This is a genomic window from Pseudomonas sp. B15(2017) (assembly GCF_002113215.1).
In the GTDB taxonomy this organism is placed as follows: Bacteria; Pseudomonadota; Gammaproteobacteria; order Pseudomonadales; family Pseudomonadaceae; genus Aquipseudomonas.
The window spans coordinates 515,540-570,889 of sequence record NZ_NEJZ01000001.1 but is presented as its reverse complement, the minus strand read 5'-3'; the positions used below and the strand labels follow the sequence as shown (position 1 = coordinate 570,889).

Annotated in this window: 57 protein-coding genes, 1 tRNA gene, 1 pseudogene and 1 riboswitch (1 of these 60 running past the window's edge); of the genes and pseudogenes, 27 read left to right on the top strand and 32 right to left on the bottom strand. The window is 60.8% G+C overall.

The annotated features are described in order from the left end of the window. Positions 1-24: 24 nt before the first annotated feature. The 8 genes from ychF to CAF73_RS02585 all read right to left on the bottom strand — a co-directional run bounded on the left by ychF (position 25) and on the right by CAF73_RS02585 (position 6,949). Complete coding sequence (ychF, locus tag CAF73_RS02620) at positions 25-1,125, bottom strand: redox-regulated ATPase YchF (protein ID WP_085684819.1); 1,101 nt, start codon at positions 1,123-1,125, stop codon at positions 25-27. Between the two features lie 22 nt (positions 1,126-1,147). Continuing rightward, positions 1,148-1,732 (bottom strand): aminoacyl-tRNA hydrolase, encoded by a 585-nt coding sequence (pth, locus tag CAF73_RS02615; protein ID WP_085701811.1) that lies wholly within the window; start codon positions 1,730-1,732, stop codon positions 1,148-1,150. A 171-nt stretch (positions 1,733-1,903) separates the two neighbouring features. After that, complete coding sequence (locus tag CAF73_RS02610) at positions 1,904-2,506, bottom strand: 50S ribosomal protein L25/general stress protein Ctc (protein WP_085700896.1); 603 nt, start codon at positions 2,504-2,506, stop codon at positions 1,904-1,906. 141 nt (positions 2,507-2,647) lie between these two features. Continuing rightward, entirely contained in the window at positions 2,648-3,589 is a 942-nt protein-coding gene (locus CAF73_RS02605) for a ribose-phosphate pyrophosphokinase (protein ID WP_003171603.1), read from the bottom strand. Between the two features lie 47 nt (positions 3,590-3,636). After that, positions 3,637-3,711 (bottom strand) — tRNA-Gln (locus CAF73_RS02600). Positions 3,712-3,748: 37 nt separating this feature from the next. Beyond that, positions 3,749-4,600 (bottom strand): 4-(cytidine 5'-diphospho)-2-C-methyl-D-erythritol kinase, encoded by an 852-nt coding sequence (gene ispE, locus CAF73_RS02595; protein WP_085700895.1) that lies wholly within the window; start codon positions 4,598-4,600, stop codon positions 3,749-3,751. Positions 4,601-4,603: 3 nt separating this feature from the next. Next, entirely contained in the window at positions 4,604-5,221 is a 618-nt protein-coding gene (gene lolB / locus CAF73_RS02590; protein ID WP_085700894.1) for a lipoprotein insertase outer membrane protein LolB, read from the bottom strand. A gap of 3 nt (positions 5,222-5,224) precedes the next feature. Next, on the bottom strand, positions 5,225-6,949 hold the full coding sequence (locus tag CAF73_RS02585) for a tetratricopeptide repeat protein (RefSeq protein ID WP_085701810.1): 1,725 nt from the start codon (positions 6,947-6,949) through the stop codon (positions 5,225-5,227). A gap of 182 nt (positions 6,950-7,131) precedes the next feature. Between CAF73_RS02585 and hemA the strand changes: the two genes are divergently transcribed. From hemA to CAF73_RS02555, 6 genes are all read left to right on the top strand, one after another. Next, a complete protein-coding gene (gene hemA / locus CAF73_RS02580; protein ID WP_085700892.1) occupies positions 7,132-8,418 on the top strand; it encodes a glutamyl-tRNA reductase in 1,287 nt (428 codons plus the stop codon). Next, positions 8,415-9,497, top strand: a complete 1,083-nt coding sequence (prfA, locus tag CAF73_RS02575) for a peptide chain release factor 1 (RefSeq protein ID WP_085700891.1) — start codon at positions 8,415-8,417, stop codon at positions 9,495-9,497. The genes hemA and prfA overlap by 4 nt, the downstream gene beginning before the upstream one ends. Beyond that, a complete protein-coding gene (gene prmC / locus CAF73_RS02570) occupies positions 9,498-10,328 on the top strand; it encodes a peptide chain release factor N(5)-glutamine methyltransferase (protein ID WP_085700890.1) in 831 nt (276 codons plus the stop codon). It abuts the gene before it with no gap. Beyond that, positions 10,322-11,077, top strand: coding sequence for a molybdopterin-synthase adenylyltransferase MoeB (locus tag CAF73_RS02565; RefSeq protein ID WP_085701809.1), 756 nt, complete (start codon positions 10,322-10,324; stop codon positions 11,075-11,077). The genes prmC and CAF73_RS02565 overlap by 7 nt, the downstream gene beginning before the upstream one ends. Next, positions 11,070-11,861 (top strand): glutamate racemase, encoded by a 792-nt coding sequence (murI, locus tag CAF73_RS02560; RefSeq protein WP_085701808.1) that lies wholly within the window; start codon positions 11,070-11,072, stop codon positions 11,859-11,861. Before CAF73_RS02565 ends, murI begins: the two co-directional genes overlap by 8 nt. A gap of 111 nt (positions 11,862-11,972) precedes the next feature. Next, positions 11,973-12,491 (top strand): acyloxyacyl hydrolase, encoded by a 519-nt coding sequence (locus CAF73_RS02555; protein ID WP_085700887.1) that lies wholly within the window; start codon positions 11,973-11,975, stop codon positions 12,489-12,491. 56 nt (positions 12,492-12,547) lie between these two features. Here the strand turns inward: CAF73_RS02555 and CAF73_RS02550 are convergent, their stop codons facing one another. The 12 genes from CAF73_RS02550 to CAF73_RS02495 form a co-directional block, all read right to left on the bottom strand. After that, positions 12,548-12,853, bottom strand: a complete 306-nt coding sequence (locus CAF73_RS02550) for a YkgJ family cysteine cluster protein (RefSeq protein ID WP_007951707.1) — start codon at positions 12,851-12,853, stop codon at positions 12,548-12,550. A 52-nt stretch (positions 12,854-12,905) separates the two neighbouring features. Beyond that, complete coding sequence (locus CAF73_RS02545; protein WP_085701807.1) at positions 12,906-13,397, bottom strand: DUF2878 domain-containing protein; 492 nt, start codon at positions 13,395-13,397, stop codon at positions 12,906-12,908. Further along, positions 13,390-14,661: a cyclopropane-fatty-acyl-phospholipid synthase family protein gene (locus tag CAF73_RS02540; RefSeq protein ID WP_085701806.1), complete on the bottom strand. Its 1,272-nt coding sequence runs from the start codon at positions 14,659-14,661 to the stop codon at positions 13,390-13,392. Before CAF73_RS02540 ends, CAF73_RS02545 begins: the two co-directional genes overlap by 8 nt. Beyond that, positions 14,648-15,463 carry a DUF1365 domain-containing protein gene (locus tag CAF73_RS02535; protein WP_085700884.1) on the bottom strand — a complete coding sequence of 272 codons (816 nt, stop codon included), beginning with the start codon at positions 15,461-15,463 and terminating at the stop codon, positions 14,648-14,650. The genes CAF73_RS02540 and CAF73_RS02535 overlap by 14 nt, the downstream gene beginning before the upstream one ends. Continuing rightward, positions 15,460-16,707: an NAD(P)/FAD-dependent oxidoreductase gene (locus tag CAF73_RS02530; protein ID WP_085701805.1), complete on the bottom strand. Its 1,248-nt coding sequence runs from the start codon at positions 16,705-16,707 to the stop codon at positions 15,460-15,462. The genes CAF73_RS02535 and CAF73_RS02530 overlap by 4 nt, the downstream gene beginning before the upstream one ends. Next, a complete protein-coding gene (locus CAF73_RS02525) occupies positions 16,704-17,486 on the bottom strand; it encodes an SDR family oxidoreductase (RefSeq protein ID WP_085700882.1) in 783 nt (260 codons plus the stop codon). The genes CAF73_RS02530 and CAF73_RS02525 overlap by 4 nt, the downstream gene beginning before the upstream one ends. Beyond that, the gene (locus CAF73_RS02520) at positions 17,483-17,905 is read right to left on the bottom strand and encodes a nuclear transport factor 2 family protein (protein ID WP_085701804.1); all 423 of its coding nucleotides are present in this window, start codon (positions 17,903-17,905) and stop codon (positions 17,483-17,485) included. The genes CAF73_RS02525 and CAF73_RS02520 overlap by 4 nt, the downstream gene beginning before the upstream one ends. Then, the gene (gene phrB / locus CAF73_RS02515; RefSeq protein ID WP_139834796.1) at positions 17,898-19,343 is read right to left on the bottom strand and encodes a deoxyribodipyrimidine photo-lyase; all 1,446 of its coding nucleotides are present in this window, start codon (positions 19,341-19,343) and stop codon (positions 17,898-17,900) included. Before phrB ends, CAF73_RS02520 begins: the two co-directional genes overlap by 8 nt. Positions 19,344-19,363: 20 nt before the next feature. Beyond that, a complete protein-coding gene (locus CAF73_RS02510; protein ID WP_085701802.1) occupies positions 19,364-20,305 on the bottom strand; it encodes a MerR family transcriptional regulator in 942 nt (313 codons plus the stop codon). Next, complete coding sequence (locus CAF73_RS02505; protein WP_085701801.1) at positions 20,305-21,267, bottom strand: DUF523 and DUF1722 domain-containing protein; 963 nt, start codon at positions 21,265-21,267, stop codon at positions 20,305-20,307. The genes CAF73_RS02510 and CAF73_RS02505 overlap by 1 nt, the downstream gene beginning before the upstream one ends. A 110-nt stretch (positions 21,268-21,377) precedes the next feature. Further along, the gene (locus CAF73_RS02500; RefSeq protein WP_085701800.1) at positions 21,378-21,593 is read right to left on the bottom strand and encodes a TIGR02450 family Trp-rich protein; all 216 of its coding nucleotides are present in this window, start codon (positions 21,591-21,593) and stop codon (positions 21,378-21,380) included. Then, positions 21,590-22,576: an NAD(P)/FAD-dependent oxidoreductase gene (locus CAF73_RS02495; protein WP_007951687.1), complete on the bottom strand. Its 987-nt coding sequence runs from the start codon at positions 22,574-22,576 to the stop codon at positions 21,590-21,592. The genes CAF73_RS02500 and CAF73_RS02495 overlap by 4 nt, the downstream gene beginning before the upstream one ends. A 197-nt stretch (positions 22,577-22,773) precedes the next feature. Here CAF73_RS02495 and CAF73_RS02490 point away from each other — a divergent pair, with 197 nt between their 5' ends. Both CAF73_RS02490 and hemH read left to right on the top strand, forming a co-directional pair. Next, entirely contained in the window at positions 22,774-23,676 is a 903-nt protein-coding gene (locus tag CAF73_RS02490; RefSeq protein WP_085701799.1) for a TIGR01777 family oxidoreductase, read from the top strand. A 13-nt stretch (positions 23,677-23,689) separates the two neighbouring features. Beyond that, positions 23,690-24,715 carry a ferrochelatase gene (gene hemH / locus CAF73_RS02485; RefSeq protein ID WP_085701798.1) on the top strand — a complete coding sequence of 342 codons (1,026 nt, stop codon included), beginning with the start codon at positions 23,690-23,692 and terminating at the stop codon, positions 24,713-24,715. Positions 24,716-24,798: 83 nt separating this feature from the next. On the opposite strand, the gene CAF73_RS02480 is transcribed toward hemH, so the two are convergent. Further along, a complete protein-coding gene (locus tag CAF73_RS02480; RefSeq protein WP_085700874.1) occupies positions 24,799-26,073 on the bottom strand; it encodes a uracil-xanthine permease family protein in 1,275 nt (424 codons plus the stop codon). A 2-nt stretch (positions 26,074-26,075) separates the two neighbouring features. After that, a complete protein-coding gene (upp, locus tag CAF73_RS02475; protein WP_011335903.1) occupies positions 26,076-26,714 on the bottom strand; it encodes a uracil phosphoribosyltransferase in 639 nt (212 codons plus the stop codon). Between the two features lie 165 nt (positions 26,715-26,879). Here upp and CAF73_RS02470 point away from each other — a divergent pair, with 165 nt between their 5' ends. The 3 genes from CAF73_RS02470 to CAF73_RS02460 all read left to right on the top strand — a co-directional run bounded on the left by CAF73_RS02470 (position 26,880) and on the right by CAF73_RS02460 (position 28,450). Then, positions 26,880-27,437 (top strand): hypoxanthine-guanine phosphoribosyltransferase, encoded by a 558-nt coding sequence (locus CAF73_RS02470; RefSeq protein WP_085700873.1) that lies wholly within the window; start codon positions 26,880-26,882, stop codon positions 27,435-27,437. A gap of 182 nt (positions 27,438-27,619) precedes the next feature. Next, complete coding sequence (locus CAF73_RS02465; protein WP_085700872.1) at positions 27,620-28,099, top strand: hypothetical protein; 480 nt, start codon at positions 27,620-27,622, stop codon at positions 28,097-28,099. Positions 28,100-28,162: 63 nt separating this feature from the next. Further along, positions 28,163-28,450 (top strand): PA4642 family protein, encoded by a 288-nt coding sequence (locus tag CAF73_RS02460; RefSeq protein ID WP_085700871.1) that lies wholly within the window; start codon positions 28,163-28,165, stop codon positions 28,448-28,450. Positions 28,451-28,525: 75 nt separating this feature from the next. Here the strand turns inward: CAF73_RS02460 and mqo are convergent, their stop codons facing one another. Then, complete coding sequence (gene mqo / locus CAF73_RS02455; RefSeq protein WP_085700870.1) at positions 28,526-30,034, bottom strand: malate dehydrogenase (quinone); 1,509 nt, start codon at positions 30,032-30,034, stop codon at positions 28,526-28,528. A gap of 700 nt (positions 30,035-30,734) precedes the next feature. Then, positions 30,735-30,968 carry a hypothetical protein gene (locus CAF73_RS02450; RefSeq protein WP_039766297.1) on the bottom strand — a complete coding sequence of 78 codons (234 nt, stop codon included), beginning with the start codon at positions 30,966-30,968 and terminating at the stop codon, positions 30,735-30,737. Positions 30,969-31,158: 190 nt separating this feature from the next. Between CAF73_RS02450 and CAF73_RS02445 the strand changes: the two genes are divergently transcribed. Continuing rightward, on the top strand, positions 31,159-31,743 hold the full coding sequence (locus tag CAF73_RS02445; RefSeq protein WP_085684758.1) for a YajG family lipoprotein: 585 nt from the start codon (positions 31,159-31,161) through the stop codon (positions 31,741-31,743). Between the two features lie 55 nt (positions 31,744-31,798). On the opposite strand, the gene CAF73_RS02440 is transcribed toward CAF73_RS02445, so the two are convergent. Continuing rightward, positions 31,799-32,005, bottom strand: a complete 207-nt coding sequence (locus tag CAF73_RS02440; RefSeq protein WP_039766399.1) for a hypothetical protein — start codon at positions 32,003-32,005, stop codon at positions 31,799-31,801. 193 nt (positions 32,006-32,198) lie between these two features. Here CAF73_RS02440 and CAF73_RS02435 point away from each other — a divergent pair, with 193 nt between their 5' ends. Continuing rightward, complete coding sequence (locus CAF73_RS02435) at positions 32,199-32,477, top strand: hypothetical protein (RefSeq protein ID WP_085700869.1); 279 nt, start codon at positions 32,199-32,201, stop codon at positions 32,475-32,477. Positions 32,478-32,526: 49 nt separating this feature from the next. Here the strand turns inward: CAF73_RS02435 and CAF73_RS02430 are convergent, their stop codons facing one another. Next, positions 32,527-33,693 carry a 1-acyl-sn-glycerol-3-phosphate acyltransferase gene (locus tag CAF73_RS02430; RefSeq protein ID WP_085700868.1) on the bottom strand — a complete coding sequence of 389 codons (1,167 nt, stop codon included), beginning with the start codon at positions 33,691-33,693 and terminating at the stop codon, positions 32,527-32,529. A 139-nt stretch (positions 33,694-33,832) separates the two neighbouring features. Here CAF73_RS02430 and CAF73_RS02425 point away from each other — a divergent pair, with 139 nt between their 5' ends. Genes CAF73_RS02425 through CAF73_RS02415 form a run of 3 tightly spaced genes read left to right on the top strand, consistent with a single transcriptional unit; the run spans position 33,833 to position 34,945 of the window. Further along, entirely contained in the window at positions 33,833-34,015 is a 183-nt protein-coding gene (locus CAF73_RS02425) for a CPXCG motif-containing cysteine-rich protein (protein ID WP_007951671.1), read from the top strand. A gap of 9 nt (positions 34,016-34,024) precedes the next feature. Next, complete coding sequence (locus tag CAF73_RS02420) at positions 34,025-34,285, top strand: putative signal transducing protein (protein ID WP_085684752.1); 261 nt, start codon at positions 34,025-34,027, stop codon at positions 34,283-34,285. A gap of 36 nt (positions 34,286-34,321) precedes the next feature. Then, positions 34,322-34,945: an SOS response-associated peptidase gene (locus CAF73_RS02415; protein ID WP_085701797.1), complete on the top strand. Its 624-nt coding sequence runs from the start codon at positions 34,322-34,324 to the stop codon at positions 34,943-34,945. 138 nt (positions 34,946-35,083) lie between these two features. On the opposite strand, the gene CAF73_RS30730 is transcribed toward CAF73_RS02415, so the two are convergent. Both CAF73_RS30730 and CAF73_RS30725 read right to left on the bottom strand, forming a co-directional pair. Beyond that, on the bottom strand, positions 35,084-35,827 hold the full coding sequence (locus tag CAF73_RS30730; RefSeq protein WP_371917943.1) for a methyl-accepting chemotaxis protein: 744 nt from the start codon (positions 35,825-35,827) through the stop codon (positions 35,084-35,086). 111 nt (positions 35,828-35,938) lie between these two features. Then, a pseudogene (locus CAF73_RS30725) lies at positions 35,939-36,136 on the bottom strand (HAMP domain-containing protein); the annotation flags it as partial. A gap of 1,351 nt (positions 36,137-37,487) precedes the next feature. Between CAF73_RS30725 and CAF73_RS02405 the strand changes: the two are divergent. Continuing rightward, a complete protein-coding gene (locus CAF73_RS02405) occupies positions 37,488-38,306 on the top strand; it encodes a M48 family metallopeptidase (RefSeq protein WP_085700865.1) in 819 nt (272 codons plus the stop codon). Positions 38,307-38,350: 44 nt separating this feature from the next. On the opposite strand, the gene CAF73_RS02400 is transcribed toward CAF73_RS02405, so the two are convergent. The 3 genes from CAF73_RS02400 to CAF73_RS02390 form a co-directional block, all read right to left on the bottom strand. Further along, positions 38,351-38,935, bottom strand: a complete 585-nt coding sequence (locus CAF73_RS02400) for a TMEM165/GDT1 family protein (protein WP_007956837.1) — start codon at positions 38,933-38,935, stop codon at positions 38,351-38,353. Positions 38,936-39,023: 88 nt separating this feature from the next. Further along, positions 39,024-39,146: riboswitch (yybP-ykoY riboswitch) on the bottom strand. A gap of 40 nt (positions 39,147-39,186) precedes the next feature. Next, complete coding sequence (locus CAF73_RS02395; RefSeq protein ID WP_085701795.1) at positions 39,187-40,185, bottom strand: class I SAM-dependent methyltransferase; 999 nt, start codon at positions 40,183-40,185, stop codon at positions 39,187-39,189. Between the two features lie 33 nt (positions 40,186-40,218). Continuing rightward, on the bottom strand, positions 40,219-41,184 hold the full coding sequence (locus tag CAF73_RS02390) for a 2-hydroxyacid dehydrogenase (protein ID WP_085701794.1): 966 nt from the start codon (positions 41,182-41,184) through the stop codon (positions 40,219-40,221). Positions 41,185-41,275: 91 nt separating this feature from the next. Between CAF73_RS02390 and CAF73_RS02385 the strand changes: the two genes are divergently transcribed. The 7 genes from CAF73_RS02385 (at position 41,276) to CAF73_RS02355 (ending at position 51,878) form a co-directional block, all read left to right on the top strand. Further along, positions 41,276-41,905, top strand: coding sequence for a LysE family translocator (locus tag CAF73_RS02385; protein ID WP_085700862.1), 630 nt, complete (start codon positions 41,276-41,278; stop codon positions 41,903-41,905). Between the two features lie 156 nt (positions 41,906-42,061). Next, complete coding sequence (locus CAF73_RS02380; RefSeq protein WP_085701793.1) at positions 42,062-43,744, top strand: fatty acid--CoA ligase; 1,683 nt, start codon at positions 42,062-42,064, stop codon at positions 43,742-43,744. Positions 43,745-44,080: 336 nt separating this feature from the next. Beyond that, complete coding sequence (locus tag CAF73_RS02375; protein ID WP_085700860.1) at positions 44,081-45,970, top strand: DUF1302 domain-containing protein; 1,890 nt, start codon at positions 44,081-44,083, stop codon at positions 45,968-45,970. Between the two features lie 28 nt (positions 45,971-45,998). Continuing rightward, positions 45,999-47,363, top strand: coding sequence for a DUF1329 domain-containing protein (locus CAF73_RS02370; RefSeq protein ID WP_085700859.1), 1,365 nt, complete (start codon positions 45,999-46,001; stop codon positions 47,361-47,363). Between the two features lie 187 nt (positions 47,364-47,550). Beyond that, complete coding sequence (locus CAF73_RS02365; RefSeq protein WP_085701792.1) at positions 47,551-50,286, top strand: LuxR C-terminal-related transcriptional regulator; 2,736 nt, start codon at positions 47,551-47,553, stop codon at positions 50,284-50,286. Between the two features lie 101 nt (positions 50,287-50,387). Then, on the top strand, positions 50,388-51,032 hold the full coding sequence (locus CAF73_RS02360; protein WP_085701791.1) for an MBL fold metallo-hydrolase: 645 nt from the start codon (positions 50,388-50,390) through the stop codon (positions 51,030-51,032). 114 nt (positions 51,033-51,146) lie between these two features. Next, positions 51,147-51,878: an OmpA family protein gene (locus CAF73_RS02355; RefSeq protein WP_085700856.1), complete on the top strand. Its 732-nt coding sequence runs from the start codon at positions 51,147-51,149 to the stop codon at positions 51,876-51,878. A gap of 67 nt (positions 51,879-51,945) precedes the next feature. Here CAF73_RS02355 and CAF73_RS02350 read toward each other — a convergent pair whose 3' ends face one another. Next, positions 51,946-52,380, bottom strand: coding sequence for a YhcB family protein (locus tag CAF73_RS02350; protein ID WP_039766275.1), 435 nt, complete (start codon positions 52,378-52,380; stop codon positions 51,946-51,948). A 144-nt stretch (positions 52,381-52,524) separates the two neighbouring features. On the opposite strand from CAF73_RS02350, the gene CAF73_RS02345 reads away from it, so the two are divergent. The 3 genes from CAF73_RS02345 to zapE form a co-directional block, all read left to right on the top strand. Continuing rightward, positions 52,525-53,154, top strand: coding sequence for an alpha/beta hydrolase (locus CAF73_RS02345; protein ID WP_085700926.1), 630 nt, complete (start codon positions 52,525-52,527; stop codon positions 53,152-53,154). A 24-nt stretch (positions 53,155-53,178) separates the two neighbouring features. After that, positions 53,179-54,534 carry a tryptophan--tRNA ligase gene (locus tag CAF73_RS02340; RefSeq protein WP_085701790.1) on the top strand — a complete coding sequence of 452 codons (1,356 nt, stop codon included), beginning with the start codon at positions 53,179-53,181 and terminating at the stop codon, positions 54,532-54,534. Between the two features lie 90 nt (positions 54,535-54,624). Further along, positions 54,625-55,350, top strand: partial view of a cell division protein ZapE gene (zapE, locus tag CAF73_RS02335; RefSeq protein ID WP_085700854.1) — the 5' portion only. The gene runs 369 nt beyond the window's last position; only the first 726 of its 1,095 coding nucleotides appear in the window; the start codon lies at positions 54,625-54,627; the stop codon falls past the right edge of the window.

Here is a 55,350-nt window from a genome sequence, read left to right as displayed (position 1 = left end):
GCGGCTTTTTCTTGGGTGCAGCTTTTACACGTTGAAGCGGAAGTGCATCACGTCGCCGTCCTTGACGATGTAATCCTTGCCTTCCAGGCGCCACTTACCGGCTTCCTTGGTGCCCGCTTCGCCCTTGTACTGGATGAAGTCGTTGTAGGCGATCACTTCAGCGCGGATGAAGCCTTTTTCGAAGTCGGTGTGGATCACGCCAGCGGCTTGTGGTGCGGTGGCACCGACGCGGACGGTCCAGGCGCGGACCTCTTCGACACCGGCGGTGAAATAGGTCTGCAGGTGCAGCATTTCGTAGCCGGCGCGGATGACGCGGTTCAGGCCAGGCTCTTCCAGGCCCAGGGCCTCGAGGAACATGTCTTTCTCTTCGCCGTCGTCCAGCTCGGCGATTTCCGCTTCGATCTTGTTGCAGACCGGAACGACCATGGCGCCTTCTTCTTCGGCGATGGCCTTGACCACGTCCAGGTGCGGGTTGTTCTCGAAACCGTCTTCAGCGACGTTGGCGATGTACATGACCGGCTTGGTGGTCAGCAGGTGAAAGCCCTTGATGATCGCCTTTTCTTCGGCGCTCATGTTCTTCATCAGGCTGCGTGCAGGCTTGCCTTCGGTGAAGTGCGGGATCAATTGCTCCAGCAGGGCTTTCTGGGCCACTGCGTCCTTGTCACCGCCCTTGGCGTTGCGCGCGACTTTCTGCAGTTGCTTCTCGCAGCTGTCGAGGTCGGCGAAGATCAGTTCCAGGTCGATGATTTCGATGTCGCGCTTCGGGTCGACGCTGTTGGAAACGTGGATCACGTTTTCGTCTTCGAAGCAGCGCACAACGTGAGCGATCGCGTCGGTTTCGCGGATGTTGGCCAGAAACTTGTTGCCCAGACCTTCACCTTTCGAAGCGCCGGCTACCAGACCCGCGATGTCGACGAACTCCATGGTGGTCGGCAGGATGCGCTTCGGATTGACGATTTCCGCCAGGGCGTTCAGGCGTGGATCGGGCATCGGCACGATGCCGCTGTTCGGCTCGATGGTGCAGAAGGGGAAGTTCTCGGCCGCGATCCCGGATTTGGTCAGGGCGTTGAACAGGGTGGACTTGCCGACGTTAGGCAGGCCGACGATGCCGCAATTGAATCCCATGGTGTTTCCCCTCGGATTAGAGTCAGGCCTTCTGGCTGTGCAGGTTTTTCATCGCGCGGTTCCATTCACCGGCGAGGATATCCGGCAGCACGCCGAGGGCAAAGTCGATGCTGGCATCGAGTTTTTCCTGTTCGGCGCGAGGCGCACGACCCAGGACGAAATTTGAAACCATACTGGCAACGCCCGGGTGGCCGATGCCAAGCCGCAGGCGGTGGAACGTATTCTGATTGCCCAATTGCGCAATGATGTCGCGCAACCCGTTGTGACCGCCATGACCGCCGCCAACCTTGAGCTTGGCGACGCCCGGAGGCAGATCGAGTTCGTCGTGCGCCACCAGGATTTCTTCAGGCTTGATGCGGAAGAAACCGGCGATTGCCGCCACGGCCTGGCCGCTGCGGTTCATGTAGGTGGTGGGAATCAGCAGACGAACATCCTGACCCTGATGCGAAAAGCGCCCGGTCAGGCCGAAATACTTGCGATCGGCCACGAGATTCACGTTCTGTGCGTGGGCGATGCGCTCAACAAAAAGGGCCCCTGCGTTATGCCGGGTCTGTTCGTATTCAGCGCCTGGATTTCCCAGGCCAACGATCAGTTTGATGGCAGTCACGATAGGGGCCCTTCCTTTGAGTGGTGGATAACATCGCCGCAATCCGTGAAGGCGGCGAAAGTGGACGAAAAATGCTCATTTACCATGGATGTAAACTCCGCGTTCCCGCCCGCTTTCTCGCTACGTTCCAGTCCGCGATGTTACCTGCTCACTCAGGCATGACAGAGTGAATTACTCTGCTGCGCCTTCTTCGGTAGCTTCTGGAGCAACACGTGGAGCGTGGACGTTGGCAACAGCCTTGTCATCGCCGTGTGCCAGAGCAACGAACTCGACACCTTTAGGAGCTTTGAGGTCCGACAGGTGAACGATGGTGCCGATTTCAGCGTCAGCCAGATCGACTTCGATGAACTCAGGCAGATCTTTTGGCAGGCAGGAAACTTCGATCTCGGCAATAACGTGCGAGATTTCGCCGCCTTTCTTCACTGGAGCAGCTTCGTTGATGAAGTGCACAGGAACGATAGCGGTCAGTTTCTGGCCAGCTACAACGCGTACGAAGTCAGCGTGCATCACGTGGCCTTTGGCCGGGTGACGCTGCAGAGCCTTGATGATCACGTTTTGCTTGGTGCCACCAACGTTCAGTTCGATAACGTGGCTGTAGGCAGCTTCGTTTTCGAGCAGTTTGGCAACTTCTTTGGCCAGCATGCTGATGGATTCAGGGGCTTTGTCGCCACCGTAAACAACAGCTGGAACCAGGTTGGCGAGACGACGCAGGCGGCGGCTCGCACCTTTCCCCAGGTCGGAACGCAGTTCAGCATTCAAAGTAAAATCGTTCATTTTGTATCTCCAAAATAGCCATGACCGAGTGGCGTTTGCGACCAGCGCCGAACACGGTATGGGCAAAAAAGCCCCGCCCCGGCAGGAATGCCGGGGCGGGGCGCTTTTCGTCAACGAGACATTTCGAGAAGGGCAGGGCCCTTAACGGAACATCGCGCTGATCGATTCTTCATTGCTGATGCGGCGAACCGCTTCGGCAACAACCGGTGCGATATCCAGTTGACGGATACGTGCACAGGCTTGTGCTGCAGCGGACAGCGGGATGGTGTTAGTGACCACCAGCTCGTCCAGCACGGAATTTTCGATGTTCTCGATGGCCCGACCCGACAGCACAGGGTGTGTGCAGTAGGCAAAGACCTTGGCTGCGCCATGCTCTTTCAGGGCCTTGGCCGCATGGCACAGAGTGCCGGCGGTATCGACCATGTCATCGACCAGGATGCAGGTACGCCCTTCGACATCACCGATGATATGCATCACTTCAGAGTGATTGGCTTTCTCACGGCGTTTGTCGATGATCCCGAGATCCACGCCCAGGGATTTGGCAACGGCACGTGCACGCACGACGCCACCAATGTCCGGGGACACGATCATCAGGTTCTCGAAGCGCTGATCTTCGATGTCATCCACCAGAACCGGGGAGCCGTAGATGTTATCTACCGGAATATCGAAGAAACCCTGAATCTGGTCAGCATGCAGATCAACCGTGAGAACACGGTCGATGCCGACTACGGTGAGCATGTCAGCAACGACTTTCGCGCTGATAGCCACACGTGCGGAACGCGGACGGCGATCCTGACGGGCATAGCCAAAATAAGGAATAACAGCAGTGATACGAGTAGCCGAGGAGCGGCGGAAGGCATCAGCCATCACTACCAGTTCCATCAGGTTGTCGTTGGTCGGAGCGCAAGTCGGCTGAATAATGAAGACGTCTTTACCGCGAACGTTTTCATTGATCTCGGCTGTAATTTCGCCGTCGGAGAATTTACCGACAGAGATGTCACCGAGAGGGATATGCAGCTGACGTACTACACGCCGAGCCAGATCGGGGTTAGCGTTCCCCGTAAAGACCATCATCTTGGACACGCGCAGTACCTGAAGGCTGAGGGTATACCTGGATGAGTATAGGAAAATGGCAGGGGCGGCTGGATTCGAACCAACGCATGGCAGGATCAAAACCTGCTGCCTTACCGCTTGGCGACGCCCCTGTATCTGTTGCTTGCAAGTGCCGGGCACTTGGTTCTTTTAGAGCAGACTTTGCAGCTTGCGATGCAACATCGAAACGTTGCTTCCTTTTGCTACAAACCCTGTAAGGGTCTCTGTCAGAAGGGCCGAGACTTTATCAGCTTCAGCTTTGCTTGGGAAGCCCCCAAACACACAACTTCCAGTTCCGGTGAGTTTTGCTTCAGTAAAATTACCTAGCAAATTCAATGCGTTACGTACTTCTGGATAACGCCTTGCGACCACCGGCAAACAGTCATTTCGACTGTTTCCCTCGGGAACGGGGCGCACTTTAATGGGCGGCGTGTTACGTGTCAACAATGGATCTGAAAAAATTTCTGCCGTACTAACAGAGACTTGCGGAACGAGTACGACGTACCACGGTTCGGCAGGCTCGACCGGGGTCAGTTTCTCGCCAACACCTTCGGCAAAAGCCGCATGGCCACGCACGAACACCGGCACGTCGGCGCCCAGCGTCAGGCCCAGTGCAGCCAGGCGATCTTCATCCCAGCCCAATTGCCACAAATGATTGAGCCCGAGCAGGGTGGTGGCCGCGTTCGAGCTGCCGCCACCGATGCCGCCGCCCATCGGCAGGATCTTGTCGATCCAGATATCGATGCCGAGCGAGCAGCCGGATTGCTCCTGAAGTTTTTTCGCCGCGCGCACGATCAGGTTGCTGTCGTGGGGAACACCCTCGAATTCGGTGTGCAGGCGAATCACGCCATCGTCACGCACGGCGAAGGTGATTTCGTCGCCGTAGTCGAGAAATTGAAAAAGCGTCTGCAACTCGTGATAACCGTCTTCACGGCGACCGAGGATGTGCAGCATCAGGTTGAGTTTGGCTGGCGATGGCAAAGTGAGGCGTGGAGCGGTCATGCGTTATTGCCCCAACTTGCGCGGTTGCCAGGTCTTGATGACCAGCGTCACATCCAGATCGGCGCCGTGCAGCTTGATCCGCTCGGGCAGCCAGTAACCGTTCTGTTCGGCATAGCTGAGGTATTCGACCTGCCAGCCATCCTGATCCAGATTGGCCAGACGACTGTTGCCGTCCAGGGTCAGGCGGCTTTTGCTGTCCGGTGCCGGGAGGCCGCGAACCCACCAGGCCAGATGCGAGACCGGCAGTTTCCAGCCCAGTTGTTCCTCGACCAGCGCTTCCGGCGTCGGCGCTTCATAACGGCCCTGATTCGCCACTTCCAGCGACACCGCGCCCGGACGGCCGGTCAAGCGCGCCGCGCCACGACCCAGCGGGCCGGACAGACGGATGTCGTAGTAATCCTGACGTTGCAGCCAGAACAGCGTGCCGCTGCCCGAATCTTTCGGGGCGCGGATGCCGATCTTGCCGTCGATCTGCCAGCCATCAAGGCCGGTCAATTGCTGTTTGTGCTCGCGCCATTGGCCAGGATTGCCGTGGCCTTCGACCGATTCACGGGCGCCGAAGCCCGCGCAACCGGCGAGCAGGGCGATGAAGCTGAAAACTATGACGTGGCGCAAAAACATGAGTTAAAGAGTCTCGGATCCGGTCAGGCGCTTGATGGTGCTGCGCAGGATGGTGCTGTCAGGCTGGTCCTTGAGGAACTTGCCCCAGATTTGTTTCGCTTCGCGCTGCTTGCCCTTGGTCCACAGCACTTCGCCCAGGTGCGCGGCGACTTCGTGATCGGGGAAGCGCTCGAGGGCCTGACGCAGGTATTTCTCGGCGTCTTCCAGATTGCCCATGCGGAAGTTCACCCAGCCGAGGCTGTCGAGCACCGCCGGGTCTTCCGGGTTGATCTGGTGGGCCTGCTCGATCAGCGCCTTGGCTTCAGCGTAGCGGGTGGTGCGGTCGGACAGGGTGTAGCCGAGGGCGTTGAGGGCCATGGCGTTGTCCGGATCTCGCTTGATGATCAGGCGCAGGTCTTTTTCCATCTGCGCCAGGTCATTGCGTTTTTCCGCCTGCATCGCGCGGGTGTAAAGCAGATTCAGATCGTCCGGGTACTGCTGCAACGCTTGTTGCAGGACTTTCCAGGCCTTGTCGCCCTGATTGTTGGCGGACAGGGTTTCGGCTTCGATCAGATACAGCTGGATTGCGTAATCCGGCTGCTCGTCACGCTCGGCGGCCAGTTTGCTCTGGGCTTCGGCGGTCTTGCCGTTGTTCATCAGAATATCGGCCTGACGCAATTGCGCCGGCAGATAGTCGTTGCCGGGGCCAACCTGGGCGTACTCGATGAGCGCGCCTTGCGGGTCGTTGCGTTCTTCGGCGATGCGCCCCAGGTTCAGGTGCGCCGAATCGACATGACTTTCCCGGGCGATCAGGTCTTCCAGATAACCCTTGGCCTCGTCCCAGGCCTTGGCTTCCAGGCAGACCAGCGCCAGCGAGTAACGCAGTTCGTCGTCTTCCGGGTATTGCTGAACCAGGGTGGAGAACTCGACCTTGGCGTCGTCCATCCGGTCCTGCTCCACCAGCATCCGTGCGTAGGTCAGGCGCAGGCGTTTGTCGTCCGGATACTTCTTGATGCTCTTTTGCAGCAGTGGCAGCGCTTCGTCGCCGCGGTTGAGCCCTTGCAGCAGGCGTGCGCGCAGCAGGATCGGGGCGATCTCGCCGTCTTCCGGCGGATTGTCTTCGAGCAGGGTCAGCGCGCCTTGGGTGTCGCCGTCCTGCTGCATCAGCAGGGCCTTGCCGAAAATCAGCTGATTGTTGTTCGGGTGACGCTGCAACAGGCGGTCGAAACTTTTCATCAGGCCGTTGCGGGTTTCCTGATCGGTGTCGGCAGCCGACAGCGCGAGGAAGTCGAAATGGGTGTCGCCCTTGCCCTGCAGGACTTTCTCCATATAGACCATCGAGTCGTCATAGCGCCCGGCGCGGGCCAGTTGCACGGCGGCTGCGCGTTGCGCTTCGAGGTCGTCCGGGGCGTTTTTCGCCCAGATCAGCGCCGTATCGAGGGCCGGCTGGTCGGCGCCCAGGTACTCGGCGATGCGGAACGCGCGCTCGGAAACGCCTGGATCCTGGGTGTTGATGGCCTGGGTCACGTAGTTGTCCAGGGCAATGTCGAAACGATTGCGCTGGCCGGCGAGTTCGGCAGTCAGCAGGCTGAACACCGTTTCCTGGCTGAACGAGCTGTAAACCTTGGGCTTTTCAGGAGCCGGCGTGGTGTCTTCGACCGGTGAGGCACCGTCCTGCGAAACGGGGGCCAAGGCCTGGCAGCCGCTGAGGAAGACAAAAGCGAGGAGCAACGCGGAAGATCTATTCATATAGGAAGAGGACGACTAACCTGCGGTCGGATCATCATGACACAAGCCTTCGGCCAAACATAACCGAGTCTCGATTGTGGCCATTACAGGGGCCGACAATTGGGACAATAGTCAGCGGTAGTTGTTCTGAATCTGACGAAGTAGGACAATTGCCGGCTTCACGTCACCATCAGCGACCTTGAATGGCCTTCCTTGCACTCGGTATCAACCACAAGACTGCTTCAGTAGACGTCCGCGAGCGCGTGGCCTTTACCCCTGAGCAGCTGGTGGAGGCCTTGCAGCAGCTCTGCCGACTCACCGACAGCCGCGAAGCTGCGATCCTCTCCACCTGCAATCGCAGCGAGCTGTATATAGAACAGGATCAGCTTTCGGCCGATATCGTGCTGCGCTGGCTGGCCGACTATCACCATTTAAGCCTCGATGAGCTGCGCGCGAGTGCTTATGTGCACGAAGATGATGCGGCAGTTCGTCACATGATGCGCGTCGCCTCCGGGCTCGACTCGCTGGTGCTGGGCGAACCGCAGATTCTCGGCCAGATGAAATCGGCCTACGCCGTGGCCCGCGAGGCCGGCACCATCGGGCCGCTGCTCGGGCGTCTGTTCCAGGCGACCTTCAATGCCGCCAAGCAAGTGCGTACCGACACCGCCATCGGCGAAAACCCGGTGTCCGTGGCGTTCGCCGCGGTCAGCCTGGCCAAACAGATTTTCAGCGACCTGCAGCGCAGCCAGGCCCTGCTGATCGGCGCCGGCGAGACCATCACCCTGGTCGCCCGCCATCTGCATGACCTCGGGGTCAAGCGCATCGTGGTCGCCAACCGGACGCTGGAACGCGCCAGCCTGCTGGCCGAGCAGTTCGGTGCCCACGCGGTGTTGCTCTCGGACATCCCGGCCGAACTGGTGCGCAGCGACATCGTGATCAGTTCTACCGCCAGTCAGTTGCCGATCCTCGGTAAAGGCGCTGTGGAAAGCGCGCTGAAGCTGCGCAAGCACAAGCCGATCTTCATGGTCGACATCGCCGTTCCCCGTGACATCGAGCCAGAAGTCGGCGAGCTCGACGACGTTTACCTCTATAGCGTCGACGATCTGCACGAAGTGGTCGCCGAAAACCTCAAGAGCCGTCAGGGTGCAGCCCAGGCCGCCGAGGAGATGGTCTCGGTCGGTGCCGACGACTTCATGGTGCGTCTGCGCGAGCTGGCAGCGGTCGATGTGCTCAAGGCCTATCGTCAACAGAGCGAACGCCTGCGCGACGAGGAGCTGCAAAAGGCCCTGCGCCTGCTGGCCAACGGCGGCAACGCTGAAGACGTGCTCGGGCAATTGGCCCGTGGCCTGACCAACAAACTCCTGCACGCCCCGAGCGTACAGTTGAAAAAGCTTTCTGCCGAAGGCCGCCTCGATGCGCTGGCCATGGCTCAGGAACTCTTTGCCCTCGAGGGCTCACCGGATAGCTTTTCGGATAAAAAACCGCAATGAAAGCGTCACTGCTCAATAAGCTGGACATCCTCCAGGACCGTTTCGAGGAACTGACCGCGCTGCTCGGCGACGCCGAAGTCATTTCCGACCAGGCCAAATTCCGCGCCTATTCCAAGGAATACGCCGAAGTCGAGCCGGTGGTCGAAGCCTATAAAAAGCTGCTCAGCGTACAAAGCGATCTTGAAGGCGCGCAGGCGCTGCTCAAGGACAGCGACCCGGACATGCGTGAAATGGCCGTGGAAGAAGTCCGCGAAGCCAAGGAACTGTTGATTACGCTGGAATCCGACCTGCAACGCATGCTGCTGCCCAAGGATCCCAACGACGGGCGCAACGTGTTCCTCGAAATCCGCGCCGGCACCGGTGGCGACGAGGCGGCGATCTTCTCCGGCGACCTGTTCCGCATGTACTCGCGTTACGCCGAACGACGTGGCTGGCGCGTGGAAATTCTCTCGGAAAACGAAGGCGAACATGGCGGCTATAAAGAAGTCATTGCCCGGGTCGAGGGCGACAACGTCTACGGCAAGCTGAAGTTCGAGTCCGGCGCTCACCGCGTACAGCGCGTGCCGGCCACCGAATCCCAGGGCCGGATCCACACCTCGGCCTGCACCGTGGCGGTGCTGCCTGAGCCGGACGAGCAGGAAGCGATCGAGATCAACCCGGCGGACTTGCGCGTCGACACTTACCGTTCCTCCGGGGCCGGTGGTCAGCACGTCAACAAGACCGACTCGGCGATCCGCATCACTCACTTGCCGACCGGCATTGTGGTCGAGTGCCAGGAAGAACGTTCCCAGCACAAGAACCGTGCCCGGGCGATGGCCTGGCTGTCGGCCAAGCTCAACGACCAGCAGACCGCCGCGGCGGCCAACGCCATCGCCAGCGAACGTAAATTGCTGGTGGGTTCCGGTGACCGCTCCGAGCGTATCCGCACCTACAACTTTGCCCAGGGCCGGGTGACCGACCATCGCGTCAACCTGACCCTGTATTCCCTCGACGAAATCCTCGCCGGTGGCGTCGAAGCAGTGATCGAGCCGTTGCTGGCCGAATACCAGGCCGACCAGCTCGCAGCGATAGGTGAGTAAATGACCATCATCGCCAGCCTGTTGCGCGCCGCCGAACTGCCGGATTCGCCCACCGCGCGTCTGGACGCCGAACTGCTTCTGGCCGCCGCGCTGGGCAAGTCGCGCAGTTTTCTTCACACCTGGCCCGAGCGCATCGTGCCCAGCGAAGCCGCACTGGTCTTCGCCGAGTACCTGCAACGTCGTCGCAGTGGTGAGCCGGTGGCTTACATTCTGGGCCAGCAGGGTTTCTGGAAGCTCGATCTGGAAGTCGCACCGCACACGCTGATCCCGCGCCCGGACACCGAACTGCTGGTGGAAGCCGCGCTGGAACTGCTGCCGGCAACCCCCGCCAAAGTTCTCGACCTCGGCACGGGCAGCGGGGCGATTGCCCTGGCCCTGGCCAGCGAGCGCCCGGCGTGGCAGGTCACCGCCGTGGATCGGGTGCTGGAAGCCGTGGCCCTGGCCGAGCGCAATCGCCAGCGCCTGCACCTGAACAACGCGACGGTGCTGAGCAGTCACTGGTTCAGTGCCCTCGAAGGCAAGCGTTTCGAGTTGATCATCAGCAATCCGCCGTACATCCGCGCCGCCGATCCGCATCTGGTGGAAGGCGACGTGCGTTTCGAACCGGAAAGCGCCTTGGTGGCCGGCGTCGACGGGCTCGACGATCTGCGTCTGATCATCGCCCAGGCGCCAGCCCATCTGGAGGCCGGTGGCTGGCTGATGCTCGAACACGGCTATGATCAAGCCGAAGCCGTGCGCGATCTGCTGCTGACCCAAGGTTTCGAAGAAGTCCACAGCCGCTCCGATCTGGGCGGCCATCAACGGATCAGCCTGGGGCGTCTGCCGTGCTGAATGATCAGGAATTGTTGCGCTACAGTCGGCAGATCCTGCTGCAACACATCGACATCGATGGCCAGTTGAAGCTCAAGGACAGTCGGGTGTTGATTGTCGGCCTCGGTGGTCTCGGTGCGCCGGTTGCCTTGTATCTGGCGGCGGCGGGTGTCGGTGAGTTGCACCTGGCGGATTTCGACACGGTCGATCTGACCAATCTGCAACGCCAGATCATCCACGACACCGACAGCGTCGGTATGACCAAGGTCGACTCGGCGCTCAAGCGCCTCAGCGCGATCAATCCCGAAATCAAACTGGTGCCCCATCGCCAGGCGCTGGACGAGGATTGCCTCGCCGCAGCCGTGGCGGCGGTGGACCTGGTGCTCGACTGCTCGGACAACTTCTCCACCCGCGAAGCGGTCAATGCCGCCTGCGTGGCCGCGCGCAGGCCTTTGGTCAGCGGCGCGGCGATTCGCCTCGAAGGACAGCTTTCGGTGTTCGACCCACTTCGCGCCGATAGCCCGTGCTACCACTGCCTGTACGGTCACGGCAGCGAAGCCGAACTGACTTGCAGCGAAGCCGGCGTGGTCGGGCCGCTGGTGGGTATGGTCGGCAGCCTGCAGGCGCTGGAAGCCTTGAAGTTGCTGGCGGGGTTCGGCGAGCCGCTGGTGGGCCGTCTGCTGTTGATCGATGCATTGGGCTCGCGTTTCCGTGAACTGCGGGTCAAGCGCGATCCCGGTTGCAGCGTCTGTGGTTCGCAGCATGCGTGAAGCGCCGATCGCCGTATTCGATTCCGGCGTCGGTGGTGTATCGGTGCTGGCGGAAATCCAGCACCTGCTGCCGAATGAATCGCTGCTGTACCTCGGCGACTGCGGCCATATTCCTTATGGCGAAAAAACCCCTGAATTCATCCGCCAGCGTTGCAGCGTGATGGCCGGTTTTTTCCGGGAGCAGGGCGCCAAGGCGCTGGTGATCGCCTGCAACACTGCGACCGTGGCCGGCGTGGCCGATCTGCGCCGGGATTTTCCCGAGTGGCCGATTGTCGGCATGGAGCCGGCGGTCAAACCGGCCGCTGCTGCCACTCGCAGCGGGGTGGTGGGCGTACTCGCCACCACGGGCACCTTGCAGAGTGCGAAATTTGCGGCGCTGCTCGACCGCTTCGCCACGGATGTGCGGGTCATCACTCAACCGTGCCCCGGACTGGTGGAGCTGATTGAAAGCGGCGATCTGCACAGTCCCCAGTTGCGAGCCTTGCTCAAGCACTACGTCGATCCACTTCTCGCCAACGGATGCGACACGATCATCCTGGGCTGCACCCACTATCCGTTTCTCAAACCGATGCTCAAGTCGATGATCCCCGAGAGCATCAGCCTGATCGATACGGGCGCGGCGGTAGCGCGGCAATTGCAACGGTTGCTGGCCGAGCGTGACCTGCTCGCCGAAGGGCCGAACCGGCCGGTCAGATTTTGGACCAGCGCCGACCCCGCGTCTTTGCGCAACACGCTGGTGCTGTTGGGGCAGGTCGCCGGCGACGTCGAAAAATTCACCTTGTAAAAAAAATGTGAAATATCTAAAAAGTCAGCTGAACTTCTGACCAAGCGCAGATTTCTATAGCGCAGAGTGACCTAGAAAACCAAACGATCGTTCCGAAAAGGAAGTTTCAACGTGAAGCGACTATTCTGCTTGGCCGCGATTGCGGCTGCACTGATGGGGCAAAGTTTTACCGCACAAGCTGCTGGCGTCGAGTTTGCAGTGGGCGGTACCAGCGATTCGACGATGACTTATCGCCTGGGTATGAATTTCGATTGGGACAAAAGCTGGCTGCAAAGCGACGTCGGTCGTCTGACCGGTTACTGGAGTGGCGCCTACACCTACTGGGAAGGTGACAAGACCTCCAGCAACAACAGCCTTTCGTTCTCGCCGGTATTTGTGTACGAGTTCGCCGGTCAATCGGTCAAGCCGTATGTCGAGGCGGGGATCGGCGTGGCGCTGTTTTCCAACACCGAGTACGAAGACAACAAGCTCGGCGGTTCCTTCCAGTTCGAGGACCGTATCGGTTTCGGCCTGCGCTTCAATGGCGGGCATGAGGTGGGGATCCGTGCGACGCACTATTCCAACGCCGGTCTGAGCAGCGACAACGACGGGGTTGAAAGCTACGCGCTGCATTACACGATGCCGCTGTAAACCTCGAGAGTTAAGCCCAGGAAAAAAGGAGCGCTCAGCGCTCCTTTTTTTTGTAATCAGCGATACGCCGTGGCAATACCCTGGCGTTCATCGATGCATTCCGGCGCGCCCATTTCAAACTCGCGGCAGATCAGCGGGCGCTTCTCGTAGATCGTGCACATCATCGTGTCGCGATCCAGCGCCGCGCACCAACCGTCGTCCAGACGCAGCATCACTTCACCACCCCAATCGTCGGTATCGATAAAACGCTCGGGTACGCCGGTGTCGGTGATCAGCATCACTTCGAGCTGACAACAGCAGGCTGCACAGGTCGAGCAGGTGACCTCGGGCTCGGCGATTTGCCGATGGGGAATGGTTTTCATGGCGCCAGTGTACGGCAGTGACCGATGACCGTGTGAAAGGCCTGACAGGCGTTCAGCGCGCCAGCCGCCGGGACAATTGGTGCAGCAGCGGAAACAGCAACGCCCACAGCAGCGCGATGCCAATCAGGCTGGGGAGTTCACCGAAAGGAAATTGCACGCCGGCCAGTCGTCCGCCGGCGCCATAGGACAGCGCGCCCCCTGCCGCGCCAAGCAGACTGGCCAGCCACCACGGCCGTGCGCTCCATTGCAGGCAATGACGCAAGGTCGTGGCAAACAACGCCCACAGCAACATCAGCCACAGCGGAATCAGTGGCGACATATCCTTGAACTCGAAAACCCCGAGGCCGCGCAGCGCGCTGTCCACCGCCGTGCCGATAATCACCACGCTGAGGATCAACCGGCCTTCATCCGCCCAACTGCTGATCCAGCGCAGATGAACCACCAGTACCATCAGCGCCAGTAGCAACCACAAACTGTTACCGCCGAGCACGCAGGCCAGCCAGCCGATCTGGAACAGGGCTGCGTTGGCCAACCGCTCAAGCATCGAACCGGCCCAGCAAAGGCGCGGTCATGGCCGCCGGTTTGGCCAGCACCAGTTGCGCGGTGCCGATGGTGCGTTCGAGGAATCCGCCCTCGCAATAACACAGGTAGAACTCCCACAGCCTGAGGAAGTAATCGTCATAGCCCAGCTCGGTCAGACGCCCGTGAGCATGCCGAAAATTCTCGTGCCACAGACGCAGGGTGCGGGCGTAGTGCAGGCCGAAATCTTCCATGTGCAACAGATTCATGTCGGTGTCGCGGCTGACGATCTCGAGCATTTTCTGCACGCAGGGCAGGGCGCCGCCGGGAAAAATGTAACGCTGGATGAAGTCCACGCTACGGCGCGCCTGCTCGTAGCGCTGTTCGCGGATAGTGATCGCTTGCAGCAGCATCAGGCCGTTGCTCTTGAGCAGGTGTGCGCACTGTTTGAAGTAAGTCGGCAGGAAGCGGTGGCCGACCGCTTCGATCATCTCGATCGACACCAGTTTGTCGTACTGGCCGGTAAGGTCCCGGTAGTCCTTGAGCAACAGCGTCACCTGATCCTGCAAGCCGAGGCGTTCGATACGGGCGGCGGTGAAGGCGAACTGCTCCTTCGACAGTGTGGTGGTGGTGACTTTGCAGCCGTAACGCTGCGCCGCGTACAGCGCCATGCTGCCCCAGCCGGTGCCGATTTCCAGCAGATGGTCGTCGGGCTTGAGCGCAAGCTTCTGGCAGATCCGCTCCAGTTTGTTCAGTTGCGCCTGCTCCAGGCTGTCGTCCGGGCGGAGAAACTGCGCGGCCGAGTACATCATGGTCGGGTCGAGAAACTGCTCGAACAGGTCATTGCCGAGGTCGTAATGAGCGGCGATGTTTTTCTGCGAGCCCTTGCGCGTATTGCGATTGAGCCAGTGCAGCCCGCGCACCAGCGGGCGACTGAGCCGGGCCAGGCCACCTTCCATTGCGTCGAGCACTTCAAGGTTGCTGACGAAGACCCGCACCACTGCCGTCAGATCCGGCGAGCGCCAGTAACCATGAATAAAGGCCTCGCCGGCACCAATCGAACCATTGCTCGCGACCAGGCCCCAGGCGGCGGGATCCAGCACCTGAATTTCCCCCACCAGCGCGCTGCCCGGCGTACCGAAGACGTGACGTTCGCCGTCCTCGATGACGATCAGTTGGCCCTGTTTGAGCTGCTCCAACTGGCGCAGTACTCCCCGGCGCAGCAGCGAACTGCTCAAACCGTGGGGGCTGAACAGGCTGGCTTTGGCCGAGACGCTAGTGGATTTCATGGTGGCGTTCCTTGGTCGGTACGGTGGCGGTTCGAAAATGGTCGTCGGCGCGCTGGTGGTCATACACCGGGGTGCGCTTGAGCAGCAGGCGCAATGCTTGCCAATAGATCGCCAGCGCGGTCTTGGCGGTCATCCAGGGAAAGCGCCACAAGTGCCGGTGCAGGTGGCGCCGATCAAGGGGTTCGCGTCGCAGGTCGAGGGTGGCGTCGAACAGTTTTCGCTCGCCTTGCCAGTCGGCCATGTGCACGCCCAGAGTCTGCGCGGCTGGGCTGAAACGCATGCGGTATTCCAGATCCGGCGGCAGGAACGGTGACACGTGAAATGCCTTGGTCACCGCAAAGTGCTGGTGAAAGTCATGCAGATCGGTCGGCGCCCGAGCCGGCAGCACGTAGTGATAACGCTCGCGCCACGGCGTGTTGGTGACTTCGCAGAGAATCGCAGCCAATTGGCCGTCGGCTTCGTGGCAATAGAAAAAACTCACCGGGTTGAACGACAGGCCCCAGCTGCGCGGCTGGGTCAGCAGGCAGATCGAACCTTGCGGCGCGTGGCCCAGGGCTTCGCCAACCAAGCGGCGCACCGCATCGCTCAGGCGTACACCCCGGCCGGTGAAGGTTTTCAGGTAGTCGGTTTCGCGAAATGAGAACGGCGCAAAGCGGCTGGCACCCGCCAGTCGCGACAGGCCCAGCACCGCCTCCTGTTCAGCCAGATCGAGGTACAGCATGCCGATCCGGTAACGGAATTCATGACGGCGTGGAGCAAATCGCCGATGGGCGATCCAGCCACTGTAGAGCGCGCTGTTCACAGGCTTTCTCCGAAAGCGGCGGCGACGCGCAAGGCGCTGACCACGCCATCTTCATGGAAACCGTTGGCCCAATAGGCGCCGCAATAATGCGTGTGCTGCGCGCCGTCGATTTCGGCCCAGCGTTGTTGCGCCGCCACTGCTGCAAGGCTGAATTGCGGGTGGGCGTAGGTGAAGCGCGCGAGCACCTTGGACGGGCTGATGCCGGCGCTCTGGTTGAGGCTGACGCAGAACGTGGTGTCGCTCTGGATGCCCTGCAGAATGTTCATGTCGTAGGTCACGGCAGCCCGGGTATGGCCAGCACCGCCGAGGCGATAGTTCCAACTGGCCCAGGCCCGTTTGCGTGTGGGCAGCAGACGGGTGTCGGTGTGCAGCACCACTTCATTGTCGGCATAGGGCAGGGCACGGAGGATTGCCCGTTCTTTATCGTCAGGATTTCCCAGCAGTCGCAACGCCTGATCGCTGTGGCAGGCCAGCACCACTTTGTCGAAACGTTCGATGCCGGCGGGGCTGTGGATAACCACGCCGTGCGCATCGCGATCGATCCGGCCTACCGCGCAGTTCAGGCGGATGCGCTCCTTGAACGACGCGGTCAGCGGCGCGATGTAGGCACTGGACCCGCCCTCGATCACCTGCCACTGCGGCCGGTTGCTGATCGACAGCAACCCGTGATTCTCGAAAAAGCGCACGAAGAACTGCAACGGAAAATTGAGCATCTCGGCCATCGGCATCGACCAGATCGCCGCCCCCATCGGCACGATGTAATGCAGGATGAAGCGCTCGCCGTAACCGCCAGCCTTGAAGTAGTCGTCGAGGGTGGTGTCGGCGGCGATTCGCTGCTCGGCAAGGTCGCGTCGGGCCTCTTTATTGAACCGCAGGATGTCACGCAACATGCCCCAGAATCCGGGCGACAACAGATTGCTGCGCTGGGCGAACAGGCTGTTCAGGTTATTGCCGTTGTATTCCAGGCCGGTGTCGGGATCGTTCACCGAAAAACTCATTTCGGTAGGCTTGAACGCCACGCCCAACTGGCCGAGCAAACGAATGAAGTTGGGATACGTCCAGTCGTTGAACACGATGAAGCCGGTGTCCACTGCGTAGTCGCGTCCGTCCACGGTCACCGGCACCGTGTGCGTATGACCACCGACCCGGGCGTCGGCTTCGAACACGGTGATCTCATGTCGACGAGCGAGCAGATACGCGCAGGTCAAACCGGCGATGCCGCTACCGACGATGGCGATTTTCATGTTGCATCCCTGAGCGGCGGGTTGCTGCGCACCATGCGTTTGCCAATCGCCAGTTGTACGCGCGCGGGCATTTTCGACAAGGGCCACAGGGCGGCGATGAACAGCGCCGGGAAAGCGATCTCCAGCGGGCGATCCTTCAGTTTGGCGAAGATATGCCGCGCGGCTTTTTCCACAGGCCAGCTGAGCGGCATCGGAAAATCATTCTTGGCGGTCAGCGGTGTGTCGACGAAACCAGGGCTGATTACCGTGACGTCAATGCCTTCGTCGGCGAGGTCGATACGCAGGGATTCGAACAGATAACGCAGCCCGGCCTTCGATGCGCCATAGGCTTCGGCGCGGGGCAGCGGCACATAAGTCACCGAGCTGGCCATCCCCACCAGATGCGGCGCCGTACCTTTGCGCAGCAAGGGCAGGGCGGCTTCGATGCAATAGCTGCTGGCGAGCAGGTTGGTGCGCACCACGTGTTCGATGATCGTGGCGTCGAACTGGCGGGCGTCGACGTATTCGCAAGTGCCTGCGTTGAGGATGACCGAGTCCAGCGCCCCCCAGTCGTGTGCGATCTGTTCGCCGATCTCGCGCACGGTCTGGCTGTTGGTCAGGTCGCCGGGTACCACCAGCACCTGTCCCGGATAACGTTGCGACAACACCTTGAGCGGCGCGACCTGGCGGGAACTGACCGCCAGATGTGCGCCGGTCTTGAGGATTTCTTCTGCCAATGCTGCACCAATGCCACTGCTGGCGCCGGTCAGCCAATAACGCCGTGGAGCTGTACGACTCATCCCAATCTCCTTTTCAGCCAAGCGATCACTCGGCCCAATACAGGTAAATGTTCATAAAGCAGCGCTCCGGCATCGAAGTAATCCCGGTGGCGGTAAACCTTGTCGCTCCAGAGCAAATGTGAGCAGCCGGCGACGCGGATCAGCTGCCCGCCGCTCAGACGCGGGTGGCGGTAGCTCATGACCCAACGCAAATAACCTTCGCCGTCGCCGATCTGGTCGAAGCCGTGGAAATCGAAGCGCAGTTCGTTGACGTTGGCGTACAACTCGCTGAAATAACCGCGCAAGTTCGTCAGCCCCTGCACTTCATGCAGTGGATCGGTGAAATGAATGTCTTCGCTGTACAGTTCATTCAGGTTTCGCAGGTTGTCTTTGTTCAACTGTGCGAACCGCTGGGCAAAACCGCGCAGAAAATCACTCATCGCTCTCTCCTTGAGACGATCGCGACGGCAGGTTCTTGAAGGCTGCCAGCGCCCGTTCCCGTGATGCACCCAGATTGACGATCGGCGCCGGATAGTCCGCCACGCCGAATAGCCCGCCGGCACTGGCCGGGTCGTGGACTTCTTTCTTGTTCAGCCTGGCCAGCTCCGGCAGCCAGTGCTTGATGAACAAGCCCTCGCTGTCGAATTTTTCCGACTGGCTGACCGGGTTGAAGATGCGGAAGTACGGCGCCGAATCGGTACCGGTCGAAGCACTCCACTGCCAGCCGCCGTTGTTGGCGGCCAGGTCGCCGTCGATCAGGTGGCGCATGAAGAAACGCTCGCCCTCGCGCCAGTCGATCAACAGGTTCTTGGTCAGAAACATTGCCACCACCATCCGCAGGCGGTTGTGCATCCAGCCGGTTTCCAGCAGTTGGCGCATGGCCGCGTCGATGATCGGCAAGCCGGTGCGGGCCTCTTGCCAGGCGGCCAGGTCCTCGGGGGCGTCGCGCCAGGCCAGGGCTTCGGTTTCCGGGCGGAATGCGCGATGCCGTGAAACCCGCGGATATCCGACGAGGATGTGTTTGTAGAACTCGCGCCACAGCAGTTCGTTGATCCAGGTGACAGCCCCGACCTTGCCGCTTTCGAATTCGCCCTGATTGCTTTGCAGGGCGGCGTGCAGGCATTGGCGTGGCGAAATCACGCCAGCGGCCAGATAGGCCGAAAGCTGGCTGGTGCCGGGTTTGGCCGGAAAGTCGCGCTCGCTCTTGTAGTAATCGATCTGCGCATCGGCGAACGTGTCGAGGCGCCGCCGGGCCTCGGCTTCACCGGCGGGCCACAGGGCGCGCAGGGATTCGTCGGGTGTCGGGAATCCTTCGATGGCTTGCGGAACGGGGTCGCTGGCGATGTTCAGCGCCAATTGTTTGCCCGGCGCTTGTTTGAGCGAAGGCATCGAGCGGTGCAGGCGTTCGTAGCAAACCTTGCGGAACTGGCTGAACACCTGAAAGTAGGTACCGGTCTTGGTCAGAACGCTGCCTGGCTTGAACAGCAATTGGTCGAGGTAGCTGTGGAAGGTTATGCCTGCCGCTTGCAACGCCTCGGCGACGGCGGCATCGCGACGGCTTTCGTGGATGCCGTATTCCTCGTTGACGTGCACGGCATCGATCTTCAGCTGCCGGCACAGTTCGAGCAGCACGTCGGGTGCCTGATCCCAGTGAGGCGCGGTGCGGATCAGGAGCGGGATGTTCAGGTCGCCAAGGCTTTTGCTCAACTCACGCAAATTGCGCAGCCAGAAATCGACCTTGCACGGCGCGTCGTCATGTTCCTGCCATTGCTGCGGGCTCAACAGATACACGGCCAAGGTCGGGCCACGCTCGGCGGCGGCCGCGAGGGCGGTGTTGTCGTGTTGGCGCAGGTCGCTGCGCAGCCAGATCAATTGCATGTCGGTCTCTGCCTGAATCATTAAATCAACCCACGCTGAATGAGTACCCGATGCGCCGAAAGAGGGTCCTCGGCCAGGAGCAGGTCAGTGATTTCGGAAGTTCTTGCGGACAACTCGGCGTGGTGAATGCACACCGTTGGTCCGGCAATCAGTTTTGGGCAGCTGATGCCATTCAACAGTTTCGGCAGCTGCGCAAGGCTCAGGGCTTTGCTGGAATACAGCAGGACGCCACGGGCTTGCAGGGTATCGGTTGCCAGCGCCAGCTCTCCGGCAGGCAGCGGCCAGTCAAACACCTGCACCGGGCAATCGGCGCTGCTGATCAGCCAGGCGCAGAGCCACAGGTGCGGTTCCAGTGGCAGATCCGACTGATTGACCAGCAGCAGCGGCGCGGTGCGCAACTGACGATTGTTATGGTAGATGCGCGCGCCGAATTTGCTGCGCAACCAGGCAAAAAAGAACACGCGCTCCATCTGCGCGCCAAACTGGCCTTGCCAGCGCTGTTCGAGATCGCTCAGCAGCGGCAGCAGCAATTGCTCGCACAGGGTGCGCGGCGGGTACAGCGCCATCGCCTGGTTGATGCAGTCGTCGAGGCTGCGCTCGTTCAGGTGAGTGACCGCCATAAGGGCGGCCTGGCGCAGCGGATGCCATTCGTCCTCCACCGGTTCGTTGAACGCCTGCGCCGTATCGAGCAATGGTTTGACCTGGCTGACCGCAACACCCCGGTTGAGCCAGGTGAGGATGTTCTGGATCCGCTGCACGTGGTCGGCGCTGTACAGGCGATGGCCCTTGGGCGTGCGGTGCGGAACGATCAGCCCGTAGCGGCGTTCCCAGGCGCGCAGAGTCACGGCATTCACGCCGGTCTGGCGTGCGACTTCGCGAATCGGCAGCCAGCCTTCGTCGAGGGCTTTCTTGAAGTCGGCGCCGAGGTCTTCACGGGCGCTGGTGTCGAGTGAGTCGTTCATCAAATGGCGTTTCGCAGGCTGAGGTTTTCCGGATGCGGTTGCAGGTACACCTGCTGCGCAATGTAGGGATCCGGGTGGAGGCGAAAGTGATGCTTGAGCAACGTCAGCGGCACCACCAGGGGCACGATGCCATGCCGGTACTGACCGATGATGTGTTGCACTTCCTGTTTTTCTTCGGGGCTGATGACCTGCTTCAGATAGCCACTGATGTGCTGCAGGACATTGCTGTGGGTGCGGCGGGTGGCGCATTTCTTCAGCGCCGCCATCAGTTCGCTGAAATAGCGTGGGCCCAGCTCGGTCGGGTCGGTCCGGCCCATGTTGCCCAGCAGACTGCCCAGCGCCTTGTATTGCACCGGGTTGTGGGCCATCAGCAGGTATTTGTAGCGCGAGTGAAAGTCGGTGAGGGCGCGGCGGCTCAAGCCTTGCTTGAGCACTTGCTGCCATTCGCGGTAGGCGAGTACGCGGGTGATGAAATTTTCCCGCAGCACCGGATCGTTAAGACGCCCGGCTTCTTCCACCGGCAGGTCCGGGTGCTGTGCACAGAACGCCTCGGCGTAAATGCCGCGCCCGCCGCCATTCACCGGTGCGCCGTTGGCGTGGTAGACCTTGACCCGCTCCAGTCCGCAGGATGGCGATTGCTGCATGAAGATGTAGCCGCAGATGTCACTGAGCTCCCCGGCCATTTTCTCGCCGTAAGCGGCCAGTGGCTGAGTGACATTGATCGCTGGATTGACGGTGCCGACCGCTTCAGGCCGGGCGGGGTCGCCCACCAGCCGGATCGGCTCGCGAGGAATTCCCAGGCCGATCGCTACTTCAGGACATACCGGAACGAATTCAAAATGCTCGGCCAGGGTGCGGCTGCACAGCCGCGACTCCTTGTGGCCACCGTTGTAGCGAACTTCGGCCCCCATCAGGCAGGCGCTGATGGCGATTTTTGGCAGGGACGTCGATGAGTCGGACATGCAGCAACCTCGAATCTGAACCTGTACAGACGAGTAAATCTGTACAACATTCTTCAAGCATAGATTCAAAGGTGTACAAGTCAAATGGTTTGTACAAGTTTATGAGTTTTTCAGCTCCAGCCCATTTTCCAGCGTGAATCATCTTGCAGAGCATGCCAGTCGCATTGCTCGGTACGCCGGGTCAGCACTGCCTGCAACTCGATTTCCAGCACCGTGCCGTCCTCGTCGCTGAACAGTTCGGTCACCAGGAAATGCTTTTCACGGTTTTGCGGGTGGGCTGCTGTCCATTTCGACAGCAGCAATTTGCGCGGATTGATGCGATTCACTGCAGGTGTTCGTGCAAGCGTCTTGCCGCCTCCTGACCACTGAGCCAGGCCCCTTCGACGCGACCCGACAGGCACCAGTCGCCACAGGCGTACAGGCCCAGATCGGCGTCGGCCAGGGTGCCCCATTCATGGCTGCTGGCCGGGCGGGCATAGAGCCAGCGGTGGGCGAGGCTGAAGGTCGGGGCCGGCATGGCGCTGTGCAGCAATTCGGCGAAGGCGCCGTGCAATTGTTCGATCACCGCTTCCTTGGGCAGGTCGATGTGTTGTCGGCTCCAGGCGCTGGTGGCGTGCAGGACCCAGGTATCGCACGTGGTGTCGCGGCCCGGTTTGCTGCGGTTGCGGGCCAGCCAGTCGAGTGCGCTGTCCTGGACGAAGCAGCCTTCGATCGGCGTATCCAGCGGCGTGTCGAAGGCCAGGGCGACGGCCCAGGTCGGGTCCATTTTCACCCCGGCAGCGGCACCGGCGAGTTTCGGCGCAGCGGCCAGCAGGGCAGTGGCCTGCGGCGCCGGCGTGGCGATCACCACATGGCTGAACGGCCCATGGGTAAAGCCTTCGGCGTCCTGCAGATGCCAGTGTTCTTCGCCGCGATAGACCTCAGTGATCCGGCAGGCGAAATGCACTTCTAGCCCATCAAGCAGTCCCCGGGTGATGGCGCTCATGCGCGGCGTGCCGACCCAGCGGGTCTGTTCGTCCGGTGACAGATTCAACTGCCCGCCGTGAAAGGTGTAGAGCTGCGGGGCCCATTCGGCGACCCAGCCCTTGCTTTGCCAGCGCTGAACTTCAGTCACGAAGCGCCGATCACGGGCGGTGAAGTATTGCGCGCCCATGTCCAGAGAGCCTGCGTCGCTGCGTTTGCTCGACATGCGTCCGCCGCTGCCACGGCTTTTATCGAACAACTGAACGGTATGCCCGGCATCCGTCAGGGCCTGGGCGGCGGAGAGTCCGGCGATGCCGGTGCCAATGATTGCGATAGGTACAGTCATAGGGGCCTCGTTTACCTTTCTGTACAGACTACGCCGTCGATGAAACCTGTACAATTTTGTTTTTTGGTATAACTTCCAGCGTTCTGGTTCTGACAGCTTGGCCTATGGTTAAACAATAGAGCCTGCCCGATAGAAAAGATCCCTGTTTATAAAAATAGACTAGTGATCGGGGTAAAACGCCACGCGAGGAAGAAGTCATGCACATATTGCTGACCGGCGGTACTGGATTGATCGGACGTCAGCTTTGCCGGCACTGGTCCGGGCAGGGGCATCGCCTGACAGTCTGGAGTCGTCGTCCGGAAAAAGTCGCGAAAATCTGTGGCGCCCAGGTGCGTGGAGTCGCGCATCTGGAGGACCTTGGCGATGAGCCGGTCGACGTGATCGTCAACCTCGCCGGCGCGCCGATTGCCGACCGGCCATGGACCCATCGACGCAAGGCGCTGTTGTGGAGCAGCCGGATCACGTTGACCGAATCGTTGCTGGCGTGGCTGGAAAATTGCGGGCAGAAACCATCGCTGCTGATCTCGGGTTCTGCCGTGGGTTGGTATGGTGACGGCGGCGAGCGCGAGTTGACCGAAGACTCGCCACCGGTGATCGATGATTTCGCCAGTCAGTTGTGCATCGCCTGGGAGGAAACCGCGCAGCGCGCCGAAGCGATGGACATTCGCGTGGTGCTGGTGCGCACCGGGCTGGTGCTGTCGGCCGAGGGCGGCTTTTTGTCGCGCCTGCTGCTGCCGTTCAAGCTTGGGCTGGGCGGGCCTTTGGGCAACGGTCGGCAGTGGATGCCGTGGATTCATATCGATGACCAAATCGCTCTGATTGATTTTCTTCTGCACCGCAATCAGGCGAGCGGTCCTTATAATGCGTGCGCGCCGAACCCTGTGCGCAATCGCGAATTTGCCAGGACGCTGGGCAGCGTGCTGCACCGCCCGGCGTTCATGCCGATGCCGGCCCTCGCCTTGAAGGTCGGGCTCGGCGAGATGTCATTGCTGTTACTGGGTGGCCAACGGGCCACGCCGAAACGCTTGCTGGAAGCGGGATTCACTTTCCGGTTCACGGATTTACGCGCGGCCCTGGACGATCTTTCCGGCCGCCTCTGAAATAGGACGTTGCATGACCGATCACGCCTTGCTTCTGGTCAACCTGGGTTCGCCGGCCTCCACTTCGGTGGCCGACGTGCGCAGCTACCTCAATCAATTTTTGATGGACCCATACGTGATCGACCTGCCGTGGCCGGTACGACGTCTGCTGGTGTCGCTGATCCTGATCAAGCGCCCCGAGCAGTCGGCCCATGCCTACGCCTCGATCTGGTGGGAGGAAGGTTCGCCGCTGGTGGTGCTCAGCCGTCGTCTGCAACAGCAGACGACGGCGCAGTGGACTCACGGCCCGGTTGAGCTGGCCATGCGTTACGGCGAGCCGTCGATCGAGACAAGCCTGTTGAAGCTGGTCGCGGCGGGGCACAAACGCATTACCCTCGCACCGCTTTATCCACAGTTCGCCGACAGCACCACGACCACGGTGATCGAAGAAGCCAGGCGCGTGCTGCGCGAGAAGAAGCTCAATGTGCAACTGTCGGTGTTGCAGCCGTTCTACGATCAGCCGGAATACCTCGACGCGCTGGTGGCGAGCGCCAAGCCGCACTTGCAGCAGGATTACGATCACCTGTTGCTCAGCTTCCACGGTTTGCCGGAGCGGCACCTGACCAAGCTCGACCCGACCGGCAATCATTGCTTCAAGAATGAAGATTGCTGCAAAAACGCTTCGGCTGCCGTGCTGGCCACCTGTTATCGCGCCCAGTGCCTGCGCACGGCGGCGTTGTTTGCTGAGCGCATGGGGCTGCCGGACGGCAAGTGGTCGGTGTCATTTCAGTCGCGGCTGGGCCGGGCGAAATGGATCGAACCCTACACCGAAGCGCGCCTGGATGAACTGGCCAAAAGCGGCGTGAAGAAGATTCTGGTGATGTGCCCGGCGTTCGTTGCCGATTGCATCGAGACCCTGGAAGAGATCGGCGATCGCGGCAAGGAACAGTTCCGAGAGGCGGGGGGAGAGGAGTTGGTGCTGGTGCCATGCCTGAATGATGACCCGCAATGGGCGAAGGCATTGGCAACGCTGTGCGAACGGGCGCCACTGGCCCTTTGATGATCGTCGATGATTGATCGTTCCCACGCGTGGGAACGATCAGTGTGGGGTGATCCGCGTGGGAACGATCTTGAAGCTAGGGCTTAGATCAGCGGCTCATCCGCCTTCTTCTGCTTCCAGCCGTCATTGCCCGGCAGCAGCAGGTTCAGCGCAATCGCCACCACCGCGCACAGCGCGATGCCTTTGAGGCCGAAGTCGTCGGGACCTGTGCCGGTGCCGACCAGCACACCGCCGATACCGAACACCAGGGTCACCGAAACGATCACCAGATTGCGCGCCTCGCCCAGGTCGATCTTGTGACGGATCAGGGTGTTCATCCCCACCGCCGCAATCGAACCGAACAGCAGGCACAGAATCCCGCCCATCACCGGTACCGGAATGCTTTGCAGCAGGGCCCCGAACTTGCCGATGAACGCTAGGGCGATGGCGAAGATCGCCGCCCAGGTCATGATTTTCGGGTTGTAGTTCTTGGTCAGCATCACCGCGCCGGTCACTTCCGCGTAGGTGGTGTTTGGCGGACCGCCGAACAGGCCGGCTGCGGTGGTGGCGATGCCGTCACCCAGCAGGGTGCGATGCAGGCCCGGCTTCTTCAGGTAGTCGCGACCGGTCACGCTGCCGACTGCAATCACGCCGCCGATGTGTTCGATGGCCGGGGCCAGCGCCACCGGGACGATGAACAGGATTGCCTGCCAGTTGAATTCCGGTGCGGTGAAGGCGGGCAGGGCGAACCACGGTGCCGCGGCAATCTTCGCGGTGTCGACCACGCCGAAGTAGAAGGACAGGGCAAAGCCCACCAGCACGCCGGAAATGATCGGCACCAGACGGAAGATTCCCTTGCCGAACACCGCCACGACCAGCGTGGTCAGCAGCGCCGGCATCGAGATCATCATCGCGGTCTGGTAATGGATCAGCTCCGAACCGTCGCCGGCCTTGCCCATCGCCATGTTCGCGGCAATCGGCGCCATGGCCAGGCCAATGGAGATGATCACAGGGCCAATCACCACCGGCGGCAGCAGACGGTCAATGAAACCGGTGCCTTTGATCTTCACGGCAAGGCCGAGGAAGGTGTAGACGAAACCGGCCGCCATCACGCCGCCCATGGTCGCGGCGAGGCCGAACTGGCCCTTGGCGAGAATGATCGGGGTGATGAAGGCGAAGCTCGACGCCAGGAATACCGGCACCTGACGCCCGGTGACGATCTGGAACAAAATCGTGCCCAGACCTGCGGTAAACAGTGCCACGTTCGGGTCCAGGCCCGTGATCAGTGGCATCAGCACCAGGGCGCCGAAAGCCACGAACAGCATCTGTGCGCCGGACAGCACCGTACGCCAGAGCGGATCGTTAAACTCTTGCTGCATGCTTACGCGTCCTTCTGCTTGGTGCCGAAAATCTTGTCACCGGCATCGCCAAGCCCAGGAATGATGTAACCGTGCTCGTTGAGTTTCTGATCAATGGACGCGGTGTAGATGATCACGTCCGGGTGAGCCTGCTCGACAGCGGCAATGCCTTCCGGCGCGGCCACCAGCACCATCGCGCGGATGTCCTTGCAACCGGCCTTCTTCAGCAGGTCGATGGTCGCAACCATGGAGCTGCCGGTGGCGAGCATCGGGTCGATGATCATCGCCAGGCGTTCGTCGATTTCCGGAACCAGTTTTTCCAGATAGGTGTGGGCCTGCAGGGTTTCTTCGTTACGGGCAACGCCGACGGCGCTGACCTTTGCGCCCGGGATCAGGCTCAGCACACCTTCGAGCATGCCGATGCCGGCACGCAGGATCGGCACGACGGTAATCTTCTTGCCGGCGATTTTCTCGACCGACACCGTGCCGCACCAACCTTCGATATCGTAGGTTTCCAGCGGCAGGTCTTTGGTAGCTTCATAGGTCAACAGGGCACCGACTTCCTGAGCGAGCTCACGGAAATTCTTGGTGCTGATGTCTGCACGGCGCATAAGGCCAAGTTTGTGACGGATCAGCGGATGGCGGATCTCTTGGATGGACATGGGGAAAGGCTCCGGCGGCGGGCAAAAAAACCGGCCTAGATTAATCTATCCGAGGGTGATGTCCTATAGGACATACAGTACGTTAGTCCACAAATGCTTGATTCGGCTCCGGTTGATGCGTACCTTTGCCCGCTTTTCCGAAATCCGTCCCCCCTGGAGAGCGCCATGTCCGCTGATCTCGAGCATATCCGTCAAATCATGCGAGAGGCTGACTGCCTGTACACCGAAGCTGAAGTCGAGGCTGCCATTGCCCGCGTCGGTGCACAAATCAACGAACAACTGGCCGACAGCAACCCGGTGGTGTTCTGCGTGATGAACGGCGGCCTGATCTTCTCCGGCAAACTGCTGACTCATCTGCAGTTCCCGCTGGAAGCGTCCTACCTGCACGCCACCCGTTATCGCAACGAAACCAGCGGCGGCGACCTGTTCTGGAAAGCCAAGCCGGAAGTCTCGTTCATCGACCGCGACGTGCTGATCATCGACGACATCCTCGACGAAGGTCACACCCTGGGCGCGATCATCGACTTCTGCCGTCACGCCGGCGCGCGCAAAGTGCACACCGCCGTGCTGATCGACAAGGACCACGACCGCAAGGCCCGTCCTGACCTGAAAGCCGACTTCGTCGGCCTGCCGTGCGTTGACCGCTACATCTTCGGTTACGGCATGGACTACAAAGGCTACTGGCGCAACGCCAACGGGATCTTCGCCGTCAAAGGCATGTAATTGCGGGTAATCCCCGATCCCTGTGGGAGCGGGCTTGCCCGCGATGGCGGATTGTCTGACACATTGATGTCGGATTAATCGACGCTTTCGCGGGCAAGCCACGCTCCCACAGTTGTTTTGCGTGTGCTGATCCATCCGCAATACCCATGCTAGAGTGCTCGGCCCCGCCCCCGGAGCCTGTCATGAGCCTTTTGATCCGCAGCGCCATCGCCCTGTTGCTGACCCTCAGCCTGCCTTTGGCCGCCGCCCCGATGCACAGCCAGTTCCTGCCGCCGGACGACCTGACCCTGCGCGATGCCGAACCCGAGCAGCAGCAACTGTTGCAGGTCACCGATTATTCGGTCGTCGTGGGCACCCAGCGTCAGTCCAATCAGCAGCCGATCCCGGTGACCTCGCCGCTGATGATCCGCCTCAAAGGCAAGTTCCTGAACAAGGGCGCGACGATCAATCAGGTGCTGGTCAACTTCGATGGCGAAAGCAAAAGCCTGAAAAAACCGGTGTATGACGACAAGAGCAAGACGCTGACGCTGTTCTATCCGCTGGCCCAGTACCGGGTAATCATCGACCTGCTGCGCAATGACACTGTGTACGTGCAGTTCCTCAGTTACGCCAACGGCCACATCTGGGCCGATTTGCACACCGGCAGCACGCGCTCGCGTTGAGCCTTGTGCCTGTGCAGGGGTAAACTGCCCGCCCCGTGAAATGTCTGCGAGCTGGAGTCGGCAATGCGTAAAGATAAGAAGCAAGTGATTGGTGACGAGATCGGCGATGAGCAGATCAAGCTGTTCCTCGATTTTGAGCCGGTCGACGCCACCTCGCCGTCGCTGCACAAGCTGGTCAAGGCTTACCGGGGCCTGCGCATCGACGATTTCGAGCGTTTCCTGACGTTCTTCGTTGCAGCCGGTTATGACCTGGATGGCAAGGACGAGCACGGCAAGACCTTCGTCGACCAGATCCGCGATCAACGCAACGCGGCGGAATACATCGAGCTGATCGAGAAAGCGCGCGGCTGATAGCCCGAAGTTTTCCACAGGCATAAAAAACGCCCCGCACTCACCGAGTGCGGGGCGTTTTTTCATGGAGCCGAATCAGGCGTAGCTTTCGGTCTCGTTGCTGGCTTCAACCAGTTCCAGCGCGACGTTGTTCTGCGTGTTGATCTTGCGATACAGCGCAGCGTCGGTTTCCAGGACCTTTTCGCGGGCCGGGAAGATTTCCGCCAGTTTGGCAGCCCACTCACCCTTGGCCTTTTCCGGGAAGCATTTCTCGATCAGTTCCAGCATGATCGAAACGGTCACCGAAGCGCCTGGCGAAGCGCCGAGCAGGGCGGCGAGCGAGCCGTCCTTCGCCGCGACCAGTTCGGTACCGAACTGCAGGATGCCGCCTTTTTTCGGGTCTTTCTTGATGATCTGCACCCGTTGGCCGGCCACTTCCAGGCGCCAGTCTTCAGCTTTCGCCTCCGGGTAGAAACGACGCAGGGATTCCAGGCGCTGCTCCATCGACTGCATCACTTCGCTGACCAGGTACTTGGTCAGGTCCATGTTGTTTTTCGCCACGGCCAGCATCGGGCCAATGTTGCCGGCGCGAACCGACAGCGGCAGGTCCATGAAGGAACCGTGCTTGAGGAACTTGGTGGTGAAACCGGCGTATGGCCCGAACAGCAGGGATTTCTTGCCGTCGACCACGCGGGTGTCCAGGTGCGGCACCGACATCGGCGGCGAACCCACGGCGGCCAGGCTGTAAACCTTGGCCTGGTGATGCTTGACCACTTCCGGGTTGTCGCAACGTAGCCACTGGCCGCTGATCGGGAAGCCGCCGAAGCCTTTGCTTTCTTCGATGCCCGAGGCTTGCAGCAGCGGCAGGGCCGCGCCACCAGCGCCGAGGAACACGAACCTGGCGTCGACTTCACGGGTGTTGCCGCTGTTGACGTCCTTGATGCTGACGGTCCAGCCGTTGGCGTTACGCTTGAGGCCGGTCACGCGCTTGCAGTACTTGACCTGAGCATCGGGTGCGCTGGTCAGGTGCTTGAGCAACTGATTGGTCAGGGCGCCGAAGTTGACGTCGGTGCCGTTGATCACGCGGGTGGCGGCGAGTACCTGGTCTTTCGGACGACCCGGCATCATCAGCGGCATCCACTCGGCCATCTTCGCCTTGTCTTCGGTGTATTCCATGTCGGCGAAAGCGTGGTGCTTGTGCAGCACGTTGAAGCGTTCCTTGAGGAACGACACGCCTTTCTCACCCTCGACGTAACTCAGATGCGGCACAGGGCTGATGAAGGATTTGCATGAGCCGAACGTGCCCTTTTTGGTCAGGTACGACCAGAACTGCTTCGACACCTCGAACTGGGTGTTGATGTGCACGGCCTTCTTGATGTCGACGGTGCCGTCGGCAGCCTGCGGCGTGTAGTTCAGCTCGCACAGGCCGGCGTGGCCGGTACCGGCGTTGTTCCATGGGTTGGAACTCTCCGCGGCACCGGAATCCATCAGCTCGACGACTTCCAGCTTGATCGCCGGGTCGAGCTCTTTGAGCAGTACTGCGAGGGTGGCACTCATGATGCCGGCCCCAACCAGAACTACGTCGACTGCTTCGTTATGCGCCATTTAACGCGTCTCCAAAATCTGCAGCACCAAATTGTCGGCATGGCTGCCAGGCGTCCAGGGCAGGTCAGTTGGGCCCCGGGTATCCTTGGTCAGGTGTGCCATGTCCGAATCTTCGCAATTTTTCGCAACTTCGACGGATGCGTGCGGCCTGGCTTAAAGAGTTCCATGAACTCATTTCGGCACGCGGCTGGCAATTCGACTTATGGTCGAGACATCCGTTTGTGCAACCAAATCCGTAGCGGACAGGCTTCAGGCTCCGGTATTCGAGGCGTTCCCGTTCCTGTGTCGTTGGGCTGTTTCAGACGCTAATGGTGCATGTTCAGACGCAAAACTATTCATTTGCTCGCCACACTCTTGTGAAGTTGTGAAAACCCGTTTTTTTCACGCTCTTTTGAAGACGTGAACCTCAAAAAGGGCTGTCCGGGGCTGGCACCGTGCCCGGAGGGGCAAACAACTCAGTGGCCGAGCGTCATGACAGCTCTGCAGATTCGCGAAAAGCGGGATTTGCCAGGGAAACAGCAAGCACGCCAGCTTCACTCGATCTGTGTGGGCGGCTCTCTGTGGGCGATTTGGATGCCAATGCAAGCGCATTGACGCTGTTGCGAGGCCCGATCAGGAGACGTCCTTATAATCGGGGGGAGATTGTATCGAAGAAATGCGGGGAGTTGGTCGAGTTTAATGACTTTTATTAGGCATCCGGTCAGATGCTCAACATCGCCTGAGCGCGTGCGCGTGGGCGCTGCTGTTCGACCCGGGCGCTGGCAGGCAGTGGCTGGTGCAACCAGTTGAGACGGATTTCCTCGATTTCCACCCAGCCGTCACCCATTGGCTGCAGGCTGCACTGTTTGAAAGCCTGGCAATGGCCGTTGCGGTCGAGCAGGGCGAAGCTGCGGTGCAGCGGGCGTGGAGCGAACAACGAGATCAGATAGCGCATGGCAGTGTTCCTTTTGGGGATCTGTGAGGAAGCTTGTCAAAACGCCGTGACGCGAACGTGTATGGGGGGTGAAGAATGTGTGACAGGAACCGCTGGCAGCGGGTTTTGTCTGAGATTTCAGTGCTGGTGACCCACAGTGGCCCACCGCTATACTGCCGGCCTGTCTGTGCCTGATTCTGGAGAGAAGAGCATGTTGCAACGCCTGTTGTTCGGTTTGATCACTGTGACCAGTTTGACCCTGGTTGGCTGCGCCCACAGCCCGCAACAACTGAGCCCGGAACCGAAGCTGACCACTCAGCTGGCACCGGTCGGCCACGGCCAGCCTGTCGTGGTTCGCGTCGTGGACGGTCGTCCGTCGCCAACCCTTGGCACCCGTGGCGGTCTGTACCCGGAGACCAGCGCCATCACCGTGCAGCGCGAGCAGATCCTGCCGAAGTTGCAGGCCCAGGCCGAAGCGGCCGTGCGTCTGTTGGGCTTCACCCCGTCCAACGGCGCGATGAATGCTCCACAGCTGACCGTGACCCTGACTGAACTGAAATACCAGTCGCCGAAAGAAGGCATGTATGTGACCGAAGCCACCATCGGCGCGACATTCCGCTCCGACGTGCAGAGCGGCAACCGTCGCTACAGCGGCCGTTACGGCGCGTCGCTGGACCAGCGTTTCGGCATGGCGCCGAATCAGGAAACCAACACCAAACTGGTCAGCGACGTGCTGAGCGATGCGCTGACTCGTCTGTTCAAGGACCCGAGCATCGGTCAGATCCTGGCGGAATAAGCTTTTCGTCAGATCCGCAAAGCCCGGGGTCAGTGATGGCCCCGGGCTTTTTCGTTCAGGCGGCCTGGGAATAGAAATCGAGGACGCTGACGCCGGTGAGCAGATCGGTCTCGGGCAAGTCCGCGTGCTGGTGTCCGCCGAGGGCGCAGTACACGAGCCAGTGACGATCCTGAACATTGAAGGCCAGGCTGCCGACGAGGGTCTGCTGTTCGTCGGACGGGGAGATGAGGTACAGGCGATCCTGATTTTCAGCGTGAAGCATGTCGCGTTCCGTGTCGGTTTCGAGGCGCGCATGGTGACTGAAACAAATGACGATGCCGTGACACAGGACAGCCATCGGTCGATTGACGGGTTATTTGTCGCAAAGGGTAGGGCAGTAGGGGAGTGTTTCGGTAGAATCCGCGCCGCGGTCGTCGGTCTGGCGTTCGCCAAACCGGTCTAGATTGAGGTCTGTGATGTCGCTGCACTTGATGACGCTGTTTACCGCCCATCCCGCCAAACTGATCAACCTGCTGGCCCTGCTGTTGGCCTTCCCCGGCAGTTGGCTGCTGCATGCGACCCGTCGCCGTGAACAACGGGCCATGGCCAGTATCGCGGCCCAGCGTCAGCAGAAGCCTGATCAGGAGCCGGTGCTCGATTGGGCGACCCTGCGCATGAACCGCTTTTTCTACCGCTTCGGTTTCGCCTGCCTTGGTCTGGCGTTATTGGTGTCCTGGATCAGTACCCGCTTCTGAACGAAAAACGGCGCCCGAAGGCGCCGTTCCCGTATCTGGCCGATACCGCTTACAGCGGCAGTCCAGCCTTGACCCGGTACTGATTGCGCACCGGCGTCGCATATTGCAGCACCAGATACGGACGATGCTCCTCGGGGCAGGCGTCCAGACGGTTCTGCCATTCTTCCTGGGCCTTGGCCAGTTCTTCGGCACCGAACACTTCGGCAGCCTTCGGCACGTTCAACTGCGGATCGGCATCGGCCCACTGTGCGTACGCCAGGTAATGCACCGGGAACAGCCGGTAGCCGCCGAGAATCTGCTTGTCCATCTCGACCGCCAATTGCTTGGTGTCTTCGAACAGCTCGGTGATCGGCGCGGCGAAGTTCACGTGCACCCGGCCCTTATAACCGGTGATGCCCTTGGCGATGCTCACGTCATCCTCGCCCGGCGCCTTGCTGTAGGTGCCGGTGGTGGCGCGGATATATAGCTCGCGGGCCTTGGCCTGATCGCACGGATCGTATTCGTAGCTGATCGACACCGGGGTCAGGTTCAGCGACCGGATGACCTCGCCGAACGGCTCGTCCTTGCGGCTCATGTGGAACATCTTGAGGATCGCCGACTCGGTACGGTCGTCACCGTCCTTCGCGCGGCCTTCGGCCTGGGCGATCCAGATCGAGGCGCAGTCGTTGCGGATCGAGTGGTTGATATAGGCCGACAGCAACTGGTACGCGGCCATTTTCTCCCGGCGCCCGGTGATCGAGCGGTGCACGATGAAGCTCTTGTTCAGGCGCATCAGGTCGCTGACGAACGGCTTTTGCAGCAGGTTGTCGCCAATCGCGATACGCGGCGTCGGCAGGCCCGCGTGGTACACGGCGTAGTTGACGAAGGCCGGATCCATCACGATGTCGCGGTGATTGGCGATGAACAGATAGGCGCTGCCGGACTTGAATTGCTCGACACCGGTGTAGGTCACGCCATCGGTGGCGCGCTCGATGGTGTGGTCGACGTAGAACTCGACCTTGTCCTGCAATGTGGCCACGGAGGTCACGTCGGCAAACTCACGACGCAGCCGATGGGCTATAAGTGGTTTGAGCATCCAGCCGAAGGCACCGGCAAAACGCGGGAAGCGGAAGTGGGTGAGGATATCTAGAAACGCCTTGTCGCCGAGCAGTCGCGCCAGTACCGCAGGTACTTCGCTGTCGTCGTAAGGTCGGATGGCATCGAATTCGCCCATCATGCTCTCTTGTTGGAAACGGCTAGGGTAAGTAAAGGTTTTGATCGAAAACCAACGGGGCACGGTCTGAAAAAGTAGCCAGACAAAAATAGCCCTGCAAATAGACCGGCGATTATACGCACAAGTCACTTGGGAGACCGCGATGCTGGAAAGCGCAGTATATGAATGTCCGTATTGTGGTGAAGAGGTCGAGACGACCGTGGATCTCTCCGGTGGCGACCAGACTTATATTGAGGACTGTCAGGTCTGTTGTCGGCCGATCACCTTTGTGTTGCAGGTCCATGGAGAGGACTGGTTTCTGGAAGTCTTCAGCGAAAACGAGTGAGGCGCGCCCATGCAGCGAATCTACGAGCCGGAAAACCTGATGGAAGGCGAGATGCTCAAGGGCATGCTCGCCAGCGAAGGCATCGAGGCGCACCTGGTCGGGCGCGATCTGCTGGGCGGTACGGGCGAGTTGCCGATCTTCGGTCTGTTGGGCCTGTCGGTGGATGACGACCAGGCGGAATACGCCCGCGAGCTGATCAGTGCGTACAATGCCGCGCTGCCGCTGCCCGGCGATGAACCGGACAGCTATCCCGGGACGCTGGTCTGTTAGGCTGGCGTTCGTTTTATTAGTGAGTCGTGTTGCCCCATGTGTGGACGTTATGCCCTGTTTCGCTGGAACCGCGATTTCGCGAACCTGCCCGGTTTTCCTGCCGACCAGCAGGCACAGTGGAACATTTCCCCCAACGATTCGGTATTGATGCTGCGCGCCGAACCCGACGGCCAGCGCGCGCTGGCTCGTGCCCGTTGGGGGCTGACACCGCCGTGGCTGACCGATCTTTCTCGTACGCCGGCCCACGCCCGGGCCGAAACCGTCGCCGAGCAACCGATGTTCCGTGAGGCCCTGCGCCTGCGCCGCTGCCTGTTGCCGGCCAACGGCTTCTACGAATGGCGCGGCACCACGCGCAAGCGTCCGTACTGGCTGACGCCGGGGGAAGGTTCTTCGTTGTTTTTTGCGGCGATCTGGGAAGCGTATCCGGTGCAGGAACAAGTGTGGCTGAGCACGGCGGTCATCACCCAGCCTGCGGCCAGTCAGCGCCGACCGTTGATTCTTGATGAGGCGGGGCAGGAAGCGTGGCTCGATCCCGAAACGCCACTGCATGTCCTTCAAGGGTTGCTCGCCAGCGAACCTGCGACTTTGCGCGAGCGGGTGCTGGCGAACCTGGTCAATGATCCGAAGCTCAACGGGCCGGAGTGTCTGACTCCGGCCTGATGTGTCGCTGCTCGCAGCCCAATCGCGAGCAAGCTCGCTCCCACACTGGATTTTCGGTGCTCACACACTTTGTGATCACACGCTCCCCTGTGGGAGCGAGCTTGCTCGCGATAAGGTCCGAAGGACCTTCCGGCGTCTTTACACCTTGAACTGGTTGATCAACCGCCGCTGCTGCTCCGCCAGTTTGGTCAGATCGGCACTCGCCGAACTCGACTCATCCGCGCCACCGGCCACTTCATTGGCCACCTGACCGATATTGATCACGTTGCGGTTGATATCGTCCGCCACCGCGCTCTGTTCTTCGGCGGCGCTGGCGATCTGGGTGTTCATGTCGTTGATCACCGACACTGCCTGAGTGATGGTCTCCAGCGCCTCGGCGGCCTTGGCCGCGTGCTGCACGCTTTCATCGGTGCGGTTCTGGCTGTCTTCCATGACCCGCACCACATCGCGGGTGCCCTGTTGCAGTTGCTGGATCATGCTCTGGATTTCTTCGGTGGCCTGCTGGGTTTTCTGCGCCAGATTGCGCACCTCATCGGCCACTACTGCAAAACCGCGTCCCTGCTCACCGGCACGGGCGGCTTCGATCGCCGCGTTGAGGGCCAGCAGGTTGGTCTGCTCGGCGATCCCGCGAATGGCGATGAGGATCGCGTTGATGTTTTCGCTGTCCTTGGCCAGCGTCTGCACCACATCCACGGCCTTGCCGATTTCCACGGCCAGCACGCCAATCGAATTGGAGGTGTCGCGCACGATCTGCATGCCTTGCGCCGCTGCCTGATCCGCATGGCTGGCGGCTTGCGCCGCCTGGGTCGCATTGCGCGCCACGTCCTGGGCGGTGGCGGTCATTTCCTGCACGGCAGTGGCGACCTGATCGATTTCTGCCATTTGTTTCTGCACGCCGATGTTGGTGCGGATGGCGATATCGGCGGTGTGTTCCGAAGAGTCGCTGACGCTCTGCACCGAAGTCACCACTTGGGTGATCATCGCCTGCAACTTGGCCAGGAAGGTATTGAAGCCCTTGGCGATCGAGCCCAGTTCGTCATTGCGGTCACTGCTCAAGCGACGGGTCAGGTCGCCTTCGCCCTGGGCGATGTCATCAAGCATGGTCACCATTTGCTTGAGCGGTCGGGCGATGCCGTGGCCCACCAGCCAGATCACCAGCAGGCCGAGGCCGGCGATGAGCAGGCCGACCATGGCCATGCCGAACGTGTCGGATTTGCGCTGGGCGTCGAGGTCGCCTTGCAGCTTTTGCAGATCGGCCATCACCGCGTCGAGCGGCAGTTGCAGCATCAGCGTCCAGCGCGCGTCGGTCTGGCCGATGCCGAACGGCAGGTACAGCTCGATCCGGCCTTGCTCTTTATTGACGGAATAGGTCACTTCGCCGCGCTTGAGGTTGGCCATGCTGGCAATCTGCTGGGCGTCGAGGATATCGCTGACCTTCTCGCCGAATTTGCTCGGGTCCTTGGTGTAGGCGACGATCCGGCCGTTGCCGCCGATCAGGGCCATTTGCCCGGCGGCGCCGTACAGCTTCTGGTTGGCGCCCAGGAGCATTTCCTGGATGAAGTTCACCGACAGGTCGGCGCCGACGATGCCCTGGAAGGCGCCGTTGAGCATGATCGGTTCAATAAAGGAGGCGAGCATGACGATCTTGTCGCCGACCTTGTACGGGGCGGGATCGATCACGCAGGATTTTTTGGTTTCTTTCGAGCACAGGTAGTACTCGCTGGCGCGTATGCCGGTGGACAGGACTTTCTGGTCATCGACGTCCACCAGTTTGTCCAGGCCGAGGGTGCCGTCGTCGTTGCGGAACCACCATGGCAGGAAGCGCCCGTTGGCAGGGTCGATACCGACCACACTAGTGCCGACGAAAGCCGCGTCATTGTGATCCAGCGCGTTCTTTTCCCAGCCGATGTAGGTGCCGAGAATCTTCGGGTTCTTCTCGACGTTTTCTTTGATCAGGCTGATCAGTTGCTCGCGGCTGACGGTCAGTCGCGGCTGGCCATCGGCGCCCGGCGTGCCGAGCAGGGCGTTGACCCGCACCAGTCCGCCGGCGATCAACAGCGGCGCTTCCAGTTCGCGCTGGATCTGGCTGACCTGGGTCTGTGCCAGCGAGGTCAGGCGCTGTTCGATGACTTGCTCGAACTGGGCCTGGGTCCGTTGCTGGACCATTTCCTGGGTGCGGGCACCGGAGAACAGCGCATACAGCACCAGCGCGGCGACTACGCTGAGTACGATGGCGCCGGCCAGGGCGGCCACGGAAAACTGGATCGACTTGAACTTCATGGGAGCTCCGCACGCGAGAGGACGTCTGCGCTGTTGTATCGGCAGCGGCTATTGCGCCATGAGGTTGCGGACGAGTAATTGCAGGCGGATGTCGCAAATGGACCCGTGCGCGACGCGAATGCGCAGGGTTTGTCGGTGGGTATGAATTTTTTCCTACAGGTCAGAGGGCGTTTTCTGAAAGTGCGTGCAACACGTCCGTTGTATCTGGCGTCGATACAATTACCCGCCTAGGATACGCGGCAGGTTTTCAGGGAGCTTTTGAATGAACAAGACATTGGTTGTAAGTGCACTGAGCGCGGCGCTGTTGCTGGCCGGTTGTCAGTCGGTCAACACCACCAGCGGCGGTGCCGTGGGCGTGGAGCGCAAGCAGTACATGTTCAGCATGCTGTCCTCGCAAGAGGTCGACCAGATGTATGCCCAGTCCTATCAGAAGACCGTGGGCGAAGCGTCCAGCAAAGGCGTGCTGGACAAGACCAGCAACGATGCCAAGCGCATTCAGGCCATCGCCAACCGGCTGATCGCCCAGGCACCGAATTTCCGTCCGGATTCGGCGCAATGGAAGTGGGAAGTGAACCTGATCAAGAGCGACGAACTCAACGCCAACTGCGGTCCTGGCGGCAAGATCATTTTCTACACCGGGCTGATCGACAGCCTGAAACTCACCGACGATGAAATCGCTGCGGTCATGGGCCATGAAATCGCCCATGCCCTGCGCGAGCACGGTCGTGAAGCAATGTCCAAGGCCTATGGCATCGAAATGGCCAAGCAGGGCGCCGGTGCGTTGCTCGGCCTGGGTCAGGACAGCCTGGCGCTGGCCGACACCGTGGCCAACTACGGCATGACGCTGCCCAACAGTCGCGCCAACGAAAACGAAGCCGACCTGATCGGCCTGGAACTGGCCGCACGTGCCGGCTACAACCCGAATGCCGCGATCACCCTGTGGAACAAGATGAGCAAGGCGTCCGAAGGTGCACCGCCAGAGTTCATGAGCACTCACCCGGCGTCGTCCAGCCGGATCGCTTCCCTGGAAGCGGCAATTCCGAAGGTCATGCCGCTGTACGAGAAAGCGCCCAAGTCCTGAAACAATGATCGCTCCCGCACTGAGTGCGGGAGCGATCTGCCGGATCAAACCCAGCCGCTGCTCTGCATCGCCTTGTACACCGCAACGATCGCCAGGATCAGGAACGCCGAGGCGGCCAGTCGACGGATCAGGGTCAACGGCAGTTTCTCTGCTGCAAAATTACCCGCCAGTACCACCGGCACGTTGGCGATCAGCATGCCCGCCGTGGTGCCGATAATCACCAGCCACAGCTCCGGGTATTGCGCGGCCAGCATCACCGTGGCGATCTGGGTCTTGTCGCCGATTTCCGCCAGGAAGAACGCGATCAGCGTGGTCAGGAATGGCCCGAACTTGCGGGCGGTGCTGGCTTCATCGTCATCCATCTTGTCCGGCACCAGCGTCCACAGGGCGGTGGCGGCGAAGCTCGCGGCGAGAATCCAGTGCAGGACGGAATCCGAGAAGAAGCTGCCGAACCAGGCGCCAACCGCACCGGCTGCTGCGTGGTTGGCCAGGGTCGCAGCGACGATACCGGCAATGATCGGCCAGGGTTTGCGGAAGCGAGCGGCGAGAATCAGCGCGAGCAGTTGCGTCTTGTCGCCGATTTCGGCCAAGGCAACGATTGCGGTGGGAACGAGTAACGAGTCCAGCATCAGGATTTCCTAAGGGGCGGGTCGACACGGCTATGACACGTACAGCCTTCCCGCCCCGGGTAAGGTGTGCGTGTCATAGGTCTTGTCAAACCCTGCGATCCGTCTGCTGCGGACGCTTGGGTCGCATACGCCATGATCTGAGGATCAAGTATGTTGACGTATGCCGGACGAGCTTGGCGCTCGTGGGAGACTACTCCCCTAGGACGGAGCGGATTCTGCCTAGGCCGAATCCATTCGGCAAGTGCTAATTTTTAGCCGCGCTTGGCCCGGTAAATCCGGAAACCATTGCCTTCGGCCTTGATCGCGCAGACTCCGAGATGCTCTTCGATCAACGGTTGATACTTCAGGAAGCTGTTCGCAACCAGGCGCAGTTCACCGCCGTTTTTCAGATGTTTGGCCGCTTTTCGCAGCAAGTTCTCGGTGGCGAAATAGTCGGTGTGAACGCCGACATGGAACGGCGGATTGCTCAAAATCGCGTTCAAACCCATCGGTGCGGCGTCGATGCCGTCACCGGTCAGCACATCGGCTTCCAGACCGTTGGCCGCCAGAGTCAAACGGCTGCTGGCGGCAGCGAAGGCGTCAACATCGAGCAACGTGACCTGATTGTGCGGGTAACGACGCTTGACCGCCGCGCCGAGCACGCCGGCGCCGCAACCGAAGTCCAGCAAATGTCCGCTCGGCAGTTTGTCCAGGTGTTCCAGCAGCAGGGCACTGCCGCGATCCAGTCGGCCGTGGCTGAATACGCCCGGCAGGCTGATGACCTTCAATGGGCCTTCGGCCAGCGGCAGTTCGTAAGTCTGCGCCAGGCTTTCCAGTGGTTTGGCTTGCGGGGCATTGGCCACGGTCACTTGCCACAATTGGCAATGGCGCGCGCTGTCGAGCTTGCGTGGTTTGCCGAACGGGTTGAGCTGTTTGGACGCGCCTTCGATGCCGCTGCGCTTTTCCCCGACCAGATACACCTCGCGCCCGGCCAGACGCGCAGCCACGGCATTGAGGATGTAATCGGTCAGGTCCTTGGCCTTGGGCAGGAACACCACGGTGCTGGTGAATTCGCGTTCCGGCACGTTTACGCCAAAATGGCTGCGACCTTCGAAACGCGCATCGAGTGCGGCCTGATCGCCGGCGTGCCAGCACCATCCAAACGCGTCGGGCAGACGCCCCAGCAAATCATCGGCAGGCAAACCGGCCAACAATACCGAACCCTGGAATAACTCGGCCTGACGAAGCAGTACTTCACTGCGCGGATCCATAACTGCTCCTGTGAAAAAAAGTGCCGCAGTTTATCAACTGACGACCCGCAGCGCCTTACCGCTGTAGAACGCCTGGGTGTTTTCCACCAGTTGGCCGACGATTCGTTGCCGCGCTTCGCGGCTGCCCCAGGCGTTGTGCGGCGTGACGATCAGGCGTGGGATGTCGACCGCCAGCAGCGGATTGCCGTTGGTCGGTGGTTCGATGCTCAGCACATCGGTGGCCGCGCCGCCCAGATGACCGCTGCGCAGGGCATCGGCCAGGGCCTGTTCGTCGATCAGCCCGCCACGGGCGGTATTGACCACGAAGGCGCCGGGTTTCATCGCGGCGAGTTCGCGGGCTCCGATGAAATGCCGGGTATGTTCGTTGAGCGGGCAGTGCAGGGTCAGGGCGTCGATCTGCGGCAGCAATTCTTCCAGCGGCAGGCGATCCGGACGGGCCGGGCGCCCCGGAATCTGCCCCAGCAACACGCGCATGCCGAAGGCTTCGGCCAGTCGCGCGACTGCGCCGCCGAGTTCACCGTGTCCGAGCAAACCCAGGGTTTTGCCTTCCAGCTCGACGATCGGGTAATCCAGCAGGCAGAACTGTTTCGCTTGTTGCCAGCGGCCCTCGCCGACGGCTTTTTGATAATCGGCCAGGCGCGTGGCGAGGTTGAGCAGCAGCATGATCGTGTGCTGCGCCACTGACGGCGTGCCGTAACCCTGACAGTTGCACACGGTGATGCCGTGGGCGCGGGCGGCGGCCAGATCGACGTTATTGGTGCCGGTGGCCGTGATCAGGACCAGTTTCAGCTGTGGGTTGGCGGCCATGGCGGCGGCGTCGATCAGGACCTTGTTGCTGATCGCCACGGTCGCCCCTTGCAGGCGGTCGCTCACTTGCGCAGGCAACGTCTGGGGGAACAGTTGCAGATCGCTGAAGCAGTCACGCAAAGGGCTCAGATCGAGATCGCCAAGATCCAGCGACGGGTGATCGAGGAATACGGCGCGGTGGGCGTTCGTCATCAACTGTACCTATTGTGCTTTGAAGGGAAGGCGTAATCTGCCGAGCCTACCAGATGAAACAACTCGTTACGCTTGGCCGAAAGGAGCCCCCATGTACTGGACCGAATTCTTGACCGTTGCCCTGATCCACCTGTTGGCCGTCGCCAGCCCCGGTCCTGATTTCGCCGTGGTGGTGCGCGAGAGCGTGACCCACGGGCGTCGCGCCGGCACCTGGACGGCATTGGGCGTGGGCACGGCGATTTTCCTGCACGTCGGTTATTCGCTGCTGGGGATCGGCCTGATCGTTTCCCAATCGATCGTGCTGTTCAACGCTCTGAAATGGGCCGCCGCCGCTTATCTGCTGTACATCGGTTTCAAGGCCCTGCGTGCGCAACCGGCGAAAACCGTGACCGATGATCTGCACAAAGAGGCCGGCGAGCGCACCGCACGTGGCGCCTTCACCTCAGGCTTCGTGACCAACGGCCTGAACCCGAAAGCCACGCTGTTTTTCCTGTCGCTGTTCACCGTGGTGATCAATCCGCACACGCCACTGGCAGTGCAGGCCGGTTACGGCATTTACCTGGCGGCTGCGACTGCAACCTGGTTCTGCCTGGTGGCGATGCTGTTCAGCCAGCAGCGCGTGCGTGCCGGTTTCGCCCGCATGGGCCACTGGTTCGACCGCACCATGGGCGCGGTGCTGATCGCCATCGGCGTGAAACTCGCGTTCACCGAGATGCATTGATTCTTCTGCGCTGTCATCTGTTTCGGCAAATGCTGGCGCAAAGCTAGCATTTGTACGGCTCTGCAAATCATTCCTTTGGCTGATTTGGCTGACGTATAACGGTTCTAGAGTACGAAACTCCAAAGCCAACACCGTGCAGTCAGAAAAGGGATTCTTATGTTGCAGACTCGCGTTATTCCGCCCGCCGAAGGGGCGTACCAGTATCCACTGCTGATTAAACGGCTGCTGATGTCGGGCGCCCGTTACGAGAAAACCCGCGAGATCATCTACCGTGACCAGTTGCGCTACAGCTACCCGACCCTGATCGAGCGGGTCGCGCGGCTGGCCAACGTGCTGACGGCGGCCGGCGTAAAGGCCGGTGATACCGTGGCGGTGATGGACTGGGACAGCCATCGCTACCTCGAATGCATGTTTGCGATCCCGATGATCGGCGCGGTGATCCACACCATCAACGTGCGCCTGTCGCCGGAACAGATTCTCTACACCATGAACCACGCCGAGGACCGCTTCGTGCTGGTCAACAGCGAGTTCGTAGGGCTTTACCAGGCCATCGCGCCACACCTGACCACGGTGGAGAAAACCCTGCTGCTGACCGATCTGCCGGAAAAAAGCGCCGATCTGCCGAACCTGGTGGGCGAGTACGAGCAACTGCTGGCGGCGGCGAGTCCGCTGTACGACTTCCAGGACTTCGACGAAAACTCGGTCGCCACCACGTTCTACACCACGGGCACCACCGGCAATCCGAAGGGCGTGTACTTCACCCATCGGCAACTGGTGCTGCACACCATGGGTGTGTCGACCATCATGGGCGCCATCGACAGCGTGCGGCTGCTGGGCACCAACGACGTGTACATGCCGATCACCCCGATGTTCCACGTGCATGCCTGGGGCCTGCCGTATGTGGCGACCATGCTCGGGCTCAAGCAGGTTTATCCGGGGCGTTACGACCCGGAATTTCTGGTCGAGCTGTGGCGCAAGGAAAAGGTCACGTTTTCCCACTGCGTGCCGACCATCCTGCAGATGGTTCTCAACGCCAAGGGCGCGCAAGACACCGATTTCGGCGGCTGGAAAATCGTCATCGGTGGCAGTGCGCTCAATCGCACGCTGTATGAAACGGCCAAGAGCAAGGGCATTCAACTGACGGCCGCGTATGGCATGTCGGAAACCGGGCCGTTGGTCTCTTGCGCGCATTTGAACGATGAGTTGATGGCGGGCACCGAAGACGAGCGCACTACTTACCGGATCAAGGCCGGCGTGCCGGGACCGTTGGTCGATGCGGCAATCATCGACAGCGAGGGCAGTTTCCTCCCGGCCGACGGTGAAACCCAGGGCGAACTGGTGCTGCGCGCACCGTGGCTGACCGAAGGCTATTTCAACGAACCGCAGAAGGGCGCCGAGCTGTGGGCCGGAGGCTGGTTGCACACCGGTGACGTCGCCACGATCGACAGCATGGGCGTGATCGACATCCGCGACCGGATCAAGGACGTGATCAAGACCGGCGGCGAATGGATTTCCTCGCTGGATCTCGAAGACCTGATCAGTCGCCATGTCGCGGTACGTGAAGTAGCAGTGGTGGGCATTGCCGATCCACAGTGGGGCGAGCGTCCATTTGCCTTGCTGGTGGTCCGCGAAGGGCATGCCATCGGGGCGCGCGAGCTCAAGGAACACCTCAAGCCATTCGTTGAATTGGGGCACTTGAGCAAGTGGGCGATCCCGAGCCAGATCGCGCTTGTTACTGAAATTCCCAAGACCAGTGTCGGCAAGCTCGACAAGAAGCGCATCCGCCTCGACATCACCGAATGGCAGGCCAACAACAGCACCTTCCTCTCGACGCTCTGAGCGTCCGCTGGCGCGCCGAAAACGGCGCGCCAGACCCACCAAGCAAGCGCTTGGCTTGTGAAATCCGAATTTTCAGCCATCCTTGCCGTGCCGACATGTGTCGGACTGGCGAAAGGACTGTTCCAGAGTGGCCGGCAGCTGCAAATCACACTTTAGAGGGATCAAGCAGTACCCCCTGCTGGCTATAGTCCGCTCAAGGATTTTTAAGAACGGGGCACACGCACTAACGGGGCGATGCAACATTGAAGCGATTTCGGTAAGCCTCTGGCGCCCGGTCCTTCAGGCGTTTTTAAAAGTACTCACTGCCATAACAATAATGCACATGGAGTAGCGTCGATGACCTCAGTAAACCAGTTCTGGCGCCGGGCAAAGCTGCCTCTGGCCGTCAGTCTTGCTTCTTCGCTCGCCGGGCCCGCTTTCGGCGTCAGTTTCAACGTCGGTGAAATCGAAGGCCAGTTCGACTCCTCCCTGTCGATCGGTGCCAGTTGGTCCACCCAGAGCCCGAACAAGAACCTCATCGGCGTCAACAACGGCGGCCACGGTCTGTCCCAGACTTCCGACGACGGCCATGCCAACTTCAAGAGCGGCGAGACCTTCTCGAAGATCTTCAAGGGCATCCATGACCTCGAGCTGAAATACGGCGACACCGGCGTGTTCGTCCGTGGCAAGTACTGGTACGACTTCGAACTGAAGGACGAGAGCCGCGAGTTCAAGGACATCAGCGACAGCAACCGCAAGGAAGGCGCCAAGTCCGCCGGCGGTCAGATCCTCGACGCCTTCGTCTACCACAACTACGCGATCGCCGATCAGCCAGGCTCCGTGCGTCTGGGCAAGCAGGTGGTGAGCTGGGGTGAAAGTACCTTCATCGGCGGCGGCATCAACTCGATCAACCCGATCGACGTTTCCGCGTTCCGTCGTCCGGGCGCCGAGATCAAGGAAGGCCTGATCCCGGTCAACATGTTCTATGTATCCCAGAGCCTGACCGACAACCTGTCGGCCGAAGCTTTCTATCAGCTGGAGTGGGACCAGACCGTCGTCGACAACTGCGGCACGTTCTTCTCCCAGCCGGACATCATTGCCGATGGCTGCACCGACAACCTGCGCGTGCTGAACAAGCGCTCGCAGATCCCGGCCATTGCCCTGGGGCCATTGGCGGCCAACGGCGTCAACGTCAATGAAGAAGGTGTGCTGGTGCCGCGCGGCGCCGATCGCGATGCGCGCGACAGCGGCCAGTGGGGCGCGTCCCTCAAGTACATGTTCGAACCGCTGGACACCGAGTTCGGTGCCTACTTCATGAATTACCACAGCCGTGCGCCGATCTTCAGTGCCACTGGCGCGCCGCAATCGGTCTACAACGGCGTGGCCGCATTGCCAGGTCCGTTCCAGGCGCTCGGGCCTCTGCTGGTCGCCGGCAATTCGAAGTACTTCGTCGAATACCCAGAGGACATCCGCCTCTACGGTCTGAGCTTCTCCACCACCCTGCCTACCGGTACGGCGTGGAGCGGTGAGATCAGCTATCGCCCGAATGCGCCGGTACAACTGAACTCCACCGACATCCTGTTCGCCGGTGTGCGTCCATTGGGCGGCCCGTATGCCAACGCTTCGCTGCTCAATGGTGTGCCAGGCCAGGATCTGCATGGCTACGAGCGCAAGGAAATCACTCAACTGCAAACCACCTTCACGCACTTCTTCGATCAGGTCATGGGCGCTAGCCGTCTGACCCTGGTGGGTGAGGTGGGCATGACTTACGTGGGCGGTCTGGAAAGCCGGTCCGACAAGCGCTATGGCCGTGATCCGGTCTTCGGCCCGGGCGAATTGCCAGCCACCGGTACCACCAACACCTGCGTCAACATCCTCAACAACGGCACCATCAATGGCGCCGGACCTGGCTCACCGCAGAACAACCGTAGTCGCAATTGCGACAATGACGGTTTCACCACGTCGATGTCCTGGGGTTATCGCGGTCGTGCGATCTGGGAATACAACGATGTGTTCGCCGGCGTGAACCTCAAGCCGAACGTGGCCTGGTCCCACGACGTCAGCGGCTACTCGCCAGGCCCTGGCGGCAACTTCGAAGAAGGTCGCAAGGCTGTCAGCCTGGGTGTCGATGCCGAGTACCAGAACACCTACACCGCGAGCCTGGCCTACACCAACTTCTTCGACGGCAAGTACAGCACCGTGGATGACCGCGATTTCGTGGCGCTCAGCCTCGGCGTGAACTTCTAAGCACTGCATTTTCAGGACGAACGAATTTATGAAAATAACAAAAAGTCTGTTCCACGCCGGTGTTCTGGGCCTGTCGCTGCTGGCGACCGGCGTCATGGCGGCGGTGCCTGCCGCCGAAGCGGACAAGCTGGGCAAGAGCCTGACCCCGATGGGCGCCGAAATGGCCGGTAACGCGGACGGCTCGATCCCGGCCTGGAAACCGATGCCGAAGAATGCCGGCACCGTCGACAGCAAAGGCTTCCTGTCCGACCCGTACGCCAGTGAAAAGCCGCTCTTCACCATCACCAAGCAGAACGTCGATCAGTACAAGGCCAAGCTTGCGCCGGGTCAGTACGCGATGTTCCAGCGTTACCCTGACACCTTCAAGATGCCGGTCTATCCGTCTCATCGTGGTGCCACCGTGCCGGATGAGGTATTCGCCGCCATCAAGAAGAACGCCACCACCACGACCCTGGTGTCGGGTGGCAACGGCCTGGAAAACTTCGATACCGCCGTACCGTTCCCGATTCCGAAAAGCGGTGTGGAAGTCATCTGGAACCACATCACCCGCTATCGCGGCGGCAGCGTGACCCGTCTGGTGACCCAGGCCACGCCGCAACCGAACGGCTCGTTCAGCCTGGTGTACTTCCAGGACCAGTTCGTATTCCGCGACAAGATGAAGGACTACGATCCGGCGAACCCGGGCAACATCCTGTTCTACTTCAAGCAGAAAGTGACCGCGCCGGCACGTCTGGCCGGTGGCGTGCTGCTGGTGCACGAAACCCTCGACCAGGTGAAGGAACCGCGTTCGGCGTGGGTCTACAACGCCGGTCAGCGTCGTGTGCGCCGTGCACCGCAAGTGTCCTATGACGGCCCGGGTACCGCGGCGGACGGCCTGCGGACTTCCGACAACCTGGACATGTTCAACGGCGCACCGGACCGTTACGACTGGAAACTGATCGGCAAGCAAGAAATGTACATCGCCTCTGACAGCTACAAGCTCGACGATCCGAAGCTCAAGTACGCCGACATCATCAAGGCCGGGCACATCAACCAGGATCTGGCTCGTTATGAACTGCGTCGGGTCTGGCACGTGACCGCGACCCTGAAGGAAGGTCAGCGTCACATCTATGCCAAGCGCGACTTCTTCATCGACGAAGACACCTGGCAAGCGGCGGTGATCGATCACTACGACGGTCGTGGTCAATTGTGGCGCGTGGCGGAAGCTCACGCTCAGGACTACTACAACGTTCAGGTACCGTGGTACACCCTGGAGACCCTTTACGATCTGCAGTCCGGCCGTTACCTGGCGCTGGGCATGAAGAACGAAGAGAAGTCGGCGTATGACTTCGGTTTTACCGCCACCACCAGCGACTTCACTCCAGCCGCTCTGCGTCAGGATGGTGTTCGCTAAGCTCCTGTAAACCGAGGCCGCATCCTCGTGAAAACGCCCCGACAGGTTCGGGGCGTTTTTTTGTCTGTCGCTTTTTCCGTAGCCTTTTTGTAGCCATTTGTAGCAACGACCTTCATAACCGCTCCGTTTAAGGCTAGTCTGCGGGCATCTGCTACGCCGCCAACAGCCATACGAACAAGAGCCGGCCATGACTGATCTGTCCCCACTTCCGGGTCCCGCAAGCGTTGCCGTCGCGGCACTGGACGGACGTTTTTTTCGCCCGCCATTACCCGATGGCTACGTGCTGCGACCCCGTTTGTGCGAACGCCTTGGCGCCGGACTCGGAGGGCGCCTGTTGCTGGTCAGCGCTCCGGCCGGGTTCGGCAAGAGCTCGCTGGCGGTGGAGTTCTGTCAGAGCCTGCCGGCGCACTGGCAAAGCCTTTGGTTGGGGCTGAGCCCGCGGGATAACGATCCGGGGCGGTTTCTCGAACGACTGCTCGAAGGCCTGCAGGACTACTTCCCGGAACTCGGCAGCCGCGCACTGGGGCTGCTGAAAATGCGTCAACGCCATCAACCGTTTGCCTTCGAAGAATGGCTGGACGGCCTGTTGGATGAGTTGACGCTGCATCTGCAACCCACGGCCCCGCTGCTGTTGGTACTGGATGACTACCATCTTGCTCAAGGGCCGGTGCTCGATCGTTGCCTGCAGTTTTTCCTCAATCATTTACCGGACGGCCTGGTGGTCATGGTCACCAGTCGGCAGCGCCCGGACTGGCACCTGGCCCGTCTGCGGCTGTCGCGCCAATTGCTGGAACTGCACGAACAGGATCTGCGCCTGACCCACGACGAAGCCCTGGCACTGCTTGATCGTCACAGCAGTTCCCTGCGCGGTGAAGCGCTGGAAAACCTGATCCAGCGCAGCGAAGGCTGGGTGGCCGGCCTGCGCTTCTGGCTGCTGGCAATTTCCGAAGTCGGCACCGAGTCGGCGTTGCCGCAAGCGCTGAACGGCGGGGAAGGGCTGATCCGCGAATACCTGCTGGAGGAAGTCATCGATTGCCTGCCCGCCGAGGTGCAGGCGTTTCTTTATGACACCGCACCGCAGGAGCGCTTTTGCAGCGAGTTGTGTGACGCGGTGCGCGAGGCCCATGACAGCGCTGAAATCCTGCGTTTCCTGCTGGCGCATCAGGTGTTCCTGGTGCCGCTGGACGAGCACGGGCACTGGTATCGTTATCACCATCTGTTTTCCGACCTGTTGCGCAGCCGGCCTATCGCCCGGGCACTGGTCCCCGCCGCGACGCTGCATCTGCGCGCCTGCCGCTGGTTCAACGCCCAGGGCCTGCTGGATGAAGCCGTCGAGCAGGCCTTGCGCGCGGGGCATCTGGACGTCGCGGCCAATCTGGTACAAAACCTCTCCGAGGAGCAACTGCTGGCCGAGCAGAATGTCGGCATGTTGCTGCGCTGGAAAATGGACTTGCCTGACAGTCTGCTGATCAGCACCCCCCGCTTGATCGTGTTGTACAGCTGGGCGCTGGGACTGGCCTGTCAGCTCGACGCGGCCGAAGAACTGGCCAGCCATTTGAGCCGGTTTCTGCCAGCACCCTCGGCCACCGCACAGAAATCGATGCTGGCCCAATGGCTGGCGCTCAAGGGCATCATCGCCCGTGGGCGAGGCCATCGCGAGCAGACCATTGAGTATTGCAGCGAAGCACTGGAAAGCCTGCCGGCCAAGCGCTATGGCCAGCGCCTAATGTGCCTGTCGACCTTGTCCAACCTGGCAATTGCCGACGGCGATCTGTGGCGCGCACGAGGTCTGAACCGCGAGTCGCTTGAGCTGGCGCAGCGGGTCGGCAATCCCTTGTTCGAGGCGTTGGCGCATTATGATCGTGCCCGCGTCCTGCAGGCGCGCGGCGAAATCCTGCGCGCGCTCGATGAAGTGCGCCAAGGGCTGGAGCGCCTGCGAGGATTGTCTGCACAGCGTTTGTACGCCGTGCGTGCGCGCCTGACGCTGTATGAGGGTTTTCTGCTGGCCATGCGATTGCAGCCCGAAGCGGCGCGCCAGCGATTACAGGCGGGTTTGAGCGAAGCTCGGGCCTGTCGGGATATCAGCGTGTTGATCGGCCATTGCGTCATCGCCCGACTTGACGGCAGCAGCGGCGACTACGCACGGGCCTTCGCCGAGCTGGCCGAAGCCGAACGCCTGATGCACATCTGGGACGTCCCGCCAATTTACTACCTGGCGATGATCACCCTGGTCAAATGCGAATTGTGGCTGGCGCAGGGGCGCATCGATCTGGCCGAAGCGTGGCTGGCACGACTGGGGCAGACCTACACGGGCGAACGTGCAGCGGCTCCGCCGGAATTTCATCCGCAGCTGCCGTTGCATGTCGAGTTGCAGCAGGCGTTGCTGGATGTCATTCAGGGGCAGCCGATGCTCGCTGAAGGGCGGTTGAATGTCCTCCTGGAAAACGGTCAGCAGACCGGGAGGCAATTGTTGAGCGTGATGGCGTTGACGCAAAAGGTTTCACTGCTGCTGGCCGGTGGCCGCGAACCTGAGGCCCGCAAGGCTTTGGCTCAGGCATTGGAAGCGGCGTCCGGCGGTGTCCTGCAGCCTTTCGATCTACTCATCAAAGAGCATGCAGACTGGTTGCGCGGGCAACTGTCACTGACTGCACCGGCAGCCGTCGGTCAGCAATTGCTCGAGCAATTCCCTCAGATCCAGGCTCGTCCCACTGCGGAGTCTGCCGCTACCGAGCAGCTCAGCAGCCGCGAACTGGCGGTGCTGCGTCTGATCGCTCAGGGTTGCTCGAATCAGGAAATCAGCGATCAACTGTTCATCTCTCTGCACACCGTGAAAACCCATGCCAGTCATATCAACAGCAAGCTGGGTGTGGAGCGGCGCACGCAGGCGGTGGCGCGGGCGAAAGAGTTGGGAGTGTTGAACTGAATCTGCTGTTTTGCGCTGTGTCGTCATCCTGCGAGCCAACAACGTAAAATGGCGCAAATCAGCCTTTGCGCATTGTTTCGAATGTCTTTTCAGGATCCCCCATGACCGCTGCAAATCCCGCGCTCATCCGCGAAACCTTCCCCGTCGGCCCCCTTCAGTGCAACTGCACGATCATCGGCGACCCGATCACCAAAAAAGCCATCGTCGTCGACCCGGGCGGCAACCCTGACCTGATCATGGCCCGCGTCGATGCGTTGGGCCTGAAAGTGGTCAGCATCATCCACACCCACGCACACCTCGATCACTTCCTGGCTTCCGGCCAGATGAAGGAGAAGACCGGCGCCACCTTGCATCTGCACAAGGAAGACCAGTTTCTCTGGGACAACCTCGAAATGCAGTGCCAGATGTTCGGCGTGCCCTACACCCCCGTGCCGTCACCGGATCGCTGGTTGAGCGACGATGAAGAGCTGGCCTGTGGCTGTGGCGTGGCACTGCACACACCGGGGCATACGCCAGGTTCCATGAGCTTCTGGTTTTCCGAGGCTAAGCTGTTGATTGCCGGCGACACGCTGTTTCGTCGCGGAGTAGGGCGCACGGATTTGTGGGGCGGCGATCAGGCGACCATCGTGCGATCGATCAAGCAGCGGCTGTACACCCTGGATGAAGACGCGACTGTCGTGGCCGGGCATGGTCCGGATACGCGTCTTGGAGATGAAATGCGCGAGAACCCGTTTGTGCGTGCCTAAACATTTTGTCACGGGTGTGCAGCGGAATTTTTGTGCATTGTCATGATCCAACGCCCGCATGGGCCAGTTGCCAATGGCCGCTGCACCACAGAATGCAAAATGTAGGAGCTCTCCATGTTCACCACGCGTCGTTTGATTATTGTCGCTACTGCCGTGGCCGTTTTGTCCGGCTGCGCCTCGCCCAACCCGTATGACAATCAGGGTCAGGCCGACGGTGGCTCCCAGGGCATGAGCAAAACCGCCAAGTACGGTGGCCTCGGAGCACTGGCCGGCGCGCTGGCCGGTGCCGCCATCGACCACAACAACCGCGGCAAGGGAGCGCTGATTGGCGCAGCTGTCGTCGGTGCCTCGGCCGCCGGTTACGGCTACTACGCCGACCAGCAGGAGAAAAAACTGCGCGCCAGCATGGCCAACACCGGGGTTGAAGTGCAGCGTCAGGGCGATCAGATCAAGCTGATCATGCCGGGCAATATCACCTTCGCCACCGATTCGGCGAACATCGCTCCCAGCTTCTATCAGCCGTTGAACAACCTGGCCAACTCGCTCAAAGAGTTCAACCAGAACCAGATCGAAATCGTCGGCTACACCGACAGCACTGGCAGCCGTCAGCACAACATGGACCTGTCCCAGCGTCGTGCGCAGAGCGTGGCGACCTACCTGACGTCGCAAGGTGTCAGCGGTGCCAACCTGAGTGCTCGTGGTGCGGGTCCGGATAATCCGATCGCCAGCAACGGTGACGTCAATGGCCGCGCGCAGAACCGCCGCGTCGAGGTCAACCTCAAGGCAATCCCGGGCCAGCAGTACGGTGGCCAGCAACAGCCGGGCACCGTTCAGCAATACCCGTAACCGTCAGGTACAAAAAAGCCCCCGGACAAGTGATTGTCCGGGGGCTTTTTGTTGGCGCGAAGGCTGATTACTTCTTCAGACCGTAATGCTCGTCGAGCATGCCCGGCGAGTTCGGGGTCTTCGGCGCGTAGTCACGCGGCGGTTCCTGATCCCGTGGCGGCGTCAGGCGTTCCCGTGGGGCCTGTGCTGCCTCGGAGTGCAAGGAAGCCAGCAGGCGTTGACGAGTCTGCTCGTCCAGGGCCAGGCGGTTGGCGCCCTCGGCGAGGTGGTCCTGCACTTCCTGATAGCTCTGGGTCAGTTTCTTGACCAGATTGGCGGTGCTGTTGAAGTGGGTCACCACTTCGTTCTGATAACTGTCGAAACGTTCCTGAATATCATCCAGTTGACGCTGCGTGCGGCTGGGCGCGGCGTTCGGCGCAACGCGAGCGATCAGGAAACCAATGGCGACACCCACAACCAGGGCAAGAGTCGGTAACAACCAAACTAAGAGCGAGTGTTCCACGAGTCCTTCCTCTATAAACGGCTTTGCTTTACGTTAACGGCTCGAACCTGCGCTGTATACCGCGATTCACTCGCAATAGACTGGCACAGACAATTTGCTAGACGAGTCGACCCGATCCGAGGTCACGGAGTTCCTTCCTTGCTGATGCGTGAAACCCCTGTAGTGATTGATGGCCCGGTGGGTCAACTTGAGTCTTTGTACCTGGACAACGAGCAGCCGCGAGGCATCGCGCTGATCTGCCATCCCAACCCGGTGCAGGGCGGCACCATGCTCAACAAGGTCGTCTCGACCCTGCAGCGCACTGCGCGCGATGCCGGCCTGATCACCTTGCGTTTCAACTATCGCGGCGTCGGTGCCAGCGAAGGCTCTCATGACATGGGCACGGGTGAGGTCGACGACGCCCAGGCTGCCGCCGCATGGCTGCTGGACAAACACCCGGGTCTGCCACTGACCCTGTTCGGTTTCTCCTTCGGTGGATTTGTTGCAGCAAGTCTCGGCGGCCGTCTCGAAGCCCAAGGCATCACGCTCAAGCACTTGTTCATGGTCGCACCGGCGGTGATGCGCCTGGGCGAGCAGGATCAACTGCCGCAGCAGGGCGAACTGACCGTGATCCAGCCGGAAACCGACGAAGTGATCGAGCCGCAGCGGGTCTACGACTGGTCCGACAAACTCCAGCGCCCCCATGAGCTGCTGAAAGTGGCAGAATGCGGACACTTTTTTCATGGCAAGCTGACCGATCTCAAGGATCTGATCCTGCCGCGTCTCTCGAATTGATTGCAGTCTGACAAGCGATTACCCATGACGAACCGTACCCGCATCCTCACCGGCATCACCACCACCGGCACCCCGCACCTGGGCAACTACGCCGGTGCCATTCGCCCGGCGATTCTCGCCAGCCGCGACAGCAATGCCGATTCGTTCTACTTCCTGGCCGACTATCATGCCTTGATCAAATGCGATGACCCGCTGCGCATTCAGCGCTCGCGTCTGGAAATCGCCGCGACCTGGCTGGCCGGTGGCCTGGATGTGGATCGCGTGACCTTCTATCGTCAGTCCGACATCCCGGAAATCCCCGAGCTGACCTGGCTGCTGACGTGTGTCGCGGCCAAGGGCCTGCTCAACCGTGCCCACGCCTACAAGGCTTCGGTGGACAAGAACCTCGAGACCGGCGAAGACCCGGATGCCGGCATCACCATGGGCTTGTACAGCTATCCGGTGCTGATGGCGGCCGACATCCTGATGTTCAACGCACACAAGGTGCCGGTCGGTCGCGACCAGATCCAGCATGTGGAAATGGCTCGTGACATCGGCCAGCGCTTCAACCACCTGTTCGGCCAGGGCAAGGAGTTCTTCACCATGCCCGAAGCGCTGATCGAAGAAAGCGTTGCCACGCTGCCGGGCCTGGACGGTCGCAAGATGTCCAAGAGCTACGACAACACCATTCCGCTGTTCTCCAGCGCCAAGGAAATGAAAGACGCGATCTCGCGGATCGTCACCGACTCCCGCGCGCCGGGCGAAGCGAAAGATCCGGACAACTCGCACCTGTTCACCCTGTTCCAGGCGTTCTCCACGCCGGCGCAGGCCGACGAGTTCCGCAGCGAACTGCTGGGTGGTCTGGGCTGGGGCGAGGCGAAGAACCGTCTGTTCCAGTTGCTCGATAACGAGCTGGGCGAGTCCCGCGAGCGTTATCACCAGTTGATCGAGCGTCCGGCCGATCTGGAAGACATCCTGCAACACGGTGCCAAAAAGGCCCGTGCGGTGGCGACGCCGTTCCTCAACGAGCTGCGCGAAGCGGTCGGCCTGCGCTCCTTCGTCAATCAGGTTCAGGTGACCGCGACCACCAAGAAGAAAGCCGCTAAAGCCGCACGTTTCGTCAGTTTCCGCGAAGACGACGGCAGTTTCCGTTTCCGTCTGTTGGCGGCCGATGGCGAGCAACTGCTGCTGTCGCGCAACTTCGCCGACGGCAAGACCGCCGGTCAGGTGACCAAGCAGCTGCAGTCGGGTCAGGCACTGGATGTGCGCAGCGAAGACCTGAGCTTCAGTGTCTGGCTGGAAGGCGAGTGTGTCGGCGACAGCCCGGCATTTGCCGACGTGGCGGCGCGGGACGCGGCCGTCGAGGCCTTGCGGATCGCTCTGACACCGGTTCAGGAATAATCAACGGGCCGGCCCGACCAAGGGCCGATTGCCATTCCCACGGGCCATCGCTACAGTGACGGCCCGTTTTTGTTGCCTTGCTAACGAATTATGACGCCCCTAGAACGATATCAAGCTGATCTGAAACGCCCGGACTTCTTCCACGATGCGGCGCAGGAAACTGCCGTGCGTCATCTGCAACGCCTGTACGACGACCTGATCGCGGCCGAGCAGAACAAGCCGGGTTTGCTGGGCAAGCTGTTTGGCAAAAAGGATCAGACGCCGGTCAAGGGCCTGTACTTCTGGGGCGGCGTGGGTCGTGGCAAGACTTACCTGGTGGACACCTTCTTCGAAGCGCTGCCATTCAAGGAAAAGACCCGCACTCACTTCCACCGCTTCATGAAGCGCGTGCACGAAGAGATGAAAACCCTCGGCGGCGAGAAAAACCCGCTGACCATCATCGCCAAGCGTTTCGCGACGGAATCGCGGGTCATCTGTTTTGATGAATTCTTCGTCTCCGACATCACCGACGCCATGATCCTCGGCACGCTGATGGAAGAACTGTTCAAGAACGGCGTAACGCTGGTTGCCACTTCGAACATCGTGCCGGACGGTCTGTACAAGGATGGCCTGCAGCGCGCGCGCTTCTTGCCGGCCATCGCGCTGATCAAGCAGAACACCGAGATCGTCAACGTCGACAGCGGCGTCGACTACCGTCTGCGCCACCTGGAACAAGCGGAACTGTTCCACTTTCCGCTCGACGAAGTTGCCCACGAAAGCCTGCGCAAGAGCTTCCGCGCACTGACGCCGGAATGCACCGCCGCCGTGGAAAACGAT

Coding starts and splice junctions, on each gene's coding strand:
- CAF73_RS02525 (WP_085700882.1), bottom strand. CDS start 17,486: ATGAGTCGTACAGCTCCACGGCGTTATTGGCTGACCGGCGCCAGCAGT.
- murI (WP_085701808.1), top strand. CDS start 11,070: ATGCGTGAAGCGCCGATCGCCGTATTCGATTCCGGCGTCGGTGGTGTA.
- CAF73_RS02435 (WP_085700869.1), top strand. CDS start 32,199: ATGTCGCTGCACTTGATGACGCTGTTTACCGCCCATCCCGCCAAACTG.
- CAF73_RS02385 (WP_085700862.1), top strand. CDS start 41,276: ATGTACTGGACCGAATTCTTGACCGTTGCCCTGATCCACCTGTTGGCC.
- CAF73_RS02530 (WP_085701805.1), bottom strand. CDS start 16,707: ATGAAAATCGCCATCGTCGGTAGCGGCATCGCCGGTTTGACCTGCGCG.
- lolB (WP_085700894.1), bottom strand. CDS start 5,221: ATGTTTTTGCGCCACGTCATAGTTTTCAGCTTCATCGCCCTGCTCGCC.
- CAF73_RS02355 (WP_085700856.1), top strand. CDS start 51,147: ATGTTCACCACGCGTCGTTTGATTATTGTCGCTACTGCCGTGGCCGTT.
- CAF73_RS02540 (WP_085701806.1), bottom strand. CDS start 14,661: ATGAAATCCACTAGCGTCTCGGCCAAAGCCAGCCTGTTCAGCCCCCAC.
- CAF73_RS02450 (WP_039766297.1), bottom strand. CDS start 30,968: ATGCGCTATCTGATCTCGTTGTTCGCTCCACGCCCGCTGCACCGCAGC.
- CAF73_RS02365 (WP_085701792.1), top strand. CDS start 47,551: ATGACTGATCTGTCCCCACTTCCGGGTCCCGCAAGCGTTGCCGTCGCG.
- mqo (WP_085700870.1), bottom strand. CDS start 30,034: ATGGCGCATAACGAAGCAGTCGACGTAGTTCTGGTTGGGGCCGGCATC.
- CAF73_RS02510 (WP_085701802.1), bottom strand. CDS start 20,305: ATGAACGACTCACTCGACACCAGCGCCCGTGAAGACCTCGGCGCCGAC.
- CAF73_RS02420 (WP_085684752.1), top strand. CDS start 34,025: ATGCAGCGAATCTACGAGCCGGAAAACCTGATGGAAGGCGAGATGCTC.
- phrB (WP_139834796.1), bottom strand. CDS start 19,343: ATGCAATTGATCTGGCTGCGCAGCGACCTGCGCCAACACGACAACACC.
- CAF73_RS02430 (WP_085700868.1), bottom strand. CDS start 33,693: ATGATGGGCGAATTCGATGCCATCCGACCTTACGACGACAGCGAAGTA.
- CAF73_RS02395 (WP_085701795.1), bottom strand. CDS start 40,185: ATGGATCCGCGCAGTGAAGTACTGCTTCGTCAGGCCGAGTTATTCCAG.
- CAF73_RS02370 (WP_085700859.1), top strand. CDS start 45,999: ATGAAAATAACAAAAAGTCTGTTCCACGCCGGTGTTCTGGGCCTGTCG.
- CAF73_RS02490 (WP_085701799.1), top strand. CDS start 22,774: ATGCACATATTGCTGACCGGCGGTACTGGATTGATCGGACGTCAGCTT.
- CAF73_RS02465 (WP_085700872.1), top strand. CDS start 27,620: ATGAGCCTTTTGATCCGCAGCGCCATCGCCCTGTTGCTGACCCTCAGC.
- CAF73_RS02405 (WP_085700865.1), top strand. CDS start 37,488: ATGAACAAGACATTGGTTGTAAGTGCACTGAGCGCGGCGCTGTTGCTG.
- CAF73_RS30730 (WP_371917943.1), bottom strand. CDS start 35,827: ATGGCAGAAATCGATCAGGTCGCCACTGCCGTGCAGGAAATGACCGCC.
- upp (WP_011335903.1), bottom strand. CDS start 26,714: ATGTCCATCCAAGAGATCCGCCATCCGCTGATCCGTCACAAACTTGGC.
- CAF73_RS02480 (WP_085700874.1), bottom strand. CDS start 26,073: ATGCAGCAAGAGTTTAACGATCCGCTCTGGCGTACGGTGCTGTCCGGC.
- CAF73_RS02470 (WP_085700873.1), top strand. CDS start 26,880: ATGTCCGCTGATCTCGAGCATATCCGTCAAATCATGCGAGAGGCTGAC.
- CAF73_RS02375 (WP_085700860.1), top strand. CDS start 44,081: ATGACCTCAGTAAACCAGTTCTGGCGCCGGGCAAAGCTGCCTCTGGCC.
- CAF73_RS02380 (WP_085701793.1), top strand. CDS start 42,062: ATGTTGCAGACTCGCGTTATTCCGCCCGCCGAAGGGGCGTACCAGTAT.
- CAF73_RS02445 (WP_085684758.1), top strand. CDS start 31,159: ATGTTGCAACGCCTGTTGTTCGGTTTGATCACTGTGACCAGTTTGACC.
- CAF73_RS02345 (WP_085700926.1), top strand. CDS start 52,525: ATGCGTGAAACCCCTGTAGTGATTGATGGCCCGGTGGGTCAACTTGAG.
- CAF73_RS02505 (WP_085701801.1), bottom strand. CDS start 21,267: ATGTCCGACTCATCGACGTCCCTGCCAAAAATCGCCATCAGCGCCTGC.
- CAF73_RS02610 (WP_085700896.1), bottom strand. CDS start 2,506: ATGAACGATTTTACTTTGAATGCTGAACTGCGTTCCGACCTGGGGAAA.
- hemH (WP_085701798.1), top strand. CDS start 23,690: ATGACCGATCACGCCTTGCTTCTGGTCAACCTGGGTTCGCCGGCCTCC.
- CAF73_RS02495 (WP_007951687.1), bottom strand. CDS start 22,576: ATGACTGTACCTATCGCAATCATTGGCACCGGCATCGCCGGACTCTCC.
- CAF73_RS02545 (WP_085701807.1), bottom strand. CDS start 13,397: ATGCTTGAGCGGTTGGCCAACGCAGCCCTGTTCCAGATCGGCTGGCTG.
- ychF (WP_085684819.1), bottom strand. CDS start 1,125: ATGGGATTCAATTGCGGCATCGTCGGCCTGCCTAACGTCGGCAAGTCC.
- CAF73_RS02390 (WP_085701794.1), bottom strand. CDS start 41,184: ATGACGAACGCCCACCGCGCCGTATTCCTCGATCACCCGTCGCTGGAT.
- CAF73_RS02585 (WP_085701810.1), bottom strand. CDS start 6,949: ATGAATAGATCTTCCGCGTTGCTCCTCGCTTTTGTCTTCCTCAGCGGC.
- CAF73_RS02440 (WP_039766399.1), bottom strand. CDS start 32,005: ATGCTTCACGCTGAAAATCAGGATCGCCTGTACCTCATCTCCCCGTCC.
- CAF73_RS02550 (WP_007951707.1), bottom strand. CDS start 12,853: ATGAAAACCATTCCCCATCGGCAAATCGCCGAGCCCGAGGTCACCTGC.
- prmC (WP_085700890.1), top strand. CDS start 9,498: ATGACCATCATCGCCAGCCTGTTGCGCGCCGCCGAACTGCCGGATTCG.
- hemA (WP_085700892.1), top strand. CDS start 7,132: ATGGCCTTCCTTGCACTCGGTATCAACCACAAGACTGCTTCAGTAGAC.
- CAF73_RS02360 (WP_085701791.1), top strand. CDS start 50,388: ATGACCGCTGCAAATCCCGCGCTCATCCGCGAAACCTTCCCCGTCGGC.
- CAF73_RS02460 (WP_085700871.1), top strand. CDS start 28,163: ATGCGTAAAGATAAGAAGCAAGTGATTGGTGACGAGATCGGCGATGAG.
- CAF73_RS02400 (WP_007956837.1), bottom strand. CDS start 38,935: ATGCTGGACTCGTTACTCGTTCCCACCGCAATCGTTGCCTTGGCCGAA.
- CAF73_RS02340 (WP_085701790.1), top strand. CDS start 53,179: ATGACGAACCGTACCCGCATCCTCACCGGCATCACCACCACCGGCACC.
- CAF73_RS02415 (WP_085701797.1), top strand. CDS start 34,322: ATGTGTGGACGTTATGCCCTGTTTCGCTGGAACCGCGATTTCGCGAAC.
- CAF73_RS02520 (WP_085701804.1), bottom strand. CDS start 17,905: ATGAGTGATTTTCTGCGCGGTTTTGCCCAGCGGTTCGCACAGTTGAAC.
- CAF73_RS02425 (WP_007951671.1), top strand. CDS start 33,833: ATGCTGGAAAGCGCAGTATATGAATGTCCGTATTGTGGTGAAGAGGTC.
- ispE (WP_085700895.1), bottom strand. CDS start 4,600: ATGACCGCTCCACGCCTCACTTTGCCATCGCCAGCCAAACTCAACCTG.
- prfA (WP_085700891.1), top strand. CDS start 8,415: ATGAAAGCGTCACTGCTCAATAAGCTGGACATCCTCCAGGACCGTTTC.